The sequence below is a fragment of the Peptoniphilus sp. HCN-40583 genome (assembly GCF_037892835.1).
Taxonomy (GTDB): Bacteria; Bacillota; Clostridia; order Tissierellales; family Peptoniphilaceae; genus Aedoeadaptatus; species Aedoeadaptatus rachelemmaiella.
This window is the reverse complement of the sequence record NZ_JBBKBU010000002.1, coordinates 1-57671: the sequence shown is the minus strand read 5'-3', so window position 1 is coordinate 57671 and position 57671 is coordinate 1. Positions and strand designations below refer to the sequence as shown.

Below are 57671 nucleotides of genomic sequence, written 5' to 3'. Positions count from 1 at the left end.
ACATGGCAGGTTCCGGAGGCGGAGATGCCGACAGTGGCGGAGGTACGAGTGGTGGTGGTTCTGTAGGCCCTTTAAAAGGAAATAACAATCACGAAAAAGCTTTTAACTTCTTCAAAAGTAGAGGTTATTCTTCGCAAGCGGCTGCAGGTATCATCGGAAACCTCATGCAAGAATCCGGAACAGATCTTAATCCGTCGTTACATCAAAAAGGCGGCCCCGGACGTGGTCTCGCCCAATGGACATACAAGTCCGACCGGTGGAACGAACTGGTAAAGTATGCCAAGAGCAAGAACAGGAACTGGGACGACTTCCAAACGCAACTTGAATTTATCGATATGGAGATGAACAATAAGAACCTCAATCCATTCTGGAAAAAACAAAATTCAAGCCTAAAATCGTTCAAGGGATCATCAAGCGTCGATAATGCCACATATTTATTTGACCGTGTCTATGAACGAAGCGGAAAGCCCATGATGAACAACCGCAAAAAATATGCGAACCAGGTATACAGCAAGTATGCGAAAAAATCCTACGCAATTGGCGTGGATCGTGTAGCGGAAGATCAATTGGCATATCTGCATAAAGATGAAGCGGTATTAAATCGCTTCGATGCAAAAGATTACAGAGAGGGCCAACGAAACAGTACGCAAAACACTAATGTTCAAACGCTAAACATCAATCTCACCGCCAACGAAAGCGTAGATGCCAAGCTAATTCAGATCATCAAGAACTACTTGCAACAAGCCACTAAAGGAAATACACTTAACGGCTTTAAGCTGAATCAATCATTCCAACGTAGACCGGTATAAGGAGGTGTCAATGTGCAGGTGCTTGTCGGCGAACCGTATGCGAAAGTTACATTTGCTACGGAAGAAGGAAACCTCGAAATAGACCAACGAATACAAAACATAAGCACGAATGACTTAGACTTTGACATTCTCTCCATTGAAACATCAAGAGACTTAGGTGCGGACGATGCGCCTACATTCACCATAGTTTTAGTTTTCAAAGAATTTTGGTTCAATCAGATTCACGGCAATGACCTTGTTACTATCGAATTAGGCCGTGGGAGCAACAAAAAGCCGGTATTTTTCGGCATGGTAGATACCATTTATAAAACGTGGTCTTATGTGGACTTACAACCGAAAAGAACCATCACGGTTGCAGGAAGAGGCTTTAACAAGGCCCTTGTACAATTCGGAATCGGCGCAATACAAGAATTAGATGTTGGCTACAGTATAGCCGGATTTTTTGAAGGGCAAAGTGCGGGATTTGGTCAATGTACGCCCGCCTCGGCCATTGAAACGGTTCTAAAGTATTACATGGATAAGGGAATTGACATGGGTTTTGCGAATGGGAAAAGATGGAAAGACTATGTTCAAACCATTTATGAAGAAAATCCGGATGATAAAGACGAATCCCTTGGAAATGTCATGGACTACTACAGCTATCAAGGCGGTCTATGGGATTACATTAAGGAACTTAGGAATGCGCCGTTTTATGAGGCATTCTGGGAAGTTGTGAATGACAAGCCTACATTTATTGTTAGGCCAACACCTTTTAATCCCGACAGATGGAAAGAATTACCGATTGTTCAACTAGATGAATTAGAACTTGTAAACGCTCAAACGGGACGTTCAGACCTCGAAACGTATACGGTTTATAGCGTTAAGGGTGAATCGATTGTATCGTCACTTGACATGGTGTTTGGTACACCTTTGTGGTACAGACCTTACTACAAGAGATATGGCCTTCGGCGCCTGGAAGTAGTAAGCAAATACATTTCATTGAGTGCCATAGCTGAAGCACAAGGACGTATGGAGAGCATGGGTGCGGGTGGCATGATGCCAGGTGGCGGAATGGTTCCCGGAGGAGCGCCCGCCGGTGACGGATCAGGTGAAGGAGGTGGATTTGCTCCTAATGGTGGAGGAAGCGGCCAACTTGGATTTCCTACAGCCCCCGGCGCCAGCTGTACTTCGCCATTCGGATGGCGTATTCACCCTATTCAAAAAACGAGAAAGTTTCACTCTGGCGTTGACCTTGGGGCGACGAGTGGAACGCCGGTCTATGCAGCTGAATCCGGAACTGTAAAAAACATCAGGTATGATAACGCGCGTGGCAACTACATTGATATACAGCATAATAACGGCTTATTGACACGCTATCAGCACTTGATAAGAAAGCCAAACTTCAAGATTGGAGCAACGGTACAAAGGGGACAGCAAATAGCGAACGTAGGATCTACGGGGATGTCCACCGGCGCTCACTTGCACTTTGAAGTACACGTCAACGGTAAAGCAGTTGACCCGGCGCCTTACATTGGCATTGGATCAAAAAAGAAAAAAAAGGGCGGAAAAGGGGATGGAGGAATCCCTATAGGCGTTCCGATACGATCCATCAAGTGGGAAGTAAACGAAAAAAAGCAAACGTCAGCAGAGAAAAAGCTTGATGAAGGAAGAAAAGTTTTCGATGAACAAACCCGTGCCATGACGGAAGAAAAAATAAAGTCCTATGAAAAAGAATTAAAATCGAAACGCGATGAAAAAATAGCCGCATTCAGCAAAGATGCAACTGTTACAAACCTCTTATCGAAAGAAGCGCTTGAAAAGCATTTAAAGGAAAAGAATGCGAAGATAAAGGCACTTGAAGATGCTGATGAAAAATCAGTAAAAGAATATGCTGATAAGTTGAGAGCGGAAAACGGCGTGAGTCAAGATTCCGTAAATGCCGTCGGAGAAGGCGGTGTATCGAAGAAAACAATCGATCTTTTTAACTGGAACATTAAAAACAACATTATGGAGAATGGGACGGTAACGGTACGCGGCAATGCGCTTTATCAAATCGGAACCAGGCTTCTAATGCCGTCTTCGCAGATTGAATACTATGTAGAAAACGTGTCCCACCATTTTATATGGAGCGAAGGGTGGACGACTGATCTTGCAGTTACGAGAGGTCTTCCATTAGGCGAGCGATTTAAGAAACCGTGGAACGAATATGAGTTGATTACTAGCGATGATCTATACGAAATTAGCGGTATTCAGCCGACGATGCAACAAATGCCGACTGATTCGGGAGACGGGAGTGGAAGCGGAAGCAGTGGCGGCGGTGCAAACGCCATGCCGTTGACGCCTACGAACGATCCTACAGGGTTCAGGAAAAAGCTAAAAACATGTGCATTAAAACGTACAGGACAACCCTATAGCAATGCCCTTAGAATGGATCCAAGCGACTCGCATAGTGATTGTTCTTCACTGGTCTATAAGTCAGTTATGGATGCATTGGGAAGAAACTGGCGTGGTACAAGTGCCCCCGGCACCAGAAACGGACAGATGCAGTGTAGCTTGTGGTACGAGGTGCCGATGAGTCAAGCGAAGCCATGGGATATTGTTTGGCGCCCCGGACATACTGAATTTATAACTGACGAAGGTGGAACGTTTGGGGCACATAGCGGAAGCGAACCTGCCGCCAAGCGAAAGAATTTCAATCCAAGCCGATGGCAAAAATGCTATCGTGTTTGCGTGTTGCCGAAAGGATGATCTATGCGGTTACAATCAAATTTAGGTAGCGTCCAATATGGCGGGCGTGCCGACTTAAACAATGGTGGCATGCTTTCTTTGGCAAAAGTTGTAAAAGTTTACGAAAGAGAGCAAACGGTAGACGTCGTCTTGATAGGGAGCGCCTACATGGGTGATAACTACGAAACAAGCGGAAAAATATCATGTTTTCAACTTGAACGATACAGCGGTTTTGATGATAAATACCAATCTGTTTATGGAGATATTACACCGCTTGCACCCGGACAGACGGTAGTTATCGGCTACATCGATGCGCTAAAAGGAAAGCCGATTATTTTAGGCACACTTCCAAGCATTGACAATGCAAGAAAGCACGCTCCAAGAATGAACGTCGGAGGAGAGGTGTTCAACGAGAGAGAAGAGAGGATGACCTCGACGCGACTTCAAGACTTCTCTTACATGAATGCTTCCGGCGAATTCGAAAAAGGTTCAAATACACGTGCTTTTTTTGTCGGTAAAAAAGAAAAAATGAGCGACCACAGGGAAGATGATTTCAGATGGGATGACTTAACACCTAAAAACAAATTCTCTTATAAAACCATTGGCGTGGATAAAGAACTTTATGATTACGAACCGTTCAATTACTTACTTGTAACAAAAAACAGGTACGAGGACGACGAGAAGACAAATTACAACAGATTCTATCACGATGCGGCAAAAGGCATTACGAGAGTATCAAGGGATAAAGAAGACAAGCTGTTTATGATGCAGCTTGACGATGAAGATAATTTTGAAGTGGTATCTCAAAGGGATACACCGAAAAAGAAGCGTCGTCCTGACGAACCGGTCATTTATGAACATCGAACGCTTCGGCGTTCAGACGACGACATTGTTTATCCGAAAGACGAGCGAAACATACCTTCCTATATTGACAGCAAAAAATATAGCAAGGTGAAAATAGCGGCAGATGGCGAAATTACAGTCACGTACCGCGAGGATGATTGCGCAACAAAAGTAACCATAGGAAAAGATGGCGTGGACGTGAAGACGACAGAATCGCTTAATGTAAAGTCCATGAAGTCAATTAGTATGATAGCCCCTTCCATTTCTATTGTTGAAGCGGATCCTGGAATAACCGTTTCTGATATTGTGGAGGAAGAATAATGAATGGAAACGCCAACGGAACCAGACAACTGGCAAGAATGGAAATGGAGTTTAAAGGGCAAAGTTACAAGTTTACATTGAATCCGGAAGTGTACGAATTAAAAATAAGCAACAAGCTTAATCTCCAATACACAAAAGTCGGCGCATTTATAGATGCATACGGCGAAGGGATAAAGGAGTTATCCATAATCGGTACAACCGGATTTAAAGGAAACAAAAAGGACGCAAACGAGGGCTACAATAAATTTGTAGAATTCAAAAAACTGGTAGAGAGATCAATCAATGACATTACCTACGGGGAAGAAGTAAAAGAATTTTTGAAATTTTACAACCATACGGATGGCGAGGCGTATGTATGTGTTCCGATTCGTATGGGGCTATCCAGGAATGTCAATCAGCCTCTTTTGTATAAGTATGACTTATCTCTGTACGCCATTCGAAGAGTGGGAGACCCTAAGCCGAAGGCTAATATTCAGATTGTCGGGAATCCACTTGGAACGCCAAAAACAAAGGATGAAACGATTAACGACAGAGATAAAGTCGAAAAAAGTAGCGGGAAATCGAAGTTTACTTTTGAAAGTGAATTGGTGCTTGATGATGTAATGTATGAAAACATGGAAAAATCATCGTCCGGCAAAATGAAAGAAAACGGGGGACAATCCGGCGATTTAATTTATACTCGAACGTCATCAACTCGTGTAATGCCGCAACAATAGGAGCAAGAATATGCTTGAAACAATTATTGAAAATCTATCTCCACTTGTTGGAACAAAATTCGATTCAATTCGATGGGCCCCGACAACGGGGCATCAAACTGCCAAAGCCTTACGCCTTGCTTCCCTTGTATGCCTGGACATAGATAACGACAAGTTTTACGACGGCCCTATAAAATATGAGTTTTCGAACAAGGTTTCAATACTAACTTCGCTGATACACACGAAAGCCATAGAACTAAGCCCAAACATCATAGATACAACGTATGTACTGACATCATCGAATTCATCAGGAGCGACAAACTTATACGACGCTCTTTTTTTGTACTCAAATTCAAAAATGTTCAACGATTCAGCCATATTTGACGTGCTCAAAACCGAACGACGATTGAGGCTTTCGGCCTATTATCGCCACGTCCTGTTCATTCTTCTTGATTCATATAGCCTAAGGTGGTCTTTGTTCGCATTGACATATTTAGGATCTGATTATGAGTATGGGGAACTTGGTTCAGAACGGCTGGATCGCCTAATCAACAACATCAGATATGTGAGAGCAAAACTTGAAGATGAAGACGTTGTTGCATCGTCTTATCTTATGCATCACTTACAGACATTGCTTCTGAACGTAGAAGCGGCGAAGTATGAACTTGGAAAGAAATACATCGAGGTGAATAGGCGTTGAGAGGAATAGTAACTCACAAAATTAAAATTGGCGATTCACTTCAAAAGCTTGCCAGGCTTTATCAGGTCAAGGATTGGCGAAGCATCGCAGAGATTAACGAACTTGAACCGCCATACATCGATTCTGTTTATGAGTCCACAGTTTACAGAGACAATCCATATGTAGCGTGCGTGGGGGATACAATTGTCATTCCTTCGGCCAGGGCATATGCGCTTTCAAACCGAACGGAAGCTGAAATTGAAAATGAGTCGTACGGGAGAGACCTTGACCTTTACGACGACAAACCCGTAGAACAAATTGTTAAAGGTGAGCTAAGGGGATCAAGAGATATCAACGTCGTTTCGGGAATCGCTAACTTGGCACAACAGCTAATGACCCTACTGACGGTAAAAAGAGGTGGTTTATTGCTTCATCCGGATTATGGTTCCAACTTACATCTGTATGTCGGGAATCGTGATTCGATAGCTACACGGAACAAAATACGATTCGAGGTAGAGTCCTGCTTGCGGTCGGATTTTAGAGTTGAAGATGTACAGGACATAGAGGTCGAAAGATATGACGATTCTTATGTTGTTACCGCAAAGATTATTCCCATACCGCCTCACAGTGAATTCGATTTTGAATACAAATTAAGACGATAGAAGGGAGGGACTATGGCCTTTAAAGTAAAAGGATCAAAAAACATACTCAAGAAGTTGATTGCGCACGTTTCTTATAACACTGAAAAGATCACTGACTTTAATGTCGGAAGTGCGGCACGAACTTTGCTTGAATCTGTAGCATTGCAAATTGAAGAATTTTATTACGACATGCAAAATGCCGTATTTTATGCTATCAGAAATTCAGGATATCACGCATTCGGCTTCTACAAGACCCCGGCTACGCGCGCCAGAGGCTACGTCACAATATTTTTTGATGAAGCATTAAGAGACCCAATGACGATTCAAAAGGGGACGCGATTCCACACCGGAGACAATCGGATGAAGAGAACATTTTATCGTGCGGTAGATAATGTGAAAATCGAAGCCGGATCACAGGCAGGTATTATTCTGATTGAATGTGAGGAGACAGGGAAGCGTGGAAATGCCGTGGCTGGCGAAATATGTAAACTGGCCGTTGGAAAAGCCAATGTATTTGCTGTAGCTAACACCGAAGATATCGTCACGGGAAAAGATGAAGAAACAGATGACCACCGGGCACAACGATTTAAAGAATATGTTCATACACTACAGCGCGGAACGAAAGAAGCGGTGGAATACGGAATTAAACAGGCGCCAGGCGTAAGTGGCGTGTACGTTGACGACACGCATATTGGTTTCATGATTGCCTATGTGCACGACAGAGACGGAAACCTAAGTGACGACTTAAAGCAGGCGGCACGTTATGCGGCTTACCAATACAGGAGCGGCGGAATTGAAGTAGAGATCCGTCCCATCGTAAAGAAAACCGTTGACGTTACGGCCAGCGTATTCTATCGCCCGGAGGTCAACGACACACTTTATGACGCTTTAATCGCAGCCGCCATTGAACGATATATCGATAACATGAAAGCCTCACAAGACCTTAATTATTCATCCCTTGTCGCCTATCTCTATGACCTATACGAAGAGTCCATCGAATATCTAAAATTTGAAAATGACAATGATGTAATTGCATTGCCGAACGAATTGCTTCGCCCCGGTCAGATTAAGGTCAACGAAGAAAACAATATCGTGATGGAGGGTTACTAATGAACTTTCTTAACTCGATATTCTATAAGTCACTGGTGGCTTTATATCGCTTAAATATCGATGCCGACGGAAGAACGAAGAACATCATTGTAGATGCAATATATGAAGGCCTGGTAATCGGAAGAAATGGCTTGGATATAGCAAAGTTGGAGATGGCGCTTGAAACGGCGACCGATGACTGGTTGGATTTTTGGGGAAATACCTACGATGTCTTGCGATGGAACGGCGAAAGTGACGACGATTACCGAATCAGAATCATTGAAGAAATCACCGCACCGAAAAACACCATTGAATCAATCAAACAGGCGACGGCAAGGCACCTGAAAAGAAAAAACAGGAATTCAACAATCGAAGCCAAAGATGTCCGCGTATTTGAACCGTGGACAGAACTTTTCAAGCTAGATGTACGAGGCTACCTCGATGGCAGAGGTAGGCTTATTTCCTATGAATACTGGAATTACTCGGTCATTGACGTATCACTTCCGGACAGTAGTTTAATCACGCCTGATCTAATCAGATATTTGAACAAAATAAAAGCCGGTGGAGTAAAAATCGCCTTTACAATTTCTCCGATTTGGGAAGTAGTGACGGATCCGATCAGAGAACAACGGGACAAGAATATTTACCAAAAAATTTGGCAACAGTTGTACATTTACGCCACAGATCAATTTGACGGCTTCCGCCTGCTTATTGACGGGGCCTCCTCAAAACTTATGGACAGTGGAATGGGAAGTCGCCTTGACGTTTCGGGGCGCCTTGACGGCATGGCCAATATTTTCTGGGAAGGCATTGAGCTTACACGGAAATACTATGCAACGGGCTTTATAAGAAATCCCCTCGGAAGTGCCTTGTTAGACGTGACCGACTATGAATATATGAGTGGAAAAGAGTTGACCATTGAAGAGGCCATTTCATTGGAGGAAGAATCATTTAACGGAACGCGTACCAAGGAGAAAAAGCCGGTAATCACGTTGGATCCCATGACAATCACTACGTCCATGGAATCTTCAGATAATGGTGCCTATACGTCTTATACAACAGGCGAACCCTCAAGCGACCTCTATTATTTCGGTCAATCAGACCTATTTGATTTTATAAGCGCCGATGAAATTCTTTCGGAAGTTTCGAATGTCACTTTAGGAGAGATTGAAGAAGCACTTGCAGACCCAACGGCCTTGAAGAAAAACATCAACACCAGGGCATTCCAAAGACTTGTTCGAAACCTAATGGAAGAAACCAATTGCAGAGAAAGTGAACAGCGTCCGATTACCGTAACGACGACGAAAATTTAGGAGGAAACATGGCTATTGAAACAGTTTACAACGATATTTACGAGCGCCGACCGATTATAACCAATGCCGCACACTGCGCCCGTGCCATTTCACTTGCGACAGGAAGTGACATTTATTTCGGAATTGGCCGAACGTCACCTTGGGAAAAAGAAAATGATGAAGGTTTTGTCCCGCCGGAACCGGACATCAATGCCGAAAATCTTGACGAACTTGTCGGGATGAAGAAGGCAGACCGCGTGACGCTTGTTGAGCCTCACACAGAAGGTGAAATTGACTATGCGGGCATGCGGTTTAGGACGCTTACCACAGAAGAAGCAATGCAACATAAGGCCCGGTGGGTGTTGATCGAAACAACTATCTATTTTAAAGAATTGCCGCCCGTTTCGTATCGCCAGACTGGTGTCTTCTCTCATGTAAAGCCAAAAGAAGGAATTGAAAACACATCTGTTCTATTGGCAAAAGATATTGAAGACGTTGGGATTCTGGAAGTAATCAACAATAGAAAAGTTGTTACGAGACAATCTGACACAAAAGATACTTATTTTATGATTGTAGAGTGCTAGGAGGAAATATGGCTAAATTTGACCAATCGCAATCGCCTTACTACGGACGACAATTGGAGGAAACTTATCATCAGGTTTTATATAAGTCCGGCATGCACGTACAATCAGCCGAACTCAACGAAACGCAACTTATCTTGAAAAGAGACATGAAGGGCGTTGCGGATTGTTTGTTGAAAGACGGTTATATTCAAAGTGGCGTACAAATTATTATCAACGAAAAGAAAGTTACTGTTACTGATGGGAGAATCTACCTTGAAGGTGCTGTAAGGGACTTCCACTCTCAAACGGTTGAAATCACAGGAAAAGGCATCGAAAGAATCGGCGTGAAGGTGGTTGATGAAGTTGTTAGTGCCCTGAAAGATAAAAGGCTTCTATCTCCCGCTGCTGGTTTTCCGAATTATGGCCTCGAGGGTGCGGATCGCTTAAAACAAGAAGTGATCTTGACAGTCAATGACGACGATGCAGTGACCATATTCCTTTTGCAAGACGGCAATTTGATTAACGAAAAACCAAACGACGACGGTTCGCTATTGGATCTGTTCTTGGCAATTCTCGCACGCCGAACCTACGATGAATCAGGACATTATAAAGTGTGGGGGCTTGAATTATCTCAAAAAAATCAATATGACGATGAAAGCCTCTATCTCACATTAAGTGAAGGGAAAGCCTATGTAGAAGGTTGGGAAGTTGAAAAACAAACGGCGACAACCATTCCAGTTAAACGCTCAACGGCTACACGTCATGTATTCAGTGAGCCGAAAGTGTACGAAAATCAAACGAACCAATATAGGCTGAACAATTTTCCTGTATCGAATATTAAAAGAGTCACCGCATTGATCTCTGTTTCGACGGTTCAAACGCGTCAAGGCTCCATCAATGGCTCTGACCCCATCGCAAGTCGATACAGCCCCGTTGTTGACATTCAAAGCATCAAGCAAGTGAATAGCGATGTCACCTACAAGAAAAATGAAGACTTCGTTCTTGAAGGCGATACAGTCCGGTGGCTTCCTGGCGGGAAACAGCCGAACTTGGGTGCAACTTATAACATTACATTTACCTACAACAAGCAAATGATTCACGGTGTAGACTACAAGCTAAAAGGTGATCGTGGTTCTTACTATGTTGAGTTGCTAGAGGACGGCGACAAGCCCGTAGAATCGTCTCAAATGCAAATAGACTATGACTTCTACTTGCACTATATTGCCTCTATCACGCTTGATAAAAACGGCTATGTGCGCGTCGTAGAAGGCCAACCGGACGCATTGGAAAAGATCGCCCCGGCGGATATTGCAGATCAAAAGGTTCTTGTTTTAGGCTATGTTCACGTGGCACCGATGGACGACACGCTTTATATCACCAATTCCAAGAACCTCCGCTATTCAATGGAGAAAATTCAAAAAATGGCTGATCGAATGGAGAACATGGAGATCAATCAAGCCATTACTGACCTGGACAAAGAAGCCATGGACGGCGAAGACGTTTCGCAATTAAAAGGTATTGTGACAGATTCTTTTATTTCGTTCGTAAAATCCGACGTGAATCATGAAGAATACACGGCATCTATCAATCCTGCTGAACAGTATCTAACCACTGGATTCAAGGAAACGTTGCATAGACTATCGATTGACAAGGAAAAGAGCACGTCACATAGCATTTACAAACGCATTGCTACGGGAAAATCAAAAGAGATTACAAAAGATATTCAGCCGTATGCCACTGAATCACACTTAATCAATCCCTATACCGTTTTTCCGTCGCCACCGACGATTGATATTTTCCCTGCGATTGACAAATGGATCGACACGAACAACGTTGTTGTCCAAGAAAACGGCGGGACTGTTGTGCGCAAAGCGAACATCACACCGCCCAATAGTTGGTATAGAGAGGAAGGAGTTACTACTTCCACAAGAACCGAAACGAGTACATCGTATAGAACCATTGAATCCGCTGTAGAATTTATGCGGCCAACTGAAATTACAGTCATTGGTAAAAACTTTCGTCCTTATCAAAACAATATTAGAGTTATGTTCAATGACATAATTGTTGATACAAAGCCGGAAACTGACTTATATTCCGGAGCGAATAAATCTTTAAAGGCAGACAAAGACGGCGTAGTAAAAGCCACGTTTACCGTTCCACCAAATGTACGATGCGGGACTGTTGACGTAAAGATCTTCAGCGATTCGTATCCTGACTTGATAGGTAAAACCCCGTATACAGCAAACGGGACACTCAAAACGACAAGAACAATTCACACAACGACAAATTACGTCTTTCAATCCGTTGTATGGAAATACGTTGACCCAATTGCACAAACTATTGCTTTTACAGAAGACCGTATACTGACGGCCGTGGGGCTTTACGCAAGCAAGGTGGATCCGGAACACAACATTATCGTACAGATAAGAGAAACAGATAACAGCTATCCAAGCGAGGTGGTGCTCGCTGAAAAAGTCTTGCGCCCGGAAGAAGTAACCGAAAGCCAAGATTCAAGTGTAGAAACCAAGGTAGTATTCGATGACCCCGTCTACATGAAAGCCGATCAACAATACGCTATTTCGGTGCTAACAGAATCTGATACATCGTCGCTATGGGTTCAAGATCTTGGCAAAACAGATATTTTAACTCGCGCCATTGTTATGAAGAATCCTTATATCCCCGGCGTTATGTTTTCGTCTTCTAATGCCATGACGTGGACGGCACACCAAACCAAGAACCTGAAATTCAATCTTTACTGCAACGAATACGAAACGGAATCTATGCTTTACTTCATGCCGATCAATGGCGTGGATTATGACGGTCTTTCCTTGTTGGCTGATACTTCCGTTCCGTTGGATACGTCCTTAACATGGGAATGCAGCACAGATGGCGGAAATGAGTGGTTTCCTCAAGCGGTTAACGAATACTTACCGTTTAACAAATCCATTGACAAAGTGCTGGTTCGTGCCCATATAAAGGCTAAACACAACATTTCACCGTCTATCGCAATGGATTCCTTGCTTCTTGTTGGCAAGAAAAACCTTGAGAAAAGTAGCTATGTCATTCGGAACCTTCGAACTGACACGCCATTTACGAATGTAAAAGTTGTTGCCGACGTCTACGCTCCGGCAGGAACCGGCGTGGTTTTTTATTATGCAACGGATACAGATGGCAAGGCCTGGAAGACACTAACACAACAAGGCAAAGGGAAAGTGAAGGAAGTAGGCGGCTATATCGAATACACCTACACCGCAACAACCGAGAGTGCTCAAAACTTCCGTGTAAAAGTAGACCTATCGACCAACAACTCGACGATCACGCCACGCGTGAAGAATCTGAAATGCATTATGACGAGGTAGCCATGAAATATAAAGTAGATGAAAACGGGGCATTGATTTTCGTTGCTGACAAAGATCCGAAATCAAACGAGAACCTATATCTTAGAATTGAAGAGTTGGAAGAGCGAGTAGAAAAGTTGGAGGCGGCAAATGAACCAAAAGAATGAATCTTTTAACGCCTTCATCACCCGCATCAATTCCGAATTAAAAAAGATTGAAGAATCGAACACCAGAATAGATAAAGTTGAAAAAGTCCAACGCCTTATCAACGAAACCTTCCTTCCGAAATTTGATAACCGACCGATCATATTCGAAAGTGAATCTGCAATGGAAACATCAGACATCATCAAAAAAGGTGATGTCTGTATGGTTTTCTATAACCGTGAAAATGCAGATAGCTATGTGAAGGTCTATCGAATTGACGACTCAAATGGGGAAGGTACAAAGATTGCTCTTAAAGATCCGGCCCTTTCCGCGTATCCGATAGCAGTGACAAATAATGGAGAACAAACAATGGAATTAGAAATGGTCATGCAAGCCATTGCTGAATTGTCCATGTATATTGCGGAACTAGAGAAGAAAATAAAGTAGCAGATGGAGGTAGAGTGTGACATTTAATGAAAAAAGCGGGCTGGTCAAGGTGTGGGTGACTCTCATTAAAAAGGGGATCTACTCTATCGACCAGGTTCCCGAACTAAGCAACTTAAAAACAGTTGTAAGAAAGGTATTAGGATAGGTGGAACACATGGAGAAACTTCAATTGCAAAGCCCGCTCCGAAAGATCATAGATGCAATAAATTCTGTAATCGAACGTTCAAACAATGATGCAGATCTGTTAAGAAGCTTCCGAAATGAACCCGAGAAAGTCGATATTACACTTCCGACAAAGAACTTGAATGGTGAACTACTTGAAATTAAGACGTCTGGTCAATACAAAGTGCGCTATGTAACGGAAAGCGGTAGTGTAAGCGTCTATCTGAATGACGTAAAAGGCGTGAATGGATTGCGTTGTGACCTAAATAAAAAGAATAGCAGTGCTGACCTATTGTTAATGAGCGGTGACGTTCTATGTTTCAAAACAAAGGATACGCTACCTGGCGAAACAGTCAATATCACGTTAGTAAAAAATTTAATCGGCTACATTTACGGAAATGCAGAAGATCTCAATAAAGTAAATGTCGTAGCCGCAACGTTAAAAAACGGGCTTTCTAAAATCGATGATTATGCACGCAACGTGAAGGATGTAGAACTACAGAACAACGATCTATCCGAAAACTTGGCCGATCTTCGAAGAATTACAAGGACAAAAGTAGACAAGGTAGTAGGGAAGCGGCTTTCAACTTATGATTTTGACGATGCATTCAGAGACCAGTTAAGGAATCTATCTGTTATTTCTTCCGATGTTGACGGAAACGGGATTTATAGAACGGTAGAGTACAGGGATAAGGACGAGAATCTCGTCTTTAAAACACAGCTAATCGGTTCCGCACCAAGATATAGCCAAGTCAAGCTTAATTATTACAAAAAGAACACATTAGTTAACTCGCAGACATGGGGCTTGACCTATGATGTGAACGACTTTGCGTATAGAAAGGAAATGCAGAAGTGAACGTAGATTATTTGCTGACAGCCCATGGGTTCGGCAGAAAGAAAACCAAAGATGAAACACCGCCGCCGAGGGTAATTGGCTTTACTGCCAAGGCATCCGGAAACGACATTAGGCTAACGTGGACGAATCCTGTAGATACTGACTTCGTTGGCGTGGCAATTGTAAAGAACACATCGAACTATCCCACGACTGTTTATGACGGAGAAACAATCTATAGCGGCAAAGAAACGTCATTTACGGATGCAAGCGTAGAAAAAGCAAAATATATCTATTATCGTGCCTTTAGCTATGATTATGACAATAACTACAATACCGAAGACGGACAAACAGCGGTATCTATCGTCAAGGGAGAACAAACACCCCCTTCTGCACCTGTTTTAGAAAAGGCAGATTATAATTCGGTTGTTTTGAAGAAGTACGCAAATTATGAGTATAAAGTTGGCAATGGAAGTTGGCAAACAAGTAATCAATTTGAAAATCTTAATTCAAATACCGATTATGTTTTTTATCAACGGAAAAAGGCGAATGAGTTTTACAATGCTTCCAATTCAAGTAGTGGACTTAGTGTAAAAACATTAAAACCACCTTATCGTGTTATGACGGCGGTGATTGACCAGTCTAATTCTAATCCGCTGACTTGTATCACATATGAAGATGACGCTAGAACCATGACCAAAGGATCTCCTGAATGGGATGATTTTTTCGGTGCGAAGTTAGTGTTGTTTAAGAACGGTCAAGAAGTTAGGGATCTAAAAGATTCTGAATTAAATGGATTAAGTCCGGCTGATGGTGATGTCATGGTCAAATTTAAGAGAATGGGTCTAAATATACGCACCGTCGGAGATAAAGTATATGTAACGATGACAGAAGATCCTGACGATAATAACTTCAAGTATTATGCCCACACAAGGGGTGCAAAAAGAAAAGAAGCATTTTATCTTGGTGCTTATTTGGGTTTCTTAGATGGAAGCAAACTAAGAAGCGTTACCGGGAAAAAGCCACAAGACAATAAGTCAATAACAGATTTCAGAACCTATGCGCAAGCAAACGGTAAAGGCTATGACCTGTGCGGTTTCTATCAGCTTACATTTTTACAGGCTATATATGTTCTAAAATATGGGAATCTTGATTCACAAACGGCCATAGGCAAAGGATTGACAGGCGGTAATGAAAATACCTCAAACACAACTGGGGCAACAAATGGTAAAGGCGTAGACTACGGAACGGTAAATGACACACAACAAATGAGATTCCAATTTATAGAAGATTTTTACGGCAATAGATTTTGGGCGATTGACGGTATTTCGAGTGATAAAAATTTCAATATTTTTACTGCGACAGACAATTTTAATAATGACAAAGTTGGTTATAGAAACTTTGGTGGCGCACCGATTAGTTCTGATTTTACGAAGAAAGCCCATGGAACAAGCGAACTTGGATTTATTGCAAAAGAATCTGGTGGGAGTGAAACAACATATTATTCAGATGGTTTTGTTTGCTACCCCGACAAGCTTCTTTTTTTTGGCGGTTGGACTGGGAACGGATTAAAAGCCGGTGTCTTTTTTTGTTTTTTGTTTTTCAGTCCACAATCAGCATCAACGGCTTTAAGCGCACGTTTAATGTTTTTATAAAAACATCGGAGGTGAAGAAATGAAAAGATTGAAAGATGTACGAGGAAGCAAAGAATCTGCGAAGGAATTGATTATAGGTAAGGACACAGTTTATATTCATTCGAATATAAGAAAATTTGAAGGCGGTGATGACAATGATTTAATGAGTGGCGGCGAGATGTATGTCTATGACGAGATCCAGATGTCAAAGGACGAATATCTTGAAGATATACAAAAAAAGTTAGAAGTAGCAAATCAAGCCTTAGCAGATATGATGTTAATGATGGGAGGAATGGAATAATGTCAATGTTTATAGCATTACGAATTATGGATGGTACTTTTAAATACAAACAAATCTTCGGGTTTAGAATTTATCAACGGTACAAACCCGACACCGATGCCATCTTAATCGCCGAAGGCAGAGAAGATTTAATTCAAGAATAATAGGGGCCCATGACGGGCCTCTTTTTCTTTACTTAGAAAGAGGTGATGTATGCTTGAACTGTATCAACCTATCGTGAATTTTGGCGTCCTCGTCGTCATTGCGGCGATGTATCTCTGGCAAACACCAAAAACCATTGAAAAAATCACGAAGGTTATCGAATCAAATACGAGTGTAATCAAAGATAGCAAGATATATCACGAACGCATGGAAGCCGTATTAGCTGAAATGCGCAAAGATGTTGAAATGTTAAAGGAAAGCAAAAACTACGACGAAATCCACGATATCCTTATCAGAATCGAGGGCAAGGTGGATTCACTGGGAAAATGATGTGGCGGTATAGCCCGCTTCATCAATTGGAGGTGTAAAGTGGTTAAGATATTACTAGACCCCGGACATGGAGGCGGCAGGGCTTACAATCGAGGTTTTAAACAAGTTGGCAATCTCCCTTATTGCAATGAGGGCGACTGCAATTTTATTTATGCACGGGATTATTTAAAGCCGGCTCTCGAAGCTTACGGCTTTACAGTAGGCATGACAAAAACAAACATCGCCCCGGATATCCCGCTGAAGACGCGCGGCGCCATGGGCAAGGGCTATGATCTGCTTTTATCCTGTCACTCCAACGCCTGTGACGGCGGTGTCCGTGGCGTGGAGGTATGGGACAGCACCAATCCACGTGAATCGCTTAAGATGTTAGGAGAAAGAATCTGCTCTAATGTTTCGGTAACTCTCGGCATTCCGAATCGTGGAACGAAGTATCGAAGAAATTCCGCCGGATCAAACTTCTACGGCATTCTACGCCATGGAATGGCCAAGCATAACATGATTGTTGAACATGCCTTCCACGACAACATCAACGATGCTGTGGTTTACCGAACGAATCTGCAAAAGACCGCTGACGCCGTGGCCCGTGCCGTGGCTGAATACTTCGGGAAGGCGAAGTCAACAGTACCGCAGAAAACGGCACCCGTGGTTTTAAATGAAGAAAAATTTGTTCAAAGCGTGGTGGATTGTCTGAAGGGCAAGAAGTTAAATATTCTTCCTTCTGTGACTATTGCCCAAGCGATCTTAGAATCCGGGTGGGGAAGAAGTGAATTAGCGAAAAATGCCAATAACTTATTCGGCATTAAAGCCAGTAAAGACTGGAATGGAAAAACCTACTCTAAACGAACAAAAGAGCAAAAGCCTACCGGGGAAATCTACGAGATTGTCGCCGACTTCCGCGCCTACAATAGCATCGCTGAATCAATTATGGATCATGACGCATTTTTCGTATCGACGGAATGGCGACGGAAGAATTACGCAGCAGTGCTAAATGCAAAGAATTACAAGGATCAGGCGAACGCTTTACGGTCTTGCGGTTATGCGACGGCACTTGATTACGGAAAACAGTTGATCCAGCTGATCGAACGATTGGGCTTGCAACAATACGACAAAGGAGTTGAAAAGTACGTGACGAGAGATATCCAAACGCCCTCGAACTGGGCAAAAGACGAGCTTGAAGAAGCAAAGAAACTTGGAATTACAGATGGTTCGAACCCTGGAGCGAACACGACACGGGAAGAAACTTCGGCAATGGTTTTACGCGCCTACAAAAAACTGGAAGCTGAAATCGTTGAATTAAAAAAAGAGATTCAAGATTTTCGAAGTGTAGTTGAAAACATCAATGGCGGTGCAAAAGTAGAAAATAAATGTGATTGCCATAACATTAAAACCGGAATTTAGGAGGTCAAAATGGAAAACGCAATTGTCATGACGACAGCCGTCTTAGGAATTGTTCAAGCGATCAAAATTGCCGGGCTTCCGAATAAATATGCGCCCATTGCAGCGGTTTTAATCGGTGCAATTCTCTATGTATCGGTATCCGGGGTTAGTCCGGAACATATTTTAACCGGCATTGTAATTGGATTGTCCGCCGTAGGGCTTTATGAAAGCGGAACCCGCGTAGGGGACGCCAAGATGTCGATTGAAGGCAAGTAGTAAACAAGCCATAGAATCACATCTATGAAGAATTAAACAGCCTTAAATTCGATCCTGTGAGGTCGTTTTTTTGATGTTGAGGGGATAGTTTCGGCTATCCTCTTTTTTTGTGCCAAAAAACGGTATTTCGTGATATATTTTATTTACGAGGTGAAACTATGAAGGTCGGAGATAAGTATGGCGAATGGGAAATCATCGGAGAGGCGTCAAGGCCGTATTATTCGTTATGTAAATGTTCCTGTGGCGTGATTAAGGAAGTAAGTAATAGCACGCTTCGATTGGGAAAATCTAAATCGTGTGGGCACAGCGTAGAAAGGCAAACGAGAGACCGATGCTATAATCGCACCGATCAGCAGGTCTTAGGCAAGAAATTCGGAAAACTAACAGTGATTAAACGTGTCAATTCACATGGCAACTCGCAATATCTATGCCGATGCGATTGTGGAAACGAAATAATTGTTAGATCAAGCTATTTGTTAACGGGTGGCAGGAAGTCTTGCGGTTGTCTTAGAAGTGAAAACTCAAAGGAATTGATGGAATCAATCAAGCAGAGAGGTGACAACGCAAGAGATGCGAACAGATTCGAAGGCACAAACATTGCTTCCCTGAATGAGAGCCTTTCAAAAAGCAATAAGACCGGCTATAAAGGCGTATCTAAGATGAAGAGTGGACGATACAGGGCATACATATGCATTCGAGGCACCCAAAAGCATTTAGGTAGCTTCGATACAGCCGAAGATGCAGCGGAAGCACGCAGAATTGCAGAGAAAGAAATATATCAGCCGATCATTGACAGGTACAATGAAATGAACGAGAAAGATTAAGAAGTCTGCCGCCGAAACATCCGGTGTCAGGCTTTTTATATTTAAAGAAAAATAAAACTCGCGCTTGACTTTGTACAAACTCTAGTATAAAATTATATCAAGATAAGATTCTAGGGGGGTGAAACGTGAAGAGAATCATTAAGGATAAAGTATACGACACCAGTACTGCGGGTTACATCGGCGAATATAGCCGGATGGAAACAGATAGCAAGTATTGGTTCAAAGAAGAATTATACAGGAAGCGAACGGGAGAATACTTCATCTATGGTGTGGGTTTATCGGCAAGCACTTATGACGAGGTGATTGACGCTAGCAGCCAAGGTTCGGAGAAAATTACCCCGATAAGTTTTGAAAACGCCAAGTTATGGGGAAAAATGCACCTCGATGCTGAAGTGTACGAAAGAGAATTCGGTGTGAATAGTGATGACGAGAAGGTGGTCGGCCTTCATGTGCAGATACCGATAGGGCTAAACGACAAGCTGGAAGCCAGGCGTTCTTCAGAAAACAAAACAAAAGGCGAAGTGGTGACCGAAGCATTGGAAAAACACTTAAGGGGGGAAGGGAAATGAAAAGATCGATAAGATTCAAGACGAAAAGAGGAAAAAGCGGAGAAATTCGTTTTGATTCAGATAGCCCGGACTTCATAAAATACAATGCCATCATTATTTACGACGACGGAAGCGAACCTATCATCGGTGATGTTTATAACAGTAAGGCGGACGACATTGTTCATATCTCTCTCAAAAATCCTGTAGAAATTGACGGGAAGAAACATGCCGTCATGGGTTTACTCGATAAAAAAGCAAAAACCGAATACCGGAAAATCAGGAAAGATGTATATAGGGAACAACGGTGGAAGAGGCAAAACACGCTCACGGAAGAAGACAAAGAGAACCTATCCAAGCCTTTGTACTACTACTATGATAGCTCTACCTACGAAAGCAACATGGTAAAGATCGATCCAGAAGATAAGATCTGCGCCATGGCGAGGAAGTATGCTATCAACCATAAAATAGATAAGTTGGTTAGTATGTATAATGTGATCGAAAAGTTTAGGAACAGCGAGATGCTAAGAGATAAAGCCGAAAAAGACGGCATTTTATCGGATGACGGCTATAAGCAAGTTGAAATAACTAACGAAGAAGCATGCATCGTTGTCGAGGAGTATTTCGAAGAATTTCTTGCTGAAATTACAGAAGAAGAGGAAAAAAGGCTGGATTTAATTAAGAAAGCCAGAGAGTCGGGCGTGCCGCAAGTTCTCTATAGAGTGTTTGCAGAATGCAATGATCCAGATGAACAATGTGATTTGGACGTTATCACCACGTACATTGATGGCGAAGGTAACACCGAAGTACACAGACAACACACTTGGTAAGACGAAATCATAAAACAGATCGAAAAATTCGGCGACAAATAATAAAAGCGGGGTTCGCTCCCCGCTTTTTAAATGCAAAAAAATCACGGACACATAAATGTATCCGCTACAAAAACTATATGAGTTTTTCAATCCACTTCAATTATATAGATTATCTCTTTGCGCGTCTATATCCAGCCGCTTGGGCTTCGGCTTCGCTGTTGAAATAGACGATATTTTTCGGCGAAATCTTGTTATAGCTTGCGCCGCCGGGAAGGTGATAGATCATGGAGTTTCTATTCCCTCTTATATAGCCTTGTCCTACGGGCCCTTTCGGAGCGACGGGTTTCGGCGCAGGCTTAGGAGTAGGTTTTGGCGTCGATTGAACGGGACATTGGCCCCACAACCCTGTTCCGTTACCTCTAGCGGCTTGTTGCTTCTCTAAGAAGTAATCAGCGTATTTTACATCGGGCGGGAAGGTTGCGACCTTGCCATATCCTTTTTCAATCAGTATGCTGTTAAAGCACATTTTCCCTACTTCGGCATACGACGGGTTATTAGATGAAGGTCTTGCGATCCATACATAACGTAATAGCCGGCCATAACGATCTGTTTCGCTAAAGTCCTTTTGAAGATACACGGTCTTTCCTGCTAATTGGCTTGTTGTAAAATTGGATGCTTCACGTCCATAACATTCTACGCCTTTTTTTGGATGCTTCGTTTCAGGGGTGTCAACTAAGATCATTCTTACCTTACGACCGCCACTGACCACAATGGTGTCTCCATCAACGACCCGTTCCACCTTTACAGCTTCAAAGGTGTTACTTGCAGGCTTTACAGTGGGCTTAGAATATCCCGTGCCTACAACTGCGGTGGAGTTTTCATTGTCCCATGAAACGGGTTTGCCCAATGCTTCCGCAATAACCCGCAACGGGAGATAGATCCGATCATTTCGTATAATGGTCTTTGTATCCATCTCGACTTTTTCATCACCGGCGCCATAAAAGCTTTCACCGGGAAGGAAAGCATAGACAATATCATCGATGACTATAAGGGCTTGCCTTACATCGGGATCCCATTCCACTTCAAGGCCCAATGCTTCGGAAACCTGGCGCAGCGGGACGAGTGTCCGATCATTATATAGGATTGGCGCAACGTCGCCTGTAACATAACGGCCTTCTACCCACAATTTCATATCTCTTTGTGCGCTTGCCGGTCTCGGAATAAAGCTAACAAGCATCATAAGCACTAAGAGAAGAGACAATTTCCTTCTTTTCATGTATGTACCTCCTTTTCTTATATCATTATATCAATTGCTTACCGAAAAATTCTATGAAATGAGTTAAAATGAGTTAGGAAACTAGATTACATTCTATAATGTATGGTAATGGCGCACGGTTCGGATTTCCCGCACCATGTAGACTCCCCATATCGAGTTCATCGGGACTCGATGGCGGGATGTCCTATTGACGAGATTAACCTTACAGCTTTCAGTTGTAGGGTTATTTTTTTGCGAAAAATACATATTCGGCTAAATAGTTGAATGACGGGAAGGGTTTATATTACAATAGGTTGGATCGAACAGAGCAATTATTTAGATTGATATAAAGGGGAATTCTATGAAAATAGCATTTGATTGTCAGGGCGGCGATCACGCGCCTCAGGCTATTGTAGAAGGTGCACTGAAGGCGAAGGACGTCTTAGGTATTGAACCGGTATTTTTCGGCGACAAAACGCTTTTATCGTCCTTCGAAGGCGTGGACGAAGACCATATTGTCCATTGCGCCTCGGCCATTGAGCAGGAAGACAGTCCGGCATTGGCCATTCGCAAAAAGAAAGACAGCGCCGTCGTTCAGGGGCTGGCTGCATTAAAAGAAGGACTGGTTGACGGCATGATCAGCGCAGGCAGCACCGGCGCTTTATTGGCCGGCGGTATGTTTATCGTGAAGCGCAAAGAAGGCGTGGAACGGGCGGCCCTTCCTGTTTACTTGGAGATCAGCGGCCAAAAGAAATTGATTTTAGACGTAGGTGCCAATATGGATGCCACACCGGAGATGCTTTTGAGCTTTGCAAAAATGGGCCAAAGCTATTTGCAGGATACGGAAGGCGTGGAAGCGCCGACGGTGGCTTTATTAAACGTGGGCACGGAAGAAGGCAAGGGCAATCAACAGGTGAAGGCGGCCTATGAATTAATGGCTCAAGAGCTGAAGCACTTCGCCGGGAACATGGAGGCCCGTGACGTTTTGTTTAATAATGTCAATGTTATTGTAGCTGACGGATTTGCCGGAAATATTTTGCTGAAGACCATCGAGGGCACGGTAGGCTACATTCAACGGACCATGGTTTCTTTGGCGAAGGGAAGTGAAAAGGGCGGCGAGCTCAAGATGCTTGCAAAGAAAATTTTAAGTGATCTGGACTACAGCCGCTACGGCGGCGTGCCCCTATTGGGCTTGGAAAAACCTGTGTTTAAAGCACACGGTGCATCCAATGCCGAGGCCATTTTATCGGCGACGGAGGCATTGGTACGTATGGTAGGCGGAGAAGAAAATAGTGAAGGAGACGTACGATGAGAGAAAGAATTTTAGAAATTATTGCCGAGCAAGTGAATCGTCCCGTGGAGGATTTGGAGCCCTCCTTGGATTTTATCGACGACTTAAATATGGATTCCATCGAGTTGGTGGAGACGATTATGACCGTTGAAGATGAATTCGATATTGAAATTGACGAAGATCGCCTGGAAAAAGTCCGCACCATCGGCGATGTCTTGGATTTGTTGGAGGAGTTTGATCTGGATTGACGTCCTTTCACGAATTGGAGGCGCGAATCGGCATTCGATTTAAGCATCCGCATCTGTTGATCGAGGCTTTTTCTCATAAGACCTATAGCAAAGAGAGAAACACACTATCCTACGAGCGTTTGGAATTTTTAGGCGACAGTCTGCTGAATTTTATCGTCGGCGATTATCTTTTTGCGCAATCAGATCAAGAAGAGGGCGCGCTGACAAAAATGCGGGCCGACTTGGTTTGCGAAGGGTCATTAAAAGCGGCGGCAGAAGCGCTGGGCTTAGGAAAATTTCTTCTCATGGGTGAGGAGCTGAAAAAGGACGAAAAGTTTAACGTCCACAGCGACGACTTATATGAAGCCCTCGTCGGCGCCATTTACCTCGACGGCGGCTTGGATGCGGCCCGCGCTTTTGTGGAAGACACCCTATTAAACCGCCACAAAGGCCCGAAAGTCGATTACAAATCCCGTCTGCAGGAAGCGGTTCAAAAGAAGTATCGGAAAAACGGCGTGACTTATGAGTTAAAAGAAATCGATCCATCGGCACTGGGCGATGAAGATCGCTTTGAAGCTACGGTATTTGTTTTGGACAGGGCCCTTGCCACCGGACGTGGCCGTAATAAAAAGACGGCGGAGAGCCATGCGGCGAAAGAGGCATTGAGAAAGATGAATCATGGCGAAGTGTAAGATAATTCCGATATTCATTCCCTTTGCCGGATGCCCGGTGAAGTGCATCTACTGCGATCAAAATCAAATCACCGGGGTGGCGGGTGCGATCACGGAAGATGACGTGCGCCGTGAAGTCGCCGAGGGGCTGGAGAAAAACAGTTCTACGCCAATGGAGGTGGCTTTTTACGGCGGCACCTTCACCATGCTAAGTGTGGAAAAACAAACGTCCCTTCTACGTGGCGTACGACCCTTTTTACAATCAGGGGAAGTTTCCGGCATACGCCTGTCTACGCGGCCGGAGAAATTATCCGCGGAGGACTTTTCGCGGCTGAAATCTGCCGGCGTCAACACCGTGGAATTCGGCATACAGTCGGTGGACGACGAGGTATTAAGTGCGTCCAATCGAGGCGTCGCATTGGCGGAGATGGACCGCACCGTGGCCCTGGCAAAAGGGGCGGGATTGAAGGTGGGCCTTCAACAAATGATCGGTCTTCCGAAAGATTCTTTGGAAAAAGACATAATGACGGCCCGCTGGATCGCATCGCGAGGCGATTTCACGCGGATCTATCCCACCGTGGTCTTTCAAAACACGGCCCTTTATGCCCTGTACAAAGAAGGCAAATACAAGCCTCTATCTTTAAAAGAGGCCATCGACACCGTGGCGCAGCTTTTGGATCTATACGACGCTGCGAAAATAACGGTGATACGTGGCGGTCTGCCGCAAATGGCGCGCAGTAGCTATGTAGCGGGGCCGTATCACGATAATTTCAGGGAATTTGCCGAATCCCATCGACGGTTGGCGAAGATTTTCAGGACGTATAAGACCGTGGCGTCTGTAGAAGGAAGCCCAAAGGCCATTAATTATTTGGTGGGCCCCTTCGGCTACGGAAGAAAACAACTGGAGGCCGTGTACGGGCCAGTCACTTTTCGAAGTATAAAAGGGCAGGCGGAAGAACTTCAGATCAAGGGAGAGGAATATACCCATGCATTTAATTGAAATGGAGCTTTACGGCTTTAAATCTTTTGCCAAGCGAACGCGAATTCGCTTTTCCGAAGACATTACGGCCATTGTCGGCCCTAACGGTAGCGGCAAGAGCAATATCGTCGACGGCATTATGTGGGCTTTGGGTGAATCCAGTGTCAAACAACTTCGCGGAAATAAAATGGAAGATGTTATTTTCAGCGGCACCGATCGCCATCAAGGCGTGAATTTTGCGGAAGTCGTTCTCACATTCGATAACAAGGACGGCTTTTTTGATTTGCCCTACGAAGAGCTTTCCGTCTCCAGAAAATATTTCCGCTCCGGCGAAAGCCAATACACCATTAATAAAAAGCGGGTGCGGCAAAAAGACATACGGGAAATTTTTCTCGACACGGGCATCGGAAAGAACGGCTATTCCTTTATCGGCCAAGGCCAGATCGAAGAGATTTTAAGTACGCGGCCTCAAGACCGCAGAAATGCCTTCGAAGAAGCGGCCGGCATCAGCAAATTCAAATTACGCAAAGAAGAAACCCTGCGAAATCTAAATAAAACCACGGATCACATTGAGCGCATCGACGATATTTTTTCCGAACTGAAGAGTCGCACCGGCGAAATGGAGGAGAAGCGGGAAAAGGCCCTGCGCCTCAATGAATTGGACGAGGAAAAGAAAAAATACAACTTTGCCCTGCTGAGTCGGGAAGTGGCCTCGGCAAAGGAAAAGCAAGAAAAGATTCGGGCGCGCTACAAGGAATCGGAAGCTGCGTGGCAGGAAGAAAAAGAAGCGAACCGCTTGCTCGAGGCGGCGATTCAAGAAAAAGAATTGAAAATTGAATCCGACGGCGACAGCGAAGGCGCCTTAAACGACGAAATCCTGACCCTCATTCGTGACAAGGAACAGGCGTTGGGGGATCTGCGCTCGAAAACGGAACGCAGAGATTACTTAAATAAAGAGAAAACACAAAAAGAAGCTGTCGCCGAAAAACTGCGGGAAGAACTGGAAGAAATGGCCCGCGTCGCCGAAAAGCAAGAAAAAGATGTCCTCAGCCTGAAAGAGGGCGTGGATAAAAAAGCCGCCGCCCTTGAATCGATGAATGAAGCGTACGAGCGTCTTCGGGAAAAGGTGGCCGTGGTGGATTCAGGAGAAAAATCCCGCCGCGAAGCGCTGGAACAATTGGCCGATCAACGTCACTCTCTGGAATCGCGTCTGCAGGCTTTGGATTACCTTTTGAAGGAACGCACCGAGCGTTTGTCTCAGTTAAAAAAGCGACGAGAGGAATGGCAAGGGGAAAGAGACACCCTTCTGGAAAGCGTCGAGGAATACAAAGAAAAAGCGGATGGTTTAACGAAGGCATCGGAGGATTTAGAAGCCGGCCTTAAAGATAAACAGAAATGCCAGGCCGAAATAAAAATACAAATCGACGGATGGGATAGTAAAATCAAGAGCCTGAGCATGAGTGCCGAAGGCATTGAGCGTGAAAAGCGTTACCTGGAGCGTCTTCGCGACAATCACGAAGGCTTTCAACATGGCGTGAAGCAGTTTTTAAAAGCCGCCCACACAGAATCTTTTTATGCAGATGTCATCGGCCCTGTGGCGGAGCATCTTCATGTAGAGGAGGCCGACGCCCTGGCCATTTCCACCGCTTTAGGCTACGGCGGTCAAAACATTATTTTAAAAGACGACCGAAAAATCAGCGCCGTTTTGTCGTACTTAAAGAGCAGGAAAATGGGTCGCTTAACCTTCCTTCCCCTGAACAGCCTAACCCCGCGGGCCCTGCCCGATGATTTAGAACGACAAACGAGGGTATCTTTTCGCGTCGCATCGAGCTGCGTCAGCTGCACAGGGGATTTGCGCCCTGTTGCCGACTTTCTTTTGGGGCGCATCCTCTTAGTCGAAACGGTGGCTGAGGCAAAGGAACTGGCGAAGGATTTGAAACACCGCTATCGCATCGTCACCAAAGGCGGCGATGTCTTTCAGGTCGGCGGTGCCATTACCGGCGGCCAGGCGAAAAGCGGGTTCACGGAGCTCTATACGAGAGACAGCGAAATAGCCAAGAAAGCGTCGGAGCTCGCTTCAGTTTCGAAACAGCTGAAGGATGCGAAAATAGAATTAGAGGCCCTGCTTCGCGATTACAGCGACGGTGAAGCGGAAGGAAAGGCCCTGGCGGAGGCGTGGGAGAAGAAAAAAGAAAGCTGCCGCAAGGCGGAAGAACAACTTTACCGCCTTCGCTCCACCCTGGAGCAAAGTGAGGCGCAGCTCGCTTCTTTAGATGGAGAGATTCAAAAAGAATCGGACGGCATAGGCCGCGACGAAGACGAACGAGGGGCGCAGGAAAAGGCGCTGGATGAGATCGACGAATCGCAAAAACAGTTGGCATTAAATGACGACGACGATAGCGGCCACTGGCACCGAAGCCTCGATGAAAAGCGGGAAGAATTAAACAGAGAGAAAATCGAAAATCAAAAAATCATTGCCGCCTACAGAGAGCAAAACCTGCGTTACGAACAGCTTCTGCGGGACATAGAAGGGGCGAAAGAACGCCTTCAAGCCACGGAAGACGAGGCACAGGCCATGGCCGATGAAATGGAAAAGTTGAAGGCCCATGTAGACGAAGCGCAACCGAAACAAGCCGCCATGGAAGAGCGGGTGGTGGTGCTTCAGGAAGCCCTGTCAGCGCTGAAAGAACAGGTATCCGCCGAGCGACAAAAGCTTCGGGAAGAAAAATCGGCTCTGGAAGAAAAGAAAGAGCGCACCTTTTCCTTGGAGAAGGATTTGGTTCGCCTGCAAAATCAATTGGAAGAAGCGGATCGCGCCGCCGTTATTTTCACCGACGCCTTGGAGCAAAGCGAAAATCCAGGCGACATCGATGACCTTTTGAGTTTATCCATCAGCGCCCTCAGGAATAAAGAAAGCGCCATTGAACGAGAAATGCTTCAAATCGGACCGGTCGACGGAGACGCTTTGGAGCAATACGGTCTTTGGAAAGAGCGCGTAGACTTTTTATCCGAGCAGCGGGAAGACCTGGTGCTTTCCAAAGAAAAACTGGAAAAAATGATCAAGCGCCTGGACAAAGATATGCGCAAGCAATTGGAAGAAGCCCTCATTTTAATTAATGGCTACTTTAACGATATTTTCCGCGAACTTTTCCAAGGCGGAAAAGCCTCCCTTGCCTGGGACGAGGGGGACATTTTAGAGGCGGGAATTTTAATTTCCGCCCAACCGCCGGGCAAAAAGCTTCAATCCCTATCATTATTATCCGGCGGCGAGCGATCCATGACGGCGGTGGCTTTGTTGTTTGCACTCCTGCGTATGCGCCAGTCACCGTTTTGCATTGTCGATGAGATCGACGCAGCCTTAGACGACGCCAATATCCGTCGTTATTCCAATTACGTGAAACAAATCGAAGATATGCAATTTATCATGATTACCCACCGGAAGCAGACCATGGAAATGGCCAACGAGATTTACGGTGTGACCATGGAAGAGAAGGGAATTTCCCGCTTGTTATTTTTAGAATTAGAGGAGGTTGAGTCCCATGTTGGAGTGGATCAAACGAAAGATCGGTATACAGGAAACCAATGAAGAAACGGAAGAAAAACAAGACATAGATACCGCCGTAGCTGAGGAGGCCGAAGAGGCTCCGGATGAGGCGGCTGAAAATGTTCAAGAGGCGGCAGACAGTGTCGAAGAGGCTGCGGACAACGAAGCGGCGGATCTTATCAAGCACAAGGCCTACGATTTTTCCAATGCGGCGGATGAGGAAGCTGGTAATGTAGAGTCTGCCGAAGAATCGGATGAGGCGCCGACAGAAGAATTGCTTGAAGAGGAAGCGCCTGAAGAGGAAGAGCCGATAGAAGAAACGATTCTTCCTGAAGAAGAACATGACGTCGTAGCAGCCGAAGAGGATTCGACGGCAGAACCTGAAACAGACGCTGAAGAAGACAGCATGGAAGCATCGGAAGCGGCCCCCGAAAACGGTGTGGATGAGGATATAGCAGAAGGTGTCGTTGCCGCAGAATCTGAAGCCTCCTCGGAGGAAGTTTCAGAACCTGAGGATGCGGAACCCGCGGAAGAGGCATCTGAAGCGCCTGAGGAAAAAGTCGGCTGGTTTGCGCGGTTAAAACAAGGCCTTGAAAAAACCCGCGACGACATGAACTATAAGATCAATGACATACTGGGCAATTATGTTAAAATTGACGACGACATGATGGAAGACTTGGAAGATCTTTTAATCTCTTCGGACATGGGCATGGAAACCACCATGACCTTAATCGACCGCTTAAAAGACAGCATTCGAGAAAAGCAAATCCAAGACCCGAAAGAAGTAAAAGGCCTGCTGGCGGAAGAAATCCGCGCCATTTTAGAAGACGATCCGGGAAAAAATCGTTTAAAAGTGGATCCCTCACCTGCCATCATCTTAATCGTCGGTGTCAATGGCGTCGGTAAAACCACGACCATCGGCAAACTCGCCTACCGCTTTAAGAGCGAGGGAAAATCCGTTTTAATTGCAGCGGCGGATACATTCCGTGCGGCCGCCATCGAACAAATTGAAACCTGGGGCGAACGCTCCGGCACGCCGGTCATCAGCCATAAAGAAGGTGCCGACCCGGCGGCGGTGGTTTACGATGCCATTCAGGCGCAAAAATCCCGAAACATCGATGTATTAATTTGCGACACGGCGGGACGTCTTCACAATAAAAAGAATTTAATGAACGAGCTGGAGAAAATTCATCGCATCATCGAAAAAGAAGCGCCGGATGCGCAAAAAGAATCCCTCTTGGTTCTCGACGCCACCACCGGACAAAATGCCATTCTCCAGGCCAAGACCTTTAACGAAGTCACCGATCTCAGCGGCCTGATTCTCACAAAACTTGACGGCACGGCGAAAGGCGGCGTGGTCCTGCCTCTAGTGAAGGAGCTGGACATTCCCATTAAACTTATCGGCGTCGGCGAAGGCATGCTGGATCTGCAGGATTTCTCCGGCAAAGATTTTGCAAATGCGTTGATAAATGCGGAATAATATGTATCTTTTCAACTAACTATTGCAATTTCTTAATGAAAGTTGGATAATAGAGAAAAGAAATTATACCAACGCGCGATAGGAGGAGGTATTTATGAAAATTACACGTCCCGCTTGGCTGGAAATTGATCTCGATCAAGTAAAGAAAAATATGCAGGAAATTCAGCGGCATTTAAAGGAAGGGACCGAAGTAATATCCATTGTTAAAGCAGATGCCTATTCCTTCGGCGCCATAGAAGTGGCAAAGACCATGAAAGAATGCGGCGTAACACATTTTGCCGTCGCCTCCGGAAACGAAGGGATCGCTCTGCGCCGTGCTTTGCCTAAAGTAGAAATTTTAGTTTTAGGTTATACGCCGGAAGAAGTTTCCGATATGATGATCGAAAATTCCATTGACATGGCCCTGTATCGCCTGGATGTCGCCGAAAAGCTGAACGCCTTGGCCGGCCGCATGGGCAAAAAAGCCGGCGTTCATATTGCCATCGACTCGGGGATGAACCGTATCGGCTTTAAACCGACAGAAGAAAGCGTCGATATCATCGAAAAGATTGTTCGTATGGACAATATCGAAGTGAAAGGCATGTTTACACACTTTGCCCTCGCCGATGAAGACCGCGACTTTACCTTAAAACAATACGAACGTTACGACTGGGTTTACCAACAATTGAAAAAACGAGGCATCACGCTGAATCGCCACGTCGCCAATTCCCACGCGTTAATGAATTTTAGGGAATTCGACTTAGAATATGTTCGTCCCGGTATTATTCAATACGGTACGAGAGAAGGCGATCCCGGCGGAAGAGATTTTGACGTTCGCTTTGTTGCACAATTAAAAGCCGAAATCGGTCACGTCAAAACCGTCGGAGCCGGCGAAGGCGTCAGCTACGGTCAAATATACGTCACCGAAGAGGAAACCAAAATTGCCACGATTCCCATCGGCTATGCCGACGGCATGGAACGCAGTATGTCTGAAAAATTCGATGTTCTCGTTGGTGGCAAGCGCTGCCCGCAAATCGGCCGCATTTGTATGGACCAAATGATGATCGATGTAACAGGCGTCGATTGCAAAGTCGGCGATGAAGTCGTTATTATCGGCAGACAAGGCAATGAAGAAATCACCATCGAAGAAATCGCCAAGGCCAATAACGAAATCCCCACCTCCTTCGTCACCCACTTTAAACAACGGTTGCCGAAGGTATATATGAAAGGCGGCGTTCGCTACAAGACAGTCGATGAAATTTTAGACATTGAATATTGACAATCGCCGCAAGGGATAGTATAATCCACAGGGTCAAGGAATTTACCTGACCCTGTTTTTTATGGGAGTGATCATGGATAAGACAGTACACGTCAATGTTTTGTTAGACTTATACGATGAATTACTAAGCGACAGGCAAAGGCAAGTAATGGATCTCTATTACAAGGAAGATTATTCCTTAAACGAGATTTCCGATCTGTTAAGTATTTCGAAGCAGGCCATTTCCGAGCACATTAAGCGTGCGGAATCGGCGCTGAAAAATTACGAGTCGAACCTGAAACTCGCCGAAAAAACGAAGCGATGGAAAGAAGACGGCGAGGCGATTGTAGCCTCCTTGGAAGCCCTTAGGCCTTTCTCGACGGATACCCGTTTTCATGAAATCATCGATTCGATTGAAACTCGTATAGATAAGGAGGGATACTATGATATTTGAATCCCTGGCCGATAAATTGCAAGACACCATCGGCAAATTGCGCGGCAAAGGCAAAGTCACCGAGCAAGATGTCGATGAGGCGATGCGCGAAGTCAAATTGGCACTGCTGGAGGCCGATGTCAATTTTAAAGTCGTCAAATCCTTTGTAAAAAAAGTGAAGGAACGCTCCTTGGGCAGCGACGTCATGGAAAGTTTGACGCCGGGCCAACAGGTCATCAAAATCGTCATGGAAGAGCTGTCGGCTTTAATGGGCGACAGTGCTGAAAAAATCGATTTTTCTAAAAGTCCGACGGTGATCTTAATGACCGGTCTGCAAGGGGCCGGTAAGACCACCACCACGGCAAAGCTTGCGCGCTTACTTAAGAAGCAAAACAAGCGGCCCCTGCTCGTCGCCTGCGACGTCTATCGGCCGGCTGCCATCAAGCAGTTGGAAGTATTGGCATCGCAAGTGCAGGTCCCTGTATTTGCTCAGGGAACCGATGAAGATCCTGTGGCCATCGCCAAACGGGGTGTGGAACACGCCAAGGCCAACGGCAACGACGTCGTCATCATCGATACGGCAGGTCGTCTCCACGTCGATGAAGCCCTCATGGACGAAATCAAAGGGATTAAAGAGGCCACGTCGCCGACGGAAATCCTATTGGTATTGGATGCCATGACCGGTCAAGATGCGGTAAAAGTAGCCCAAGCCTTCAACGACGCCCTGTCCATTACCGGCGTCGTACTCACGAAGCTGGACGGCGACGCCCGAGGCGGTGCGGCCCTTTCGATTCGCTCGGTGACCGAGGTGCCCATTAAATTTATCGCTCTAGGCGAAAAATTGGACGCACTGGAAGTGTTCCACCCGGATCGCATGGCGAAGCGTATTTTAGGCATGGGCGATGTGGTTGGCCTCATCGAAAAGGCGGAAGCCTTTGTGGACGAGAAAAAAGCCAAAGAATTGGAAGAAAAAATTCGTTCACAAACCTTCACCTTCGACGACTTTCTGGACCAAATGGAGCAAATGCGAAATCTCGGTCCCTTGGAAGATTTGCTGGGCATGCTTCCGGGCATGAACAACAAGGCCATGAAAAATTTAAAGATCGACGAGAAAGAGTTTGCTCGCGTGGAGGCGATTATTCGCTCCATGACGAAAAAAGAGCGCACCCATCCGGAGATCATCGACAGTTCGAGGAAAAAGCGCATTGCCCAAGGATCGGGTACCGATGTAAGACAGGTGAACGGGCTTTTAAAGCAATTTAAAGAATTGCGAAAAATGATGAAGAAGCTCGGCGCAATGAGTGGCGGAAAAGGTAAACGCAAAATGAAAATGCCTTTTCCATTTTAAATGAGAAATATGGGAGGAAATAATGGCAGTAAAAATTAGATTAAAGAGAATGGGTTCCAAGAAGAATCCTTTTTACAGAATTGTTGTAGCAGACTCCAGAAAACCGAGAGACGGTCGCTTCATTGAAGAAATCGGCTACTACAATCCCCTGACGGAACCGAAGATCCTGCGCGTCGATGCCGATAAGGCGAACACTTGGATCAAAAACGGTGCAAAACCCACGGACACGGTAGACCGCCTCTTTAAAGAAAATGCCGTTTACGACGCAACGGGCAGCTACGACAACTCCAACGTTCAAAAAGCTAAACGGGAAGAAGAAAAGGCCGCTGAACGCAAAGCCTTGGCTGAAAGAGAAGCCGAATTAGATCGCTTAGACGAAGAAGCAAAAGAACGCAAGGCAAAAGAAGCGGAAGAAGCAAAAGCAGCCGCAGCCAAAGCTGCTGAAGAAGCCGCCGCAGCTGCAGAAGCTGAAGAAGCTGAAGGGGAAGAAGTAGCTGAAGAAGCCCCGGAAGCGGAAGAAGTAGCTGAAGAAGCATAAGTTTCAAACCAGGAGGTGAGACATGGAAGCGTTAATTCACTACATCGTCTCGAAGCTCGTTAAGGATCCCGAGTCCGTTGAAGTTATTGAAACCGTCGACGGCGACGAGGTCCACATCCAAGTGTATCTGAATCCCGACGATATGGGGCGCGTCATCGGACGTCAGGGAAAAATTGCCCGCTCCATTCGAAGCATCGCAAAAGCGGTGGGGACGAAGGAACAAGTGATGGTCTCGGTGGATTTCGATGCCAAAGAAGGATAAAGTACTCGTCGGAGAAATCACATCGGCCCACGGCATTCGCGGCATGATCAAGGTTTATCCCTACACGGATTCGCCGGAGCGATTCAAAACCATTCAGCGCGTCTTCATCGAAGGTGAAGATACCTTGCGCGAGATTGAATCGGCGTCGGTTCAAAAAAACATGGCGCTTATAAAAATTCAGGGCGTGGACACGCGAAATGCCTCGGAGGGAATCGTCAAGAAGAAACTGTATATTCCCTTCGAAGATCGCAAGCCCCTTGAAAAAGATCAGTACTTTATCGACGACCTGATCGGTCTTCGTGTATCTACTGTGGCGGGGGATGTGATCGGCGAGCTGACCGATGTTCTGACGCAGCACGGCAACGACATACTGGTCATATCCACGGAAACAGGCCAAGTGCTTATTCCGTTTGTAAAAGCCTTTGTTCGCTCCGTGGACGATGAAGGCATCGTCGTCGAACCCATCGAGGGGATGCTTTTATGAGGTTTACCGTACTGACTTTATTTCCTGAATTTGTCGACTCGATGAAGAGCTATTCCGTCATCGGACGGGCCGTGGATAAAGGCATCATCCGATTAGACAGCGTCAACATTCGGGATTACACCACAGACAAACACAACAATGTAGACGACTACAGCTACGGCGGCGGTCCGGGCATGGTTTTGCAGGCACAGCCGGTTACCGATGCCATATTAAAAAATCGCGGATGGGACGGTTACGTCATTCATTTATCGCCGCGTGGCAAGGTATTAACCCAGTCGAAGTTGGAAGCATTGGCAAAGAAAGAACACATCGTCCTGGTCAACGGTCACTACGAAGGCATCGATCAGCGTGTGTTGGACCACTATATCGACGAAGAAATTTCAGTCGGTGATTACGTACTTTCCGGCGGGGAGCTGGGCTCTATGATCTTAATCGACGGCGTGAGTCGCTTGATTGACGGCGTCCTGAGCAACGAGGATTCGGCTGTGGAAGAATCCCATAGTCAAGGCCTTCTCGAGCATAGCCACTACACCAGGCCCTATAATTTCCGAGGCTATTGTGTACCCGATGTGCTGTTAAGCGGCAATCACCGAAAGATCGAAGAATATAGAAGAAGAGAAGCTCTGAAAGTAACCTACGAACGTAGGCCCGATCTCTTAGAGACAGCACCACTTTCGGAGTCGGATAAGAGTTATTTAAAGACTCTCAAAGAAAAACAAGAGGGGGAAAAGCATGGACATCATTAAATCCATTGAACAAGCGCAATTAAAAGACAATGTGCCTGAATTTAAAGTAGGCGACACCGTACAAGTAAACTACCGCATCATCGAAGGTTCCAGAGAACGAATCCAAGCATTCGAAGGTACCGTCATCAAACGTCAAGGCGGCAGCATCAACGAAACCTTTACCGTCAGACGCCTTTCCTATGGTGTCGGCGTCGAAAGAACCTTCCCGGTTCACTCTCCGAGAATTGCTGAAATCAAGGTATTAAAGCGCGGTAAAGTTCGTCGTGCAAAACTTTACTACTTACGCGATCGTCAAGGTAAAGCGGCCAAAGTTAAAGAAAAGAAGTTTTAATTGTTTAGGCATTGCTTTTGCAGTGCCTATTCTTTTAAATTCCTTTTAAATCAAAGAAAGTAGCAGGTGCCATGAAAAAACTACTTATTTTACTCTTGGTTCTCGCCGGCGTATTATTTGGCGGTTACACCGTATTAAATAAAGTGGGCGGCAACAATCAATATTCCGAAATTTATAAATCCTTTCACGTCATCTACGAAGACCAGCTCGTGACGAAAAAATACGCCATGCGCGAAGACGGCCAGTACTTTATGTCCTTGGAAGGCGTGCAAAAATACATCGACAAAACGGCTCGCTTCGACGATTCGAAAGGTGCCGTCGTTTTTAACAATCGTTGCGGCGAAAAAGTGTTGCCCTTAGACAGCAAGGAAGCCACGGTCAACGGCGGAAAGATCGGTTTAAGAGATCCCCTCGTTAAAAAAGGCGATCAAATCTTTATTCCGGTGGAAGCATTCATCCACGATTACCCCATTGCCATGAATTACGAGAAGGATAAAAATGTCCTGATTATGGATAATCGTATGAAGACACACGCCGTCGGCACATTGGCCGGCGACGGCGTCAACTTACGTGAATCCGACACCACGGATTCGTCCATTGTCGCCACCTTAAAAGCGGACACAAAGCTTTGGGTGTACGGCAAAAAAGGCAATTGGTATCACGTCAGGGAACAAAACGGATTTCTGGGTTGGATTCGTGAGGACAATCTAAACGTCGAGACCTTAGAAGGCGGCGAGTATACAGCTGACAGCGGCCTTGTGCAGCAATCGGCCGTCAAGAAGCCTTTAAACATCACCTACGACTACACCTACGCGCAGGTCAAGGACGAAGTCATTGCCGGCATCAAGAAAATCGACGGTTTGGACGTGGTGATCCCCACGTGGTTTTCCGTGGAAAATGCTCAAGGGGATATTCGCGACCGCGGCGACATTCGCTACGTCGAAAATTATGCCAAATTAGGCGTAGCTACATGGGCCTATTTGGACAACAGTTTCGATCCCGATTTAACCCATCAATTCCTGCAAAACGAAGAGGCACGCAAAAAAGCCGTGTCCACCTATGTAAACTTTGCCAAAGCCTATGGCATGAAGGGTGTAAACATCGACTTTGAAAACATCAAAGTGGAAGATCGCGACGCCCTAACTACCTTCGTGAGGGAAGTGGCAGAGGAAGCAAGAGCGGCGGATCTGTTGGTTTCTGTTTGCGTCACGCCGCAAATTTCCAAAAACGTGAAGAACGAACTTTACGACAGAAAGGCCTTGGCCGAAATCTGTGACTATGTGGTTTTAATGGCCTATGACCAACATTGGGGCAGCTCCGCAAAAGCAGGCTCCGTTGCCGAATACAAATGGGTAGAAGGCAATGTGAACGTCAGTCTGAAGGACATTCCGCCGGAAAAATTCATTCTTTCCGTGCCCTTCTATGCCCGCTTGTGGAAAGAAGGCGACAGGGGACTGACATCCAGTGCCGTGGGCATGAAGACCACAGCCGATTATGTGAAGGCTCGCGGATTAAATCCTGTCTGGGACGACGAGGCGAAACAGTATACCATTGAACAAAGCGTGAACGGAAAGAGCGAAAAGATCTGGATCGAAAACGCGGAGTCTGTGGCGTGGAAAGTTTCGCTGATGCGCAAATACAATTTGGCAGGCATTTCGTCCTGGCGACTGGGATTTGAGACGCCGGACGTATGGACGGCCATGGCGGATCAATTCAGCAAATACCGCTATCCCTACCAATAGAAATTGCATATTTCGGAAATTTTGATATAATGTCATAGGTAGACGGAATAAAGAAAAAGGAGCGTTCATGGTACCTGAAACACATCGTATAATCGCCGGTGAAGTGCGAAATCGCATCATAAAGGATTACGGCATTGTTTTAGACGAATCCAAAATGTTGCGTGGATCCATTGCGCCGGACGTCTATCCGAAGTATAAATTTATTCCCCATTACTATGACGAAAGCATCGATTACATCGTCGAGAAAATCGTCGCCTTGGTTCCCTATATGTCGGAGCTGGCCAACGATACGGCGTGGAAAGGTTTGTTAAATCTTCCCGTCAGCTATATGATTGGCGTCATCAGTCACTATCTATGCGACTACATGACCCATCCCCACGCGCGGCGCATTCGCTGTACGTCTATGAAAGACTTAAAATCCCATTTGCTTTACGAAAAGGATTTGAATCGCTTTGTTAAAAAACAAGGCGTCGATAAGGATTTTATTTCCAATATGGAAATGGGGAGCTTTCATGGCGAAAAAGAGGATCTGCGCGTCTATGTAAAAGAGCAAATCACGAATTTAATCGAGCTTTATAAAAAAGAACCCATCACATTCAGAAACGATGCGAATTTCGCATTTTTGATTAATGTGTTTATATCGAACGTTGTTTGTGAAGCGGCCTTCAGCTATCAAAAGGCCGGACAAGTTCAAATGGCATAACCTTTGAAGAGAAGGGAAGTAGGACAGCTTATATTTAGCGAGGCATGTCGGTGAAAGATGCTTATGGGCCCCTATGGAAAACATCTCGGAGGATCTGCTCTCAAAAGGGCAGACGGTTTTACCCGTTATTTTGTAATAGAGTATGAAGTACTCGAAAAGGTGGCATAGCGAATTTTTCGTCCGTTTGGTGAAGAATTCGCTTTTTTAATGAAGGAGATAACATGAGAAACAATTCTGAAGCAACAAAATTTACAATTAAAGAAACGCAAATCGCCATTAAAAGTTTAAAGGATTACTTTGAAAGGGATTTGGCCAATACATTAAACTTAACCCGCGTCTCGGCGCCCTTATTCGTGCGTCCGGAGACGGGCTTAAACGACAATTTAAGCGGCGTGGAAAAAGCCGTGTCGTTTAAAATGCGTAAATACGATATCAATGTAGAAATCGTGCAATCTTTGGCGAAGTGGAAGCGTAACGCCTTAAAGGTCTACGGCTTTGATTATTACGAAGGTCTTTACACGGACATGAACGCCATTCGTCCCGACGAAGAATTAGACAGCATCCACTCCATTTACGTGGATCAGTGGGATTGGGAAAAAGTGATTCGAAAAGAAGACCGCACCGATGCCTACTTGCATTTTATTGTTTCGGAAATTTATTCCGTTTTCCTTCGCACGGAAACCTATATTAACAGCGTGTACCCCCATATTCTTTCGAGAAAATTGCCCTCCTCCATTTACTTTATGACCTCGCAGGAACTGGAGGACAGGTATCCGGACTTGAGCCCGAAAGAAAGAGAGTACGCCATCTGCCGCGAGAAAAAAGCCGTATTTTTACAAGGCATCGGAAAAGAACTTGCAGGCGGCGCGCCTCACGACGGCCGAAGCCCTGACTATGACGATTGGGATTTAAACGGAGACATTCTCTTCTACAACCCGACGACGGATTCGGTGATCGAGCTTTCTTCCATGGGGATACGGGTGGATGAAGATAGCTTAATGCGTCAATTGGAAATAGCCGGTGCGACGGATCGCCTAGAGATGAAGTATCACAAGGATCTTTTAGAAGGCAATCTGCCCTACACCGTCGGCGGAGGCATCGGCCAATCCCGAATTTGCATGTTCTTTTTAGAAAAGAAATCCATTGCCGAGGTGCAAGCCTCCGTTTGGCCCGATGATTTTCTCTTGGAATCGAAACTTCGCGGGGAAGACGTGTTGTAAAAACCGTGAATTCTTTCGTGCTTTATGGTAAAATAAAGCACAATAAGGAGGAAAAGCATGTCCGTACAAAATGCGCAACTAAATGACAAGACGTTGAATTTCGTCGACATGAAAGCGAAACTGACGCAGAAGTTTTTGTATGGAGCGGATAGCTCGGCCATGCAACTCCTTTTAAATCTCTACGATCTGGAAGAGAAAATTCACAATATTTTCCCCTCCTACGTATCGATGAAAAATCTGAAGAAGGATATTCTGTCTTTTCTTCGGCGAAAAGATAATCGCGCCGTCTTTGCAAACAGCTTGACCGATGCCATTTATGACGACATCAATCGTTTTGAGCTGGTGATGTACTTGGCCGGCTATAAATGCGGTTACAGCGCGGCATCGGAAGCCAACGATCTGGAGATCATCGCCCTGCGCCACATCGATCTTTGTCATCTTTTCGAACGCAAGGTGTTGTTTCACTACGATGTGGAATACGACGATGTGCGGCGTTTTCGCAAAGAAGCCTTGGAGCGGCACATTCGCGCAATCGGCGGCGGAGAAGCCATTGGCGAAGAGGCACGCCGTTTTTCAAAATCGGTGTTGAAGCGCAAAGTATTAACCTTAAATCATTATGTGGACCGGCAATTGCAAGTCGATTTTCAAAGCCCGAAAAAGTTGTATCGCGAGTCGGACTATGTTCTGACGCGGGAAGAGCTGGTCGGTTTAAATCGTAAATTAAAGAATTTTCTATATAGAGACGGATTACGAATCTATTTGTCTGCCTATTGGTGCGGCATCAACGATTCGGTCTTAAAAAGATACCGTCCGTAACCGAAGGGCTCCGAGGAGCCCTTTTTTTAAGGAGTTTTATGAGAGTTTTGGGAATCGACCCGGGCCTTGCCATTATGGGCTATGGGATTATCGACGTGGAGGGCAATCGCCTGCGGCCTGTGGAATACGGCGTCATCGAAACGACAAGCAAGACGGATTATCCGAAACGCTTGTTTCAACTCCACGTGGAGCTGAAAAAAATTATCGAATCCTCAAAGCCCGAAGAGGTGGCCATGGAAGAGCTGTTTTTCAACAAAAACATCACCACGGCCATATCCGTGGCACAGGCCCGCGGCGTGGAGATTTTGACCTGCATGGAAATGGGCCTGCCCATCTATGAGTACACGCCCCTTCAGATCAAACAGGCCGTGGTGGGTTACGGCCGGGCGGAGAAGCATCAGGTGCAGGAAATGGTGAAGATGTTTTTGCATTTAAAGGAGATTCCCAAACCGGACGATGCCGCCGACGGGTTGGCCATCGCCATAACCCATATCCATTCGGCGAAAAGCAAAGCACATTTTGAATTGAAGTAGGTGAAATATGATTGATCGCTTGTGCGGCACAGTTTTAGAAAAAAAATTAGACGGCGTCGTCGTGGAGACCGGCGGTTTCGGGCTTATGGTCTATCTTCCTGGATCCAATCTCGGTGGAATCGAAGAAGGGGACCTTACGACCTTCTACACTTATTTACAGGTAAAGGACGACGGTTTTTCTCTCTTCGGCTTTTTAGACGAGAAGGATCGGGAATTATTTCTCCTGCTAATTGGCGTCACCGGCGTGGGCCCGAAAGTGGCCATGGGCATTTTCGGTCGATTTGCTGCCGACGATGTAATTTATTTTATTCAAAACGGTGATTCGAAATCCTTGACGGAAGCGCCAGGCATCGGAAAAAAAACCGCCGAGCGGTTGATTTTGGAGTTAAAAGACAAAGTGAAGGGGCTGGGCGTGACGGTGCCTCAGGGAGCGGTCCTTTCGCCTGCACCTCAGGGACCGAAGCAAGAAGCCGTCGATGCCTTGGAAGGGCTGGGCTACGGCACGAACGAGGCGAAGGCGGCGGTAAAAGGCATCGACAGCGACGATGTGGAAGTTATTTTAAAGGCGGCGCTGAAGCGTCTCGCCATGAAAGGGTAAGGAGGGCCTATGGAAGATCAACGACTGGTATCGAAAACCGTGCTGCCTCAGGAAGAGCGCATGGAATTGGCCCTTCGCCCGAAGTTTTTGTCGGAATACATCGGCCAGGACAAGGCGAAAGAAAAGCTGGAAATTTTCATCGAAGCAGCCAGACGACGCGACGAATCTTTAGATCACGCCTTACTTAGCGGCCCGCCGGGCTTGGGAAAAACCACCCTCGCCAATATTATCGCCAACGAAATGCACGTGAATATGCGGGTCACCTCGGGGCCTGCCATCGAGCGCCCCGGAGATCTGGCCAGCATTTTGACCAATTTAGATGAAAACGACGTGCTCTTCATCGACGAGATCCACCGGATTCCCCGCACGGTGGAAGAAATTCTTTACCCGGCCATGGAAGATTTTGCGTTGGATATTATCGTGGGCAAAGGACCGTCGGCAAGGTCTCTTCGTTTAGATCTCAACCACTTTACCTTAATCGGCGCCACCACCCGTTCCGGTCAATTGGCATCGCCTCTTAGGGACCGCTTCGGCGTGCTTTTAAATCTGGAGCTATACGATGCGGAAAGTTTAAAGACCATTTTGCTTCGGTCTTCTGAAATTTTAAACATTCCCTTAAGCACTTCCGGCGCTTTGGAAATCGCGAAAAGGAGCCGGGGCACGCCGCGTATCGCCAATCGCCTTTTAAAGCGGATTCGCGACTTTGCCGAAGTGAAGCGTAACGGATTGATCGACGAGGAGGTGGCCAAAGATGGCCTGCGCCTTTTAGATGTAGACGATTACGGCCTCGATGATTTGGACCGAAGAATACTCAGGACCATGATTTTAGACTACGAGGGTCGGCCCGTGGGAATCGACACCATCGCCGCCACCATCGGCGAGGAGCGCATTACCATTGAAGACGTCTACGAGCCTTATTTGCTGCAGATTAATTTTATTCAACGAACGCCTCGGGGCCGCGTAGCCACGAAACGGGCGTACGATCACTTAGGCATTCCCTACAGAAAGGACGAGTCATGAAAAAAATAGTAAGTTTGCTGGCTTTTGTCGCCATACTCGTATTGGGTGCACCGGTATTTGCGCAGTCGGAGCCGATTCACGTTAAAGTCGGCCCCACTTCCTCCTCGATTACCTTGTCGACAGAGGGCAGCTTGATGAAAAACGGCAGCCCTGTGGGAAGCAGCTTTAATGCCACAGCGTCCAATGTATCGGAATCGGATGTATTTTCTTCCTCCGCCGGCTACATTGCCATCGGCGGGAAGCCCTACAGGGGAAGTGTGCGCTTTATTATTTCCGGAAATCAACTGAAATCGGTTAATATTGTGGATGTGGACGATTACATTCGCGGCGTACTCCCGAAGGAGATCGGCACCACCACGCCCATGGAAGCGCTGAAGGTGCAAGCCGTGGTCTCCAGAAGCTTCGCCTATGCCAATCGGAACAAATTTGCGAAGTACGGCTATAATTTAGACGACTCCAGCGCCTCGCAAGCCTACGCCGGCATGAGCGTCGAGTCACCGATGACCGACCGGGCCGTGGAGGAGACGAGAGGCCAAATTCTTTACTACAAGGGCGAAGTAGCCAATACGATTTTTAACGCCACCAGCGGCGGCGAAACGGAAGCCATCGAAGAGGTATGGGGCGGCAACCCCTCGCCTTACTTAATCGCTTTAAAAGACCCCTATTCATTGAATACCCGTCACGCCACCTGGCAAGCCATACTCGCCTCCGCTGACATTCGCAAGGCCTTCCCCTCCGTGGGACAGCCCACGGCCTTGGAAGTGCTTGAGCGCTCCTCCACGGGGCGGATCAAGTCCATGGCCGTTGTAGGCACGTCGGGAAGAGAAGTGATGACGGGCAATCAATTTCGAATGAAAATGGGATCCATTAAAGTAAAGAGCACAAACTTCGGCACCGAAGCAGACGCCCGTCCGGTTCAAGCACCTATGGCGGTCATGACTGCCATGGGCATACGGCCCTATGCCAACGACCGAATTATTTCCGCAGGCGGCATCCGCACAGGAAGCGTCGATGCGGTGATTCGGGCGCAGGGTATTGAAAAGGCAAATGCTCAAAAGGCGACGTACAACGACACCATGCCCATCGGAGATTCCATTACCTTAAAGGGCACGGGCTATGGCCACGGCGTGGGCCTGAGCCAATACGGTGCCATTGAAATGGCCAAGGCAGGCAAGGATTACAAAGCAATTCTGAGCTTCTACTATCCCGGCACGGAATTGCGCTAGAAAGGACAGCATGAAAACAAGCGAGTTTTATTACGATCTTCCTGAAGAATTAATCGCACAACATCCGGCGGACAAACGGGATGAATCCAGGCTTTTACACGCCATGGCAAATGGCGAGGTAGAGGATTTAACCTTTAAAGACATTATTCGATTTATTCGTCCCGAAGATGTATTGGTCATTAACAATACGAAAGTTCTGCCGGCGCGAATCTACGGCCATCATCCGGAAAAAGACGAGCACATCGAAGTGCTCCTCGTCAAAGAAATCGAAAAGAACCTTTGGCAGTGCATGGTTCGTCCGGGAAAAAAGATGAAAGTCGGCGGCACCATTGAATTCGGCGAGGGCCTCACGGGAAAAGTGGAAGCGGTCACCGAAGACGGCCTGCGTCACATTCGATTCGCCTATGAAGGCGTGTTTATCGAAATTTTAGAGCGCCTCGGCGAGATGCCCCTGCCGCCCTACATTCACGAAAAACTAAAGGACAAGGACCGCTACCAAACGGTCTACGCCAAGTACGAAGGCTCCGCTGCGGCGCCGACGGCAGGTCTGCATTTTACAGAGGAGCTTTTAGACTCCATTCGCGCACAGGGCACGGAAATTGCAGAAATCACCCTTCACGTGGGCCTCGGGACTTTTCGTCCGGTAAAGACCGATGAGGTGGAAGCCCACGAAATGCACAGCGAGTATTATAAAATCGACGAGAAGGCGGCGGAGGCCATCAATCGCGCCAAGGAAAACGGCGGCAGGGTCATCGCCGTAGGCACCACCTCCATCCGCACTTTGGAAAGTTGCATGGTAAAAAACGGCAAAATCTGTGTCGATTCCGACAACACGTCGATTTTTATTTATCCGGGCTACGAATTTAAAATCGTGGATGCCATCGTGACGAATTTCCATTTGCCGGAATCCACCTTGATTATGTTGGTCTCCGCTTTTTACGGAAAAGAAGCCATACTAAGTGCATACCGACACGCGGTTAAAGAAGGCTATCGGTTTTTCAGCTTCGGCGATGCCATGTTTATAGAAAAGAGGGAATCGTGAAATTTACACTAACCCATGAATCTTCGAACACGAAAGCGCGGAGGGGCGTCATCGAAACGGATCACGGCACCATCCAAACGCCGATTTTCATGCCTGTCGGCACCCAGGCCACGGTAAAGACCATGACGCCGGAGGATTTGCGGGCCATTCAGGCGCAAATCATTTTGTCGAACACCTACCATTTATTCCTACGCCCGGGCACGGAAATCATCGAGGCGGCGGGGGGCTTACACCGATTTATGCATTGGGACGGTCCGATTTTAACGGATAGCGGCGGCTTTCAGGTATTCAGTTTGTCTCACCGAAGAAAAATTACCGAAGAGGGCGTCACTTTCCGCAGCCATATCGACGGCTCGAAACAGTTTCTTTCGCCGGAAAAATCCATCGAAATCCAGCATATCCTTGGCTCAGACATTATCATGGCCTTCGACGAGTGCGCACCCTATCCCGCTTCGAGGGAATACATCATGCATTCCGCCGAGCGCACCAGTCGCTGGGCTGAACGCTGTAAGATTTATCACAACGACAAGCCGGGGCAAAATCTCTTCGGCATTATTCAAGGGGGCATGTATAAAGACCTTCGCAGAAGAAGCGCCGAGCAACTGGTGGCCATGGACTTTCCCGGCTATGCCGTAGGCGGCTTATCCGTCGGCGAGCCCATCGAGGTTATGTGCGACGTCCTGGACCATACAACGGACTTTATGCCGAAAGACAAGCCCCGCTACCTAATGGGCGTCGGAACGCCGGATTTCCTCTTTGAGGCCGTCGAAAGGGGTATCGACATGGCAGACTGTGTCCTTCCGACGAGAAACGCGCGAAAGGGCAGTTGCTTGACAAGTCACGGCAAGCTCGTCATTAAAAACGCCCAATACGCCCGCGACTTCAGACCCCTGGACGAGGAATGCGACTGCTACGTTTGCCGAAACTACTCCAGAGCCTACATTCGCCACTTGTTTAAGGCCAATGAAATCCTGGGGATGCACCTGGCCAGTTACCACAATTTATATTTTCTGTTAAATCTCATGGACAACATAAGAAAGTCCATAGAAGAGGACAACTTCCTTCAATATAAAGATGACTTTTACGGGAAATATGGTTATAATAATAAGAAATAGTTAGGAGGTTTGCATGGAATTTGGAGATGGTCTTTTCCCGCTGGGAGCGCTCGGTGGAGAGAACTCAATGATCCCTACCATCATCTCTGTCGTTTTAATGATCGCCATCTTTTACTTCGGCATTATGCGTCCGAATAAAAAGAAGGAAAAAGAAGCGGCGGAAATGATGAAAAACCTGACCGTCGGTGATGTCATCAATACCTATGGCGGCATCGTCGGAAAAATCGTTCAGGTCAAAGCCGACGTCATCATCATCGAATCCTCGGGAATGAAGACGCGTTTGGAAATCATGAAATGGGCGGTAAAGAGTGTAATGAAGCCGTCCGGACGTAAAGCTGACAAAGAAGATAAAGCTGAGGATGAAGAATAGGAGTATTTTATGAAATACATAAAAACATTGACGAAACGTTCACTGCGTAAAGGTTTAGAAAAAGCCGGTTGCGGCGAATGCCAAACCTCTTGCCAATCGGCCTGCAAGACTTCTTGCACCGTCGGCAATCAAAAGTGTGAAAATAAGGATAGATAAGGTTGTGGGCTTCCCACACCTTTTTCTTTTAGAAGGGGAAATTTGTGCGTAAAATTCATCGTTTTCTAGGAAATGGCAAGCATATTTTACTGGATGTGGCCTCCGGCTCGGTGCACGTCGTAGATCCTATGATTTTCGATATGGCAGGGGATATGTTGGATCTGTCGAAGGAAGCCATGGTAGAAAAATACACAGGTCGCTACGATCCCGACGACGTGGCGCAGGGCTACGACGAGCTGGATTATCTCGTGGAAGAAGGCCTTCTCTATTCCGAGGACACACCTGTGGATTTAAGCGGCTTTAATCCCCATTGCCACATTAAAGCCATGTGTCTGCACGTCTCCCACGACTGCAATCTTCGCTGCGCCTATTGCTTCGCTTCGCAAGGGGATTTTCACGGCGAGCGCATGGTCATGGATCTCGAAACCGGTAAAAAGGCACTGGATTTTCTTTTAGAAAACAGCGGAAACCGTCGCAATTTAGAAGTAGACTTTTTCGGCGGCGAGCCCATGATGAATTTTGAGGTGGTAAAAGAGCTGGTCAGCTACGGCAGAGAGAGGGAGAAGGTCTACGGGAAACACTTCCGTTTTACCATGACCACCAACGGCCTCTTGTTAAATGATGAAAACATCGCCTATTTGAACCGGGAAATGGCCAATGTGGTTCTGTCTATTGACGGCCGCAAAGAAATCAACGACACCATGCGCCCCACAGTTAATAAAAAAGGCAGCTTTGATACCATCGTGCCGAAGTTTCAAAAACTCATCGCTTCTCGAGGCGACAAGGACTACTACATTCGCGGCACCTTTACCAATCACAATTTAGATTTTTCAAAAGACGTCATGTTGTTCCACGAGCTGGGCTTTGAAAAGACCTCCATGGAACCGGTGGTTACCGATCCCAATGAGGAATACGCCATTCGTGAAGAGCATTTGGATCAAATTTTAAAAGAATACGAAAAACTCAGTGAAGCCTATTTGCAGATTCGCAAAGAGGATCCTGATTTTCTCTTTTTCCACTACATGATCGATCTCTCCGGGGGCCCCTGCGCCTATAAAAAAAGCATCGGTTGCGGCGCCGGCAGCGAATACGTGGCTGTGACGCCGACGGGGGATATTTATCCCTGCCATCAATTTGTCGGCGAAGAAGAATTTCTTCTGGGCAATGTGGATGAAGGCATCGTCAACAATGATCTTCAAGATCATTTCCACATGGCCGACGTTTTTCACAAAGATGCCTGCACCGAGTGTTGGGCCAAGTATTTTTGCAGCGGCGGTTGCCATGCCAATGCCTACCACAACAACGGCGATATTTACGAGCCCTTCGACATCGGCTGTGAAATGGAGCGCAAGCGCTTGGAATGTGCCTTAAGTGTTTACGCCAACGAGCAGAGTGAAGAATGAAATATTGGTCTATTAAAAACGAACAACCGAAGGAATCCATCGATTTCCGCGCCTTCGGACTGCAGGAATGGGAGTATCGCATTCTTCTCAATCGGGGCTTGGACACGAAGGAGAAAATACAGCGCTACCTCCATCCGTCGATGGAGCACATTCATTCGCCAATTGCTATGAAGGACATGGTCAAGGCGGGCAATCTCATTCAAAACGTCAAGGGGAAAGTTCGCATTATCGGCGATTACGACTGTGACGGCGTCATGAGTACGACCATTCTTATGAAGGGGCTGCGTGGCCTCGGCTACGATGTAGATTACCGCCTGCCCCATCGCCGGGAAGACGGCTACGGCATGAAGCCCTATATGGCCGATGAAGCCGCCCATGACGGCGTGGAGGCGATCATCACCTGCGACAACGGCATCGCCCAATTCGACGCCATTAAACAAGCCAAAGCCCTGGGATTAAAGGTCATTGTCATCGACCATCACCAAGTGGCGCGTCGGGAAGGCGAAGAAGTACTGCCTGAAGCGGACGCCATTATTAACCCCCATCAAGGGGCCTGCAACTATCCCTTTAAAGGCTTGTGCGGGGGTGCTTTGTCTTTTTATTTCATCAATTATCTTTACACCATTGCCGGGAAAATCGAGACCATGAACGAGGATTTAATCGGCTTTGCGGCCTTGGCCACGGTTTGCGATGTCATGGAGCTTATGGGCGAAAACAGAGATCTCGTAACTTCCGGCCTGGAGCAATTGAACCGCACCCAAAACATCGGCTTAAACGCCCTGAGAGATGCATCCGGGATAAAAGGCGACATCGACGCCTACCACTTAGGCTTTATCTTAGGTCCTACCATTAATGCGGCGGGGCGATTGGATACGGCATCAGGCGGGGTGGAGTTGTTTTTAACGGAAGACGAAGATGCGGCCAAAAAGACAGCCGCTTACTTACGGGAATTAAACAAAAAGCGTCAAGACTTAACCACCGAAGGGCTCGCCCGTTTGGAAAAACAATTGGCCAGTCCGAAAGAAAATGTGCAGCCCATTTACATCTTAAAAGATGAAACCATTGACGAGTCCATCGCCGGCATTATCGCCGGACGCATTAAGGGCAAGTACAATCGCCCCTGCATTGTGCTCACCTCGGGCAAAGACGGGCTAAAGGGATCGGGCAGAAGCATCGAAGCCTATAATATGGTGGAGCAAATTCGAAAAAGCGAAAAATACCTCTCATCTTTCGGCGGCCATGCCATGGCCTGCGGTTTAAGTTTGAGAAAAGATCAATTTATCGCCTTTAAGCTGGATGCCATTGAAAAAAGCGAGTTGGATCCCCGCGATCTGATTCCTCGCGTGCGACTCGACGTGATTATGCAGCCGGACAAGGTAAGCATTGAGACAGTGGAGCGCATCAATCGCCTGAAACCTTTCGGAAACGGAAATCCCAAACCCCTTTTCGGCGCCACGGGCATCTATGTTTCACAGCACCGAATTTTAGGTAAGAATAGGAATGTAATTAAACTGGAGCTATTCTACAATCAGATGCGCTACGACGGCATTCTTTTCATGCCGGCAGACGAGTTTCTGGCCTTTGCCAACGAGGCAAAGGGCCCGGACGGCAGTTTGTGCGTCGATATGGCCTATATGCCCGCCATCGATACCTTTAACAATAGAAATACGCTTCAATTTCGAATCGAAGACTTAAGACGATCAAAACGGTGATTATATGATTGAACAATTGATTGAAAAAATCTTGTCTTACAACCCGGACGCAGACGTGGAAAAGGTCCGCGAAGCCTACGACTATGCCGAAGCCCATCACGAAGGCCAAAAGCGCAATTCAGGGGAGGATTATATTGTCCATCCCTTCAATGTTGCGCTTATTTTGGCTGAAATGAATATGGATGTATCGACAATTATCGCCGGTCTTTTACACGACACCATTGAAGATACGGACGTTACCTACGATGATGTGAAAGAGCGTTTCGGAGAAGAAGCCGCCATTTTGGTCGAAGGCGTCACGAAGTTAAAAATGCTTACCTACCAGACCAAACAAGAGAAACAGGCGGAAAATATTCGCAAAATGGTTCTGGCCATGGCAAAAGACATTCGCGTAGTCATCGTAAAATTTGCCGACCGCCTGCACAACATGCGTACTCTGGAGTATATGACCCCGGAAAAGAAGCACGACAAGGCCCTTGAAACCATCGAAATCTATGCGCCCCTCGCCGATCGCCTGGGGATGAGTCGAGTGAAAAGCGAATTGGAAGATTTGTCTCTTCGCTACTTGGATCCGGAAAACTACTACAATTTAGTGGACATGGTAAGCCGCCGCAGGAGCGAGCGAGAAGCTTTGATTCAATCCTTAATCGACGATATTTCCAAGCAGTTGAAGCGCATGGGCATCGCCGCGGATATTAACGGGCGACCGAAAAACTTTTACAGCATCTACAAAAAGATGATGAAAAAAGGCAAAACCTTCGAAGAAATCTACGACCTGCAGGCGATTCGTATTCTCGTCGACGATGTCAAGGATTGCTACGGGGCCCTAGGTGTAGTTCACACCATGTACAAGCCCATTCCCGGCCGCTTCAAAGACTATATCTCCATGCCGAAGCAGAACAAGTATCAATCCCTGCACACGACGGTTATCGACGACAACGGCGAAACCTTCGAGGTGCAAATTCGTACCTGGGAAATGCACAAGACGGCGGAATACGGGATCGCCGCCCACTGGAAGTACAAAGAAGGGGCGAAGAAATCCACCTCCTTCGACGAAAATTTAACCTGGCTGAGACAGCTTCTGGAATGGCAAAAGGATTTAAAAGATCCGAACGAGTTTATGGAAACGCTGAAGGTCGATTTTTTTGCCGACGAAGTCTTCGTCTTTACGCCTAATGGCGACGTCATTAATCTGCCCGACAATTCCACGCCCATCGACTTTGCTTATCGGGTGCACACGGCAGTGGGAAACACCTGTGTCGGTGCGAAAATCAACGGTCGCATCGTTTCCTTAAGTCACAAATTGAAAAACGGCGAAATCGTCGAGGTCATAACCAATAAAAACTCCGAGCCTTCTTTGGATTGGCTTTCTATCGTCGCCAGTCCCCAGGCTCGAACAAAAATAAAGCAGTACTTTAAAGTCAAAGACCGGGATAAAAACATCGAAAAAGGTCAGACCATGATCGAACAAGAGGCGAAGCGCCTGGGTTACAGGCCCTCGGAATTCATTCGCGACGAATGGATGGAAGAGGTGCGCCAACGGTTGAAGTTTGACAATTTAAACGACCTGTATTCCCAAGTCGGCTACGGAAGCATGAGCGTTCGCCAAGTAACGGCGAAGCTCGAAGAATACGTTAAGGAAGAAAAGCGCAAGACCACGGCGGAAAATATGACCGTGGAAGACATTGAACTGGATGGGTCGAAGAGCCATCGAAATGCCGGCGGCATCGTGGTTAAAGGCATCGACAATGTGAAGGTGCGCATCGCCAAGTGCTGTACGCCGGTTCCCGGCGATGAAATCGTGGGATTCATTACCATGGGTCGTGGTGTGAGCATTCACCGATCGGATTGCATTAATTTAAAAAATAATATGAACGAGGATCGGCTTATTCCCGTGCGTTGGGAAATCGACGAAAAGGAAATGTACAGCGCGGAAATCGAAGTGCGCGCCTCAAACAAGAACAATGTCTTGGCCGACATTGCCAACCGAATCCACGACGCCCGATTGGATATTCAAAATCTCTCTGCCAGAGAGGACAAGGATCACAATTTGATTATCCGTACCGTGGTGCGGATTCACCACATCGACGAATTGGCGCGATTGTTGAAGAAATTGGAACGCGTCGAAAATGTTTATGAAGCCTATCGAGTCAGCGGTTAAGGAGGAAATATGCGAGCAGTTGTTCAACGAGTAAAACGGGCCGCGCTGTCTGTAGACGGAAAGGAAGTCTCCTCCATCGGCGGGGGCCTGATGGTGTTGGTCGGCGTCACGGATACCGACACGAAAAAAGACATGGAATACATCGGAAACAAAATCATGGGCCTGCGCGTCTTCAACGACGAAAACGGCGTGATGAATGTGAATGTCGGCGACAGCCAAAAGGAAATCATGGTAGTCAGCCAATTTACCCTTTACGGCGACGCGAGAAAGGGCAATCGACCCAGCTACATTCGCGCAGCCAAAGGCGAAGTATCGGGACCCATGTATGAAGATCTGATAGCCTACATCGAATCTAAGGGACACGATGTGGCTCGCGGCGTTTTTGGCGCGGACATGGCCATCGACATGGTGGCAGACGGGCCGGTTACGATTTTAATCGACAGTGAAAGGAGCTTTTAATGGCAGTAGATACACTTTTAGTCGGCGGTACGACGAATTGTTATATTGTTTATGACGACGATAAAAACGGCTTTATCATCGATCCCGGTGCGGAAGCGGAAAAGATCCTTGCCTACGTGAAAGATCATGGCTTAACCATCGAAGGGATTTTACTCACCCACGGCCATGGGGATCATATTTCCGCATTAAATAAAGTTCGTGACGGCCTGGGCGTGAAAGTCTATATGCATAAAAGCGAATTGGAAAACTTTCTAAGTCAATCGCCTGAATTCGTGGCCATGCTCGGCGGCGAACTGCCCGACAAAAATCCGGACGTCTTTGTAAAAGACGGCGACGTTATCCACTTTAAAGCGGGGGATGTAAAGGTAATCTTTACGCCGGGACACACCCCGGGAGGCGTTTGTTATCTGTACGGGGATACACTTTTCACCGGAGACACCTTATTCCAAGGCTCCATCGGCCGGACGGATTTTCCCGGCGGCGACGTGGCGGCCATTATGTCTTCCCTTATAAGACTCTCTAAATTAGATGAAGATCTAAAGGTGCTGTCCGGTCACGGATTCCCCACGACCATCGGCGCAGAAAAGCGCATGAATCCCTTTATGCGGCAAATATTATGATTCGAATAGTTAATGGCACAGATTCGGAGTGGCACACCTTTTATGAGCTGCTTCGAATCTATTTTCCTGCTTACGAGACATCCGGCGAATTGTTTTTAATTGTTGACACGAAACCGAACAGCAAACACGTAACCTTACTCATCGACGATGATCGCTACGACAAAACCTTTTTGGGTGAGGACGAATTTGAACTGAAGCGAAAAATAAGTGCGTGGATTGCCGCCGAAGTGGAGCATCCGCGCAAAGAGCCCTCCTTGTGGGGAAGTTTAACGGGGACTCGCCCCATTAAATTTTTACAAAAGCATCGCCGAGAATTAGGGGATGCCGGGGTTATGGAGCTCTTAAAAAAGGACTATTTACTGGATCCGGAAGTAGCGGGCCTTTTGATGGATATTGCGAAACGGGAAAGTGCCGTGATCGGAGACAATTGGGGCCGCGGGTATTCCTTGTATATCCACATTCCTTTTTGCCCCACGCGGTGCGAATACTGCAGCTATCCCACCATCGGAAGCGATAACAAAGAAGCCGTCAGATTGTATATGGATTACCTCGTAAGGGAACTTTCATTTGTCCTTCAAAAAATGGACAGCGCCCCGGAGACCATCTACATCGGCGGCGGCACGCCAACCTCCATCCCCGTGGAGGAATTGAAGAAAATCTTTGAGCTGCTCCGCGATTTAAAGCCCAAGGAATTTACCCTTGAAGCCGGCAGGCCCAAGACCATTACGCCGGAATTGGTGGAGATGATTCGCAACTACCCTGTGAGCAGAATCAGCATTAATCCGCAAACCATGGTGGACCGTACCTTGAAAGCGGTGAAGCGGCCACATAGCGCTGAGGATATTTTAAAGGCCTACCGCTTGGTCCGCCAAAAAACGGATCTTGCAGTGAATATGGACATGATCTTAGGTCTCGGCGATGAAACCGTGGACGATGTGAATTATACGCTGAATCAGCTTTGCGAACTGGAACCTGAAAATATCACGGTCCATATGCTGTCTTTAAAAAACGGCTCAAAGCTTTTTGAAAACAAAAGCGTTTTTGTAAAAAATACCCGTGCCATGGAGAACTTCGCCATGAATTTCTTAAAGGACAGGGGCTACCATCCTTACTACCTCTATCGGCAGAAGCGTATTTTAGGCAATGGCGCCAATATCGGCTATGCGAAGGAAGGTAAAGAATCCATCTATAATATGATTATGATGGAAGAAATTCACACGGTTATCGGCGTAGGCATGTCCGCTACGACGAAATTAGTGGACAGCGAGGGAAACACCATTCGAAAGTTTTCAAATTTCAGAAATTTGCGGGACTACACGGACCGTTTCAGCGAAGTGCTTAAGAAGAAGGCGACGTATTTGGGAGACGTACTATGATTTTAAAAAAACTCTTAGATGCCATAGAAATAAAAGATCGAAAAGGCGCCATCGATGCGGATCACAGTGTCGACGGCATCTCCAATGACTCCAGGGAGATCGGCGAAGGAGATATCTTCGTCGCCATGAAAGGCGTCTTGGCCGACGGCCACGATTACATTCAAAAAGCCAAAGAAAAGGGTGCCGCCCTGGCTGTGGTAGATCATTTCACGGAAGACGACATTCCACAAATCTTGGTCGATAATCCTCGAATGGCCCTGGCCGATTTGGCCTGCACGTTCTACAATCATCCGTCGAAAGAGATGAAAGTGTTCGGCGTGACGGCCACCAACGGCAAGACATCCACGGCCTATATGATTCGCGATCTATTTAAAGAAGCGGGCTATGAGGTCGGCGTCGTGGGCACAGTGGAAGTGCAGTACAAAGATGTGTCCATTCCGTCGATTTTAACGACGCCGGAGAGCATCCATCTGCAAAAGCATTTGCGGGACATGGCGGATGCCGGCGTGGATGTGGTGGTTATGGAAGTGTCCTCCTCAGCTCAGGAATTATACAGAAGCAGAGGAATCGATTATGACATCGTAAGCTTTAACAATATTTCCGTGGAGCATTTAGAGCAACACGGTACCTTCGAAAACTACTTTCACTACAAGAGCCGCTTGATTCGCCACGCCGAGGAAAAGACGGCGGTGATTTTAAACATCGATGCGCCCTTAATCGAAGGCTTGGTCGAGAAGACCAAGGGCGATGTGTTTACGGCAGGTATCGAAAAAGATGCATCCATCGGAATCGATGCCATCGACCTGTCCTCAGGTTTTGCGAAATTTAATTACGTGGTGCGGCAGGGGCATCATACGGATTATTGGTCCCTGGAGCCTACGGTTCTTCCCATTCAACTGAAAGTGGCCGGCTATCATTCCGTGTTAAACGCCATGATCGCCATAACTTACGGCTTGCTGGAAGGAATAGAGGGAGAAGTCATTCAAAAGGCCATGGAAAATTTTTCCGGGGTCGAAAGACGCTTCGAATTGATCTATAATAAAGAATATATGATCCTGGACGATCACTTTGCCAACGAAAAAAACATCGCCGTTACCTTGGAAACCCTGTGCCACATGGAATACAAGAATCTTCACCTGCTCTATGCCATTCGCGGCGGAAGAGGCGCCGAGTTAAATCGCGACAACGCCCTTGAAATGGTGAAGTGGATGCACAAACTGCCCTTAAAGACATTTGTGGCCACCAGGAGTGAGGAAGTGGTCACGAAAAAGGACGTGGTATCGGAAAGTGAATTGGCCGCGTTTAAAGAAGTCATGGCCGATGCAGGCTACGACGTGCCCGTGGTAGACGATTTAAAAAGCGCCATCGACAAGGTATGGGGCAAGGTCGGCAAAGGGGATGTCTTTTTACTGGCCGGTTGCCAAGGCATGGACCACGGCGCCAAATACGTGTGGGAAAGCTTGGCGGAAAAAGCAACAGGCGATGAGAGATCTGATTGGATGAAAAAAATAGAAAACAGAATTTGCTAGGAGGCATCATGGGAGAAGCATTAGGCGCTTTAAAACGCAGTCATTTTTGTGGAACATTAAGAGAAGAACAGATCGGTGAATCCGTTACCGTCATGGGCTGGGTACAAAAATCCAGAAACCTCGGGGCCATTGTTTTTGCCGATCTTCGCGATTACACGGGGATTGTGCAAGTGGTATTTGACGGGGATACGGATGAAGCTATTTTTGAAAAAGCGACGCGACTCCGCTCGGAATTCTGCGTCGCCGTCGTGGGCACGGTCCGCATGCGAAGCGCTGTCAACGAAAACATTCCCACGGGCAAAATCGAAGTGTTGGCCACGGAATTGAAGATTTTATCTGAATCCGACGTGCCGCCCATTTATGTCAAAGACGACGACGATGTGTCCGACGACTTGCGTTTAAAATATCGGACGCTGGACTTGAGAAAGCCCCGCAGTCAGGCGATTTTACGCACCCGTTCTCGGGTATATAAATTAACACGGGATTTCTTCGACAGCGAAGGTTTCGTGGAAGTGGAAACGCCGATGCTGAACAAGCCGACGCCGGAAGGTGCGCGGGATTACTTGGTGCCCAGTCGTATTCACGAAGGGGAATTTTACGCCCTGCCCCAATCGCCGCAGCTGATGAAGCAAATGCTCATGGTGGCTGGGTTTGATCGCTACATTCAAATCGCCCGCTGCTTCAGAGACGAAGATTTGCGCTTCAACCGTCAACCGGAATTTACGCAAATCGACATGGAGTTGAGCTTTGTAGAAGCGGAAGATGTGATCGAAGTGAACGAACGTTACTTAAAAATGCTTTTTAAAGAAGTTCTGAACAAAGACTTAGCCATTCCCTTCCATCGTATGACCTATCAAGAAGCCATGGATCGCTACGGCGTCGACAAGCCCGACGTGCGCTTCGGCATGGAATTAAAAGACGTTTCCGATTTAGTGAAAGACTGCGACTTTAAAGTATTCACCTCCGCCGTGGAAAGCGGCGGCAGCGTACGAGCCATTGTCGTCGAAGGCGGCGCCGATTTCTATTCGCGGAAGAAAATCGACAAGCTGGAAGCCTTCGTCAAAGACTTTAAGGCCAAGGGCCTTGCCTGGGCCAAGGTGAAGGATGACGAAATTCAATCGCCTATTTTAAAATTCATCGGCGACGACACCATGGGCAAAATCCTGGCAAAACTCGAAGCCAAATCCGGTGATTTGGTGCTCTTTGTAGCCGATAAAAACGACACGGTCTATGCGGCGCTGGGTAATTTGAGAAACCACATTGCCGATGAAATGGGCATGATCCCTGAAGATGTCATCGCGCCTTTGTGGATCGTGGAATTCCCCTTGTTCGAATACGACGAGGAAGAAGGACGCTATGTGGCCAAACACCACCCCTTCACATCGCCCATGGATGAAGACTTGGATAAACTGGAATCCGATCCCGGCGCCTGCCGCGCAAAAGCCTATGACATCGTCATTAACGGCGACGAAATGGGCGGCGGATCCATTCGTATCCACGACAGCGAGATTCAGTCCCGCATGTTTAAAGCCTTGGGATTCACCAAGGAAGAAACAGAAGAAAAATTCGGCTTCCTCATCGAGGCTTTCCGCTATGGAGCGCCGCCGCACGGTGGCTTGGCCTACGGGCTGGACCGCCTGATTATGCTTTTAACCGGCGAAAAGAATATGCGCCATGTCATCGCCTTCCCGAAAACCCAATCGGCCAGCGATTTGCTTACCGGCGCGCCGGTATCTCTCTCTGAAAAGCAATTAGAGGAAGTTCACATTCGCGTTATTGAGGAGTGATCTTATGATCCAAATTGGACACATTTTATCTGTTAAAAACGGATTAGCCTATATGGAAGTCAACAGAAAAGGCGCTTGCGGCTCCGCCTGTGCCGTCTGCGAGAGCTCGGCCTGTGAGTCGAAATCGGAATTTATTACCGTTCCAAACGAACTGAATGCCGAAGAAGGGGATCGCGTGGAATTGTTTGTTAACGATCATTTCGTGCTCCACTCCATCTACAAAGTCTACGGCATTCCCTTGATCGCTTTTTTACTGGCCATCGGTCTGGGGCAGTTAATTCTGCCGGATGCCATGGCGAGAAAAGACTTGTATATCTTTATTTTCGGCGCCTTGTCTCTGGTCATCAGCTACTTTATTCTGCGTTCGGTAGACAAGAAGCACGCCGATCAGGCGAAACTGAAAATGGTCCGTATTTTGTAAATAGAAAATCCATGCCCCGTGGCATGGATTTTTTG

The 57671-nt window shown here is 46.6% G+C and carries 58 protein-coding genes and 1 pseudogene (1 of these 59 running past the window's edge); 58 read left to right on the top strand and 1 reads right to left on the bottom strand.

What is annotated here, in order from left to right; all coding sequences use genetic code 11:
* The 23 genes from WKT05_RS01005 to WKT05_RS00895 form a co-directional block, all read left to right on the top strand.
* Nucleotides 1-809, top strand: partial view of a phage tail tip lysozyme gene (locus WKT05_RS01005; RefSeq protein WP_340412533.1) — the final stretch only. 2296 nt of this gene lie to the left of the window's left edge; the window shows 809 of its 3105 coding nt (coding positions 2297-3105); its start codon lies beyond the left edge, outside the window; its stop codon occupies nt 807-809.
* Nucleotides 810-821: 12 nt separating this feature from the next.
* Complete coding sequence (locus WKT05_RS01000; protein ID WP_340412532.1) at nt 822-3536, top strand: peptidoglycan DD-metalloendopeptidase family protein; 2715 nt, start codon at nt 822-824, stop codon at nt 3534-3536.
* 3 nt (nt 3537-3539) lie between these two features.
* Nucleotides 3540-4679, top strand: a complete 1140-nt coding sequence (locus WKT05_RS00995; RefSeq protein ID WP_340412531.1) for a hypothetical protein — start codon at nt 3540-3542, stop codon at nt 4677-4679.
* Entirely contained in the window at nt 4679-5395 is a 717-nt protein-coding gene (locus tag WKT05_RS00990; protein ID WP_340412530.1) for a hypothetical protein, read from the top strand. The genes WKT05_RS00995 and WKT05_RS00990 overlap by 1 nt, the downstream gene beginning before the upstream one ends.
* A gap of 10 nt (nt 5396-5405) precedes the next feature.
* Nucleotides 5406-6074, top strand: coding sequence for a hypothetical protein (locus tag WKT05_RS00985; RefSeq protein ID WP_340412529.1), 669 nt, complete (start codon nt 5406-5408; stop codon nt 6072-6074).
* Nucleotides 6071-6715 (top strand): hypothetical protein, encoded by a 645-nt coding sequence (locus WKT05_RS00980; RefSeq protein ID WP_340412528.1) that lies wholly within the window; start codon nt 6071-6073, stop codon nt 6713-6715. The genes WKT05_RS00985 and WKT05_RS00980 overlap by 4 nt, the downstream gene beginning before the upstream one ends.
* 12 nt (nt 6716-6727) lie before the next feature.
* Complete coding sequence (locus WKT05_RS00975; protein ID WP_340412527.1) at nt 6728-7804, top strand: baseplate J/gp47 family protein; 1077 nt, start codon at nt 6728-6730, stop codon at nt 7802-7804.
* Nucleotides 7804-9096 (top strand): hypothetical protein, encoded by a 1293-nt coding sequence (locus WKT05_RS00970; protein ID WP_340412526.1) that lies wholly within the window; start codon nt 7804-7806, stop codon nt 9094-9096. Before WKT05_RS00975 ends, WKT05_RS00970 begins: the two co-directional genes overlap by 1 nt.
* 8 nt (nt 9097-9104) lie before the next feature.
* Entirely contained in the window at nt 9105-9659 is a 555-nt protein-coding gene (locus WKT05_RS00965; RefSeq protein ID WP_340412525.1) for a hypothetical protein, read from the top strand.
* Nucleotides 9660-9667: 8 nt separating this feature from the next.
* A complete protein-coding gene (locus tag WKT05_RS00960; protein WP_340412524.1) occupies nt 9668-12997 on the top strand; it encodes a DUF4815 domain-containing protein in 3330 nt (1109 codons plus the stop codon).
* 2 nt (nt 12998-12999) lie between these two features.
* Entirely contained in the window at nt 13000-13143 is a 144-nt protein-coding gene (locus WKT05_RS00955; protein ID WP_340412523.1) for a hypothetical protein, read from the top strand.
* Nucleotides 13127-13567, top strand: a complete 441-nt coding sequence (locus WKT05_RS00950; protein WP_340412522.1) for a hypothetical protein — start codon at nt 13127-13129, stop codon at nt 13565-13567. Before WKT05_RS00955 ends, WKT05_RS00950 begins: the two co-directional genes overlap by 17 nt.
* A gap of 16 nt (nt 13568-13583) precedes the next feature.
* Entirely contained in the window at nt 13584-13712 is a 129-nt protein-coding gene (locus WKT05_RS00945; RefSeq protein WP_340412521.1) for a hypothetical protein, read from the top strand.
* Nucleotides 13713-13721: 9 nt separating this feature from the next.
* Nucleotides 13722-14585, top strand: coding sequence for a hypothetical protein (locus WKT05_RS00940; RefSeq protein ID WP_340412520.1), 864 nt, complete (start codon nt 13722-13724; stop codon nt 14583-14585).
* Nucleotides 14582-16216 carry a hypothetical protein gene (locus WKT05_RS00935; protein WP_340412519.1) on the top strand — a complete coding sequence of 545 codons (1635 nt, stop codon included), beginning with the start codon at nt 14582-14584 and terminating at the stop codon, nt 16214-16216. The genes WKT05_RS00940 and WKT05_RS00935 overlap by 4 nt, the downstream gene beginning before the upstream one ends.
* 19 nt (nt 16217-16235) lie before the next feature.
* Nucleotides 16236-16496: a hypothetical protein gene (locus WKT05_RS00930; protein ID WP_340412518.1), complete on the top strand. Its 261-nt coding sequence runs from the start codon at nt 16236-16238 to the stop codon at nt 16494-16496.
* Entirely contained in the window at nt 16496-16639 is a 144-nt protein-coding gene (locus WKT05_RS00925; RefSeq protein WP_340412517.1) for a hypothetical protein, read from the top strand. Before WKT05_RS00930 ends, WKT05_RS00925 begins: the two co-directional genes overlap by 1 nt.
* A gap of 49 nt (nt 16640-16688) precedes the next feature.
* Nucleotides 16689-16967, top strand: a complete 279-nt coding sequence (locus WKT05_RS00920) for a hypothetical protein (protein ID WP_340412516.1) — start codon at nt 16689-16691, stop codon at nt 16965-16967.
* Between the two features lie 39 nt (nt 16968-17006).
* Complete coding sequence (locus tag WKT05_RS00915) at nt 17007-18365, top strand: glucosaminidase domain-containing protein (protein ID WP_340412515.1); 1359 nt, start codon at nt 17007-17009, stop codon at nt 18363-18365.
* A 9-nt stretch (nt 18366-18374) separates the two neighbouring features.
* Nucleotides 18375-18620 (top strand): hypothetical protein, encoded by a 246-nt coding sequence (locus tag WKT05_RS00910; protein WP_340412514.1) that lies wholly within the window; start codon nt 18375-18377, stop codon nt 18618-18620.
* 158 nt (nt 18621-18778) lie between these two features.
* On the top strand, nt 18779-19444 hold the full coding sequence (locus WKT05_RS00905; protein ID WP_340412513.1) for an AP2 domain-containing protein: 666 nt from the start codon (nt 18779-18781) through the stop codon (nt 19442-19444).
* Nucleotides 19445-19569: 125 nt separating this feature from the next.
* Entirely contained in the window at nt 19570-20013 is a 444-nt protein-coding gene (locus WKT05_RS00900) for a hypothetical protein (RefSeq protein WP_340412512.1), read from the top strand.
* Complete coding sequence (locus WKT05_RS00895) at nt 20010-20819, top strand: hypothetical protein (protein WP_340412511.1); 810 nt, start codon at nt 20010-20012, stop codon at nt 20817-20819. Before WKT05_RS00900 ends, WKT05_RS00895 begins: the two co-directional genes overlap by 4 nt.
* 151 nt (nt 20820-20970) lie before the next feature.
* Here the strand turns inward: WKT05_RS00895 and WKT05_RS00890 are convergent, their stop codons facing one another.
* A complete protein-coding gene (locus WKT05_RS00890) occupies nt 20971-22077 on the bottom strand; it encodes a stalk domain-containing protein (protein WP_340412510.1) in 1107 nt (368 codons plus the stop codon).
* Between the two features lie 340 nt (nt 22078-22417).
* On the opposite strand from WKT05_RS00890, the gene plsX reads away from it, so the two are divergent.
* The 35 genes and pseudogenes from plsX to WKT05_RS00715 all read left to right on the top strand — a co-directional run bounded on the left by plsX (nt 22418) and on the right by WKT05_RS00715 (nt 57636).
* Nucleotides 22418-23368, top strand: coding sequence for a phosphate acyltransferase PlsX (gene plsX / locus WKT05_RS00885; RefSeq protein ID WP_340412509.1), 951 nt, complete (start codon nt 22418-22420; stop codon nt 23366-23368).
* Nucleotides 23365-23595: an acyl carrier protein gene (locus WKT05_RS00880; protein ID WP_340412508.1), complete on the top strand. Its 231-nt coding sequence runs from the start codon at nt 23365-23367 to the stop codon at nt 23593-23595. Before plsX ends, WKT05_RS00880 begins: the two co-directional genes overlap by 4 nt.
* Nucleotides 23592-24266 (top strand): ribonuclease III, encoded by a 675-nt coding sequence (rnc, locus tag WKT05_RS00875; RefSeq protein ID WP_340412507.1) that lies wholly within the window; start codon nt 23592-23594, stop codon nt 24264-24266. Before WKT05_RS00880 ends, rnc begins: the two co-directional genes overlap by 4 nt.
* Entirely contained in the window at nt 24253-25245 is a 993-nt protein-coding gene (locus WKT05_RS00870; protein ID WP_340412506.1) for an elongator complex protein 3, read from the top strand. The genes rnc and WKT05_RS00870 overlap by 14 nt, the downstream gene beginning before the upstream one ends.
* Nucleotides 25232-28810, top strand: coding sequence for a chromosome segregation protein SMC (gene smc / locus WKT05_RS00865; RefSeq protein ID WP_340412505.1), 3579 nt, complete (start codon nt 25232-25234; stop codon nt 28808-28810). The genes WKT05_RS00870 and smc overlap by 14 nt, the downstream gene beginning before the upstream one ends.
* Complete coding sequence (ftsY, locus tag WKT05_RS00860; protein WP_340412504.1) at nt 28764-30248, top strand: signal recognition particle-docking protein FtsY; 1485 nt, start codon at nt 28764-28766, stop codon at nt 30246-30248. Before smc ends, ftsY begins: the two co-directional genes overlap by 47 nt.
* Before the next feature lie 94 nt (nt 30249-30342).
* Nucleotides 30343-31506 carry an alanine racemase gene (gene alr, locus WKT05_RS00855; RefSeq protein ID WP_340412503.1) on the top strand — a complete coding sequence of 388 codons (1164 nt, stop codon included), beginning with the start codon at nt 30343-30345 and terminating at the stop codon, nt 31504-31506.
* A gap of 73 nt (nt 31507-31579) precedes the next feature.
* A complete protein-coding gene (gene ylxM, locus WKT05_RS00850) occupies nt 31580-31939 on the top strand; it encodes a YlxM family DNA-binding protein (RefSeq protein ID WP_215507443.1) in 360 nt (119 codons plus the stop codon).
* Complete coding sequence (gene ffh, locus WKT05_RS00845) at nt 31929-33266, top strand: signal recognition particle protein (RefSeq protein WP_340412502.1); 1338 nt, start codon at nt 31929-31931, stop codon at nt 33264-33266. Before ylxM ends, ffh begins: the two co-directional genes overlap by 11 nt.
* 22 nt (nt 33267-33288) lie before the next feature.
* Nucleotides 33289-33534: pseudogene (rpsP, locus tag WKT05_RS00840) on the top strand (30S ribosomal protein S16); the annotation flags it as partial.
* Between the two features lie 292 nt (nt 33535-33826).
* Nucleotides 33827-34066, top strand: a complete 240-nt coding sequence (locus WKT05_RS00835) for a KH domain-containing protein (RefSeq protein WP_340412501.1) — start codon at nt 33827-33829, stop codon at nt 34064-34066.
* Nucleotides 34050-34550 carry a ribosome maturation factor RimM gene (gene rimM, locus WKT05_RS00830; RefSeq protein ID WP_340412500.1) on the top strand — a complete coding sequence of 167 codons (501 nt, stop codon included), beginning with the start codon at nt 34050-34052 and terminating at the stop codon, nt 34548-34550. Before WKT05_RS00835 ends, rimM begins: the two co-directional genes overlap by 17 nt.
* Nucleotides 34547-35296 carry a tRNA (guanosine(37)-N1)-methyltransferase TrmD gene (trmD, locus tag WKT05_RS00825; RefSeq protein ID WP_215507451.1) on the top strand — a complete coding sequence of 250 codons (750 nt, stop codon included), beginning with the start codon at nt 34547-34549 and terminating at the stop codon, nt 35294-35296. The genes rimM and trmD overlap by 4 nt, the downstream gene beginning before the upstream one ends.
* A complete protein-coding gene (rplS, locus tag WKT05_RS00820; RefSeq protein ID WP_215507453.1) occupies nt 35283-35627 on the top strand; it encodes a 50S ribosomal protein L19 in 345 nt (114 codons plus the stop codon). Before trmD ends, rplS begins: the two co-directional genes overlap by 14 nt.
* Before the next feature lie 71 nt (nt 35628-35698).
* Nucleotides 35699-37369: a glycosyl hydrolase family 18 protein gene (locus WKT05_RS00815; RefSeq protein WP_340412499.1), complete on the top strand. Its 1671-nt coding sequence runs from the start codon at nt 35699-35701 to the stop codon at nt 37367-37369.
* A 67-nt stretch (nt 37370-37436) separates the two neighbouring features.
* Nucleotides 37437-38072: a zinc dependent phospholipase C family protein gene (locus WKT05_RS00810; protein WP_215507461.1), complete on the top strand. Its 636-nt coding sequence runs from the start codon at nt 37437-37439 to the stop codon at nt 38070-38072.
* A 221-nt stretch (nt 38073-38293) separates the two neighbouring features.
* Nucleotides 38294-39292, top strand: coding sequence for an aspartate--ammonia ligase (gene asnA / locus WKT05_RS00805; RefSeq protein WP_340412498.1), 999 nt, complete (start codon nt 38294-38296; stop codon nt 39290-39292).
* A gap of 57 nt (nt 39293-39349) precedes the next feature.
* Nucleotides 39350-40108 (top strand): hypothetical protein, encoded by a 759-nt coding sequence (locus WKT05_RS00800; protein WP_340412497.1) that lies wholly within the window; start codon nt 39350-39352, stop codon nt 40106-40108.
* Nucleotides 40109-40146: 38 nt separating this feature from the next.
* A complete protein-coding gene (gene ruvC, locus WKT05_RS00795) occupies nt 40147-40641 on the top strand; it encodes a crossover junction endodeoxyribonuclease RuvC (RefSeq protein ID WP_340412496.1) in 495 nt (164 codons plus the stop codon).
* A 7-nt stretch (nt 40642-40648) separates the two neighbouring features.
* Nucleotides 40649-41239 (top strand): Holliday junction branch migration protein RuvA, encoded by a 591-nt coding sequence (gene ruvA, locus WKT05_RS00790; RefSeq protein ID WP_340412495.1) that lies wholly within the window; start codon nt 40649-40651, stop codon nt 41237-41239.
* Nucleotides 41240-41248: 9 nt separating this feature from the next.
* A complete protein-coding gene (ruvB, locus tag WKT05_RS00785) occupies nt 41249-42259 on the top strand; it encodes a Holliday junction branch migration DNA helicase RuvB (protein ID WP_340412494.1) in 1011 nt (336 codons plus the stop codon).
* Nucleotides 42256-43485, top strand: coding sequence for a SpoIID/LytB domain-containing protein (locus WKT05_RS00780; protein WP_340412493.1), 1230 nt, complete (start codon nt 42256-42258; stop codon nt 43483-43485). The genes ruvB and WKT05_RS00780 overlap by 4 nt, the downstream gene beginning before the upstream one ends.
* A gap of 10 nt (nt 43486-43495) precedes the next feature.
* Nucleotides 43496-44527, top strand: a complete 1032-nt coding sequence (gene queA / locus WKT05_RS00775; protein ID WP_340412492.1) for a tRNA preQ1(34) S-adenosylmethionine ribosyltransferase-isomerase QueA — start codon at nt 43496-43498, stop codon at nt 44525-44527.
* Nucleotides 44521-45642 (top strand): tRNA guanosine(34) transglycosylase Tgt, encoded by a 1122-nt coding sequence (tgt, locus tag WKT05_RS00770; RefSeq protein WP_340412642.1) that lies wholly within the window; start codon nt 44521-44523, stop codon nt 45640-45642. Before queA ends, tgt begins: the two co-directional genes overlap by 7 nt.
* A gap of 13 nt (nt 45643-45655) precedes the next feature.
* Complete coding sequence (gene yajC / locus WKT05_RS00765) at nt 45656-46012, top strand: preprotein translocase subunit YajC (RefSeq protein ID WP_340412491.1); 357 nt, start codon at nt 45656-45658, stop codon at nt 46010-46012.
* A gap of 9 nt (nt 46013-46021) precedes the next feature.
* Nucleotides 46022-46168 (top strand): six-cysteine ranthipeptide SCIFF, encoded by a 147-nt coding sequence (scfA, locus tag WKT05_RS00760; RefSeq protein WP_077075141.1) that lies wholly within the window; start codon nt 46022-46024, stop codon nt 46166-46168.
* Nucleotides 46169-46212: 44 nt separating this feature from the next.
* Nucleotides 46213-47571 (top strand): thioether cross-link-forming SCIFF peptide maturase, encoded by a 1359-nt coding sequence (gene scfB / locus WKT05_RS00755; protein ID WP_340412490.1) that lies wholly within the window; start codon nt 46213-46215, stop codon nt 47569-47571.
* Nucleotides 47568-49283: a single-stranded-DNA-specific exonuclease RecJ gene (gene recJ / locus WKT05_RS00750; RefSeq protein ID WP_340412489.1), complete on the top strand. Its 1716-nt coding sequence runs from the start codon at nt 47568-47570 to the stop codon at nt 49281-49283. Before scfB ends, recJ begins: the two co-directional genes overlap by 4 nt.
* A gap of 4 nt (nt 49284-49287) precedes the next feature.
* Complete coding sequence (locus tag WKT05_RS00745) at nt 49288-51444, top strand: RelA/SpoT family protein (protein WP_215507480.1); 2157 nt, start codon at nt 49288-49290, stop codon at nt 51442-51444.
* Between the two features lie 9 nt (nt 51445-51453).
* A complete protein-coding gene (gene dtd, locus WKT05_RS00740) occupies nt 51454-51903 on the top strand; it encodes a D-aminoacyl-tRNA deacylase (protein ID WP_340412488.1) in 450 nt (149 codons plus the stop codon).
* Nucleotides 51903-52523: an MBL fold metallo-hydrolase gene (locus WKT05_RS00735; protein WP_340412487.1), complete on the top strand. Its 621-nt coding sequence runs from the start codon at nt 51903-51905 to the stop codon at nt 52521-52523. Before dtd ends, WKT05_RS00735 begins: the two co-directional genes overlap by 1 nt.
* The gene (gene hemZ / locus WKT05_RS00730; protein WP_340412486.1) at nt 52520-53899 is read left to right on the top strand and encodes a coproporphyrinogen dehydrogenase HemZ; all 1380 of its coding nucleotides are present in this window, start codon (nt 52520-52522) and stop codon (nt 53897-53899) included. Before WKT05_RS00735 ends, hemZ begins: the two co-directional genes overlap by 4 nt.
* Complete coding sequence (locus tag WKT05_RS00725) at nt 53896-55428, top strand: Mur ligase family protein (protein WP_340412485.1); 1533 nt, start codon at nt 53896-53898, stop codon at nt 55426-55428. The genes hemZ and WKT05_RS00725 overlap by 4 nt, the downstream gene beginning before the upstream one ends.
* An 8-nt stretch (nt 55429-55436) precedes the next feature.
* On the top strand, nt 55437-57215 hold the full coding sequence (gene aspS, locus WKT05_RS00720; RefSeq protein WP_340412484.1) for an aspartate--tRNA ligase: 1779 nt from the start codon (nt 55437-55439) through the stop codon (nt 57213-57215).
* 4 nt (nt 57216-57219) lie between these two features.
* Nucleotides 57220-57636, top strand: a complete 417-nt coding sequence (locus WKT05_RS00715) for a SoxR reducing system RseC family protein (RefSeq protein WP_340412483.1) — start codon at nt 57220-57222, stop codon at nt 57634-57636.
* Nucleotides 57637-57671: the final 35 nt, after the last annotated feature.

Coding starts and splice junctions, on each gene's coding strand:
- WKT05_RS00995 (WP_340412531.1), top strand. CDS start 3,540: ATGCGGTTACAATCAAATTTAGGTAGCGTCCAATATGGCGGGCGTGCC.
- WKT05_RS00990 (WP_340412530.1), top strand. CDS start 4,679: ATGAATGGAAACGCCAACGGAACCAGACAACTGGCAAGAATGGAAATG.
- WKT05_RS00985 (WP_340412529.1), top strand. CDS start 5,406: ATGCTTGAAACAATTATTGAAAATCTATCTCCACTTGTTGGAACAAAA.
- WKT05_RS00975 (WP_340412527.1), top strand. CDS start 6,728: ATGGCCTTTAAAGTAAAAGGATCAAAAAACATACTCAAGAAGTTGATT.
- WKT05_RS00970 (WP_340412526.1), top strand. CDS start 7,804: ATGAACTTTCTTAACTCGATATTCTATAAGTCACTGGTGGCTTTATAT.
- WKT05_RS00965 (WP_340412525.1), top strand. CDS start 9,105: ATGGCTATTGAAACAGTTTACAACGATATTTACGAGCGCCGACCGATT.
- WKT05_RS00960 (WP_340412524.1), top strand. CDS start 9,668: ATGGCTAAATTTGACCAATCGCAATCGCCTTACTACGGACGACAATTG.
- WKT05_RS00955 (WP_340412523.1), top strand. CDS start 13,000: ATGAAATATAAAGTAGATGAAAACGGGGCATTGATTTTCGTTGCTGAC.
- WKT05_RS00950 (WP_340412522.1), top strand. CDS start 13,127: ATGAACCAAAAGAATGAATCTTTTAACGCCTTCATCACCCGCATCAAT.
- WKT05_RS00940 (WP_340412520.1), top strand. CDS start 13,722: ATGGAGAAACTTCAATTGCAAAGCCCGCTCCGAAAGATCATAGATGCA.
- WKT05_RS00930 (WP_340412518.1), top strand. CDS start 16,236: ATGAAAAGATTGAAAGATGTACGAGGAAGCAAAGAATCTGCGAAGGAA.
- WKT05_RS00925 (WP_340412517.1), top strand. CDS start 16,496: ATGTCAATGTTTATAGCATTACGAATTATGGATGGTACTTTTAAATAC.
- WKT05_RS00920 (WP_340412516.1), top strand. CDS start 16,689: ATGCTTGAACTGTATCAACCTATCGTGAATTTTGGCGTCCTCGTCGTC.
- WKT05_RS00910 (WP_340412514.1), top strand. CDS start 18,375: ATGGAAAACGCAATTGTCATGACGACAGCCGTCTTAGGAATTGTTCAA.
- WKT05_RS00905 (WP_340412513.1), top strand. CDS start 18,779: ATGAAGGTCGGAGATAAGTATGGCGAATGGGAAATCATCGGAGAGGCG.
- WKT05_RS00895 (WP_340412511.1), top strand. CDS start 20,010: ATGAAAAGATCGATAAGATTCAAGACGAAAAGAGGAAAAAGCGGAGAA.
- WKT05_RS00890 (WP_340412510.1), bottom strand. CDS start 22,077: ATGAAAAGAAGGAAATTGTCTCTTCTCTTAGTGCTTATGATGCTTGTT.
- plsX (WP_340412509.1), top strand. CDS start 22,418: ATGAAAATAGCATTTGATTGTCAGGGCGGCGATCACGCGCCTCAGGCT.
- WKT05_RS00880 (WP_340412508.1), top strand. CDS start 23,365: ATGAGAGAAAGAATTTTAGAAATTATTGCCGAGCAAGTGAATCGTCCC.
- WKT05_RS00870 (WP_340412506.1), top strand. CDS start 24,253: ATGGCGAAGTGTAAGATAATTCCGATATTCATTCCCTTTGCCGGATGC.
- smc (WP_340412505.1), top strand. CDS start 25,232: ATGCATTTAATTGAAATGGAGCTTTACGGCTTTAAATCTTTTGCCAAG.
- ftsY (WP_340412504.1), top strand. CDS start 28,764: ATGTTGGAGTGGATCAAACGAAAGATCGGTATACAGGAAACCAATGAA.
- alr (WP_340412503.1), top strand. CDS start 30,343: ATGAAAATTACACGTCCCGCTTGGCTGGAAATTGATCTCGATCAAGTA.
- ylxM (WP_215507443.1), top strand. CDS start 31,580: ATGGATAAGACAGTACACGTCAATGTTTTGTTAGACTTATACGATGAA.
- ffh (WP_340412502.1), top strand. CDS start 31,929: ATGATATTTGAATCCCTGGCCGATAAATTGCAAGACACCATCGGCAAA.
- WKT05_RS00835 (WP_340412501.1), top strand. CDS start 33,827: ATGGAAGCGTTAATTCACTACATCGTCTCGAAGCTCGTTAAGGATCCC.
- rimM (WP_340412500.1), top strand. CDS start 34,050: ATGCCAAAGAAGGATAAAGTACTCGTCGGAGAAATCACATCGGCCCAC.
- trmD (WP_215507451.1), top strand. CDS start 34,547: ATGAGGTTTACCGTACTGACTTTATTTCCTGAATTTGTCGACTCGATG.
- rplS (WP_215507453.1), top strand. CDS start 35,283: ATGGACATCATTAAATCCATTGAACAAGCGCAATTAAAAGACAATGTG.
- WKT05_RS00815 (WP_340412499.1), top strand. CDS start 35,699: ATGAAAAAACTACTTATTTTACTCTTGGTTCTCGCCGGCGTATTATTT.
- WKT05_RS00810 (WP_215507461.1), top strand. CDS start 37,437: ATGGTACCTGAAACACATCGTATAATCGCCGGTGAAGTGCGAAATCGC.
- asnA (WP_340412498.1), top strand. CDS start 38,294: ATGAGAAACAATTCTGAAGCAACAAAATTTACAATTAAAGAAACGCAA.
- WKT05_RS00800 (WP_340412497.1), top strand. CDS start 39,350: ATGTCCGTACAAAATGCGCAACTAAATGACAAGACGTTGAATTTCGTC.
- ruvC (WP_340412496.1), top strand. CDS start 40,147: ATGAGAGTTTTGGGAATCGACCCGGGCCTTGCCATTATGGGCTATGGG.
- ruvA (WP_340412495.1), top strand. CDS start 40,649: ATGATTGATCGCTTGTGCGGCACAGTTTTAGAAAAAAAATTAGACGGC.
- ruvB (WP_340412494.1), top strand. CDS start 41,249: ATGGAAGATCAACGACTGGTATCGAAAACCGTGCTGCCTCAGGAAGAG.
- WKT05_RS00780 (WP_340412493.1), top strand. CDS start 42,256: ATGAAAAAAATAGTAAGTTTGCTGGCTTTTGTCGCCATACTCGTATTG.
- queA (WP_340412492.1), top strand. CDS start 43,496: ATGAAAACAAGCGAGTTTTATTACGATCTTCCTGAAGAATTAATCGCA.
- yajC (WP_340412491.1), top strand. CDS start 45,656: ATGGAATTTGGAGATGGTCTTTTCCCGCTGGGAGCGCTCGGTGGAGAG.
- scfA (WP_077075141.1), top strand. CDS start 46,022: ATGAAATACATAAAAACATTGACGAAACGTTCACTGCGTAAAGGTTTA.
- recJ (WP_340412489.1), top strand. CDS start 47,568: ATGAAATATTGGTCTATTAAAAACGAACAACCGAAGGAATCCATCGAT.
- WKT05_RS00745 (WP_215507480.1), top strand. CDS start 49,288: ATGATTGAACAATTGATTGAAAAAATCTTGTCTTACAACCCGGACGCA.
- dtd (WP_340412488.1), top strand. CDS start 51,454: ATGCGAGCAGTTGTTCAACGAGTAAAACGGGCCGCGCTGTCTGTAGAC.
- WKT05_RS00735 (WP_340412487.1), top strand. CDS start 51,903: ATGGCAGTAGATACACTTTTAGTCGGCGGTACGACGAATTGTTATATT.
- hemZ (WP_340412486.1), top strand. CDS start 52,520: ATGATTCGAATAGTTAATGGCACAGATTCGGAGTGGCACACCTTTTAT.
- WKT05_RS00725 (WP_340412485.1), top strand. CDS start 53,896: ATGATTTTAAAAAAACTCTTAGATGCCATAGAAATAAAAGATCGAAAA.
- aspS (WP_340412484.1), top strand. CDS start 55,437: ATGGGAGAAGCATTAGGCGCTTTAAAACGCAGTCATTTTTGTGGAACA.
- WKT05_RS00715 (WP_340412483.1), top strand. CDS start 57,220: ATGATCCAAATTGGACACATTTTATCTGTTAAAAACGGATTAGCCTAT.